Origin of the sequence: Synechococcus sp. C9, from assembly GCF_022984075.1 — a bacterium.
In the GTDB taxonomy this organism is placed as follows: domain Bacteria; phylum Cyanobacteriota; class Cyanobacteriia; order Gloeomargaritales; family Gloeomargaritaceae; genus Gloeomargarita.
In genome coordinates, this window is sequence record NZ_JALAAD010000001.1 from 2,606,992 (window position 1) to 2,664,662 (window position 57,671).

Consider the following 57,671-nt stretch of genomic DNA (forward strand, 5'->3'; position numbering starts at 1 on the left):
TGGGTGGGCGGAACGGATTGGATTCACCAGCCGGAGAATTTTTCGGGAGCCTATAATTGCACCTCCCAGCGGATTCGGGACTGGCGGGGCTTTGGGTTGATGATGGATTTGGCGATGCAGGGGGCGGGCACGGGGGCGGTGCTGGAGCCTCAGTATTTTAGCCAATTGCCCCCAATTACCACCCGTTTGGAGGTGACGGTGCTGGGGCAACCGGGGGACAAACCCGCTGAGGAACGGCAACCATTCACCCAAGTGGAACGCCAGGGGCAGGGGGTGGTGGTGCGGGTGGGGGACTCCCGCCAGGGCTGGGTGCAGGCGTATCAAAGTTTGCTGGAATTGGCGAGTGACCCCCAGGGCGGGGCGGTACTGGCGGTGACGGTGGATGTGAGCCAGGTGCGTCCCAAGGGGGAGGTGCTCAAGGGGTTTGGGGGAATTGCCAATCCAGCGTTGTTACCGCAGTTATTTCCCCGGGTGGCACGGATTCTCAACCGGGCAGTGGGGCGGCAGTTGACCTCGATTGAATGCTGTTTGTTGATTGATGAGGCGGCGGCAACGGTGGTGGCGGGGAATATCCGTCGTTGTCTGCCTGAGGATGCTCTGGTGCATACTGAGGCTGGATTAGTTCCGATTGCCAAGGTGCGAATTGGGGATCGGGTGCTGACGAGCAAGGGATTCTATCCCGTTACGAACTTCTTTGTGCAGGGGGAACAGCCACTCTGCCGTATTCGTACCCAAGATGGCGAGTTTGAGTGTACAGCGGATCACAAAGTTGCTGTACTGACTGATGTTTTTGGACAGTATCGGATGGTCAGGGCGAAAGACCTCCAACCTGGAGATCGTCTAGTGTTTGTGCCTCGAGCCATTCCTGGTACGCCAACTGAGTTACCCGAATTTCGCAGAGAAATCAAAGGTAAGACTAAGTCCATTCAGATTCCAGCACTAACCCCTAAAATCGCCTACTTCCTTGGCTATCTTCAGGGCGATGGTTCTGTAAGCTCTGACGGTTCGCGAGTGCGGTTCAGGGTACACCAAGACAGTCCAGCAGTCCTAGACCGGCTCATTGAAGTTGGGCAAGAATTTGGTCTGGATCGTTACACCCTGAGGACGCCCGAACAGTGTAAAACGCAAGCCTACGAGCTACAGTTTAATTCTTCCGACCTCAACCAGTATTTGCAACAGTTTAAGAAAGCCTCTCAGCCGTTAAGGGTGCCGGACTGCATTCTGTTAGGAACTACGGAAATTCGTAAAGCCTTCCTTGCGGGTCTGGCTGATGCTAATGGTTGCCATTCGCAAGGCGTTCTCGTAGCCACAGTTCACAAGCGATTTCTCCAACAAGTTCAGGCTCTCTATGCCTCTCTAGGGATTACGGTACGGATGTGCAGTAGCGTTAGGAAACGGAATAACCAGTGGGAAGGTGAACTCGTTACCGTTGGACAAGCGGCTTTTGAAGCGGTCACTTCAGCCTTTGAATCTCATTCTATCCAGTTTTCTGTAAATCGCAGGGAAGCACCAGAGTGGTTTCGGGATCATGGGTTTCCGAAGGAAATGGTCAGACCTCTAGTGAGTTCAGCACTTTACCATTGGAGTGCAGCTCACAAACAAATGAATCAGCAAACCCTTAAAAAGTACGTTCCCCAGGTTACTGACTTAGTTCCAGTGGCGGTCAAGGGTGTTGATCTGAATGTTCGCACTGCACCTACCTACGATATTGAAGTGGCAACCGTCCACGAGTTTGTATGTGAGGGCATTCTTGTCTCGAACAGTGCCGGAATGCGCCAATTTAGCTCGGAGGATCAGGAGGCGGCGGGGGCAAAGGCAAATCTTTGGCAACAGGATGAACAGGGCAATTGGCGGATTGACCCGGACAGGGATGTCCTGCGGATGGCGAATCATACCCGCGTATTTCACCACAAACCCAGTCGGGAAGAATGTATCGAATCCGTGCGGAGCCAGTTTTATTCCGGGGAAGGGGCGGTGCAGTGGGCGGGGGAGGCAATTGCCCGCAGTAATCGGGATTTGCTCAACACCCCAGAGAAAAAAGCCCGGTTTTTGGAATTGTACAACACTGACCCCCAGCAGGCACGGGGGTATTTGCGGGAACTGCTTTTAGCTCAGGGGTCTTAAAATTAAACTTAGATAAATTAGGTTCAATAAACGCTGTGCAGTAGGGGGTACGCCATGTTAACGCAACTGCTGGTCACGTGGGTGGTAAACGGGTTGAGCTTATGGCTGATTTCTAAACTGCCCTTGGGTGTGACCTTGGATGGTTTTGGCACGGCACTGTGGACGGCTTTGGCTTTGGGGTTACTCAATGCCCTGGTGCGACCCATTTTGTGGCTTTTGAGTTTGCCCTTGACGATTCTCACCTTGGGTTTATTTACCTTTGTGATTAATGCGATTATTTTTGGATTGGCGGCTAGTTTGGTGGAGGGATTCAAGCTCAAAAATTGGCTGAGTGCCCTGATTGCCCCGATTGTCCTCGGCTTGATCAATTCAGTCCTATTTCAGGTTTTGCAGACCCCGGCGGCAGGTTAAAAGGTTAAAATAGGACAACCTTCTGGGCGGCATTTATGGGTTCGAGTAATCGGGATGTGATTCGGATTCGGGGTGCCCGCCAGCACAATCTCAAAAATGTGGATTTGGAACTGCCCCGCAATCAGTTGATTGTGTTTACAGGGGTATCGGGTTCGGGGAAATCCTCCCTGGCGTTTGATACGATTTTTGCGGAGGGGCAACGCCGGTATGTGGAATCCCTGAGTGCCTACGCCCGCCAATTTTTGGGACAGTTGGATAAACCCGATGTGGATGCCATTGAAGGGTTAAGTCCCGCCATTTCCATTGACCAAAAATCCACCTCCCATAATCCCCGTTCAACAGTGGGAACCGTGACGGAAATTTATGATTATTTACGGCTATTATTTGGGCGGGCGGGGGTGCCCCATTGTCCGATTTGTGACCACAATATCAGCCCCCAAACGGTGGATCAAATTGCCGAGCAAATTTTGCATTTTCCCGCAGGCACCCGGTTTCAATTGCTTGCCCCAGTGGTGAAGGGGAAAAAAGGCACCCATCAAAAAGTCCTAGCCCAGATTGCCCAAAATGGTTTTGCCCGGGTGCGGGTGAATGGTACGGTTTATCCCTTAACGGATGTTCCTCAATTGGATAAAAACCATAATCATTGCCTGGAAATTGTAGTTGATCGATTGGTGATCAAACCGGATTTATACAGTCGTTTGGTGGATTCATTGACCACCTGTTTGAAGCATGGGGAAGGGGTGGTTATTGTCAGTGTGCAAGAGGGGGAACAGTGGCGGGATTTGGCTTTTTCGGAAAATTTTGCCTGCCCGGAACATGGGGCGGTGATGTCGGAATTATCTCCCCGATTATTCTCGTTTAATTCTCCCTATGGGGCGTGCCCAGAATGTCACGGGCTGGGTTTTTTGCGGCGATTCAGTGCCGAATTGGTGATCCCCGACCCCAAATTACCCTTATACCAAGCCATTGCCCCTTGGTCCGATAAACCCCACGATTATTATTTAGGTTTACTGCATAGCTTGGGATTGACCTATGGATTTGAATTGTCCACTCCCTGGGACAAATTAACCCCAGAACAACAGGAAATTATCTTAAACGGTACGGAAGAACCGATTTGGATGGAGGGGGATTTTCTGTATCGCTCGAACCGGGGATTTTGGAAAAAATACGAGGGAGTCTTAGGCATTTTAGAACGGCAATATCGGGAGGCAAGTTCCGAATTGATGCAACAAAAATTGGATCAATATCGGTTAGATTCCCCCTGTCCGGTGTGTCAGGGTGCCCGGTTAAAACCCGAAGCCTTGGCGGTGCGGGTGGGGGGCTATCGAATCACGGATTTGACGCAAGTTTCCGTGCAGGAATGTTCCCATTTACTTGACCGGTTGGAACTCACGCCCCGGCAGGCACAAATTGCCCATTTGGTACTAAAAGAAATTCGGGCACGCCTGCAATTTTTGTTGGATGTGGGTTTGGATTATTTAACTTTAGACCGGGCGGCGATGACCCTATCCGGGGGCGAGGCACAACGGATTCGTTTAGCCACCCAAATTGGCTCCGGTTTGACCGGGGTTTTGTATGTGTTGGATGAACCCAGTATTGGACTTCATCAACGGGATAATGGGCGGTTATTATCCACATTAAAACGCCTGCGGGATTTGGGGAATACCTTGATTGTGGTCGAACACGATGAAGAAACCATTACTAGTGCGGATCACTTAGTGGATATTGGACCCGGGGCGGGGGTGCATGGGGGGCAAATTGTCGCCCAAGGAAATTTACAGGCAATTTTAGACCATCCTGATTCCATAACCGGGGCTTATTTATCCCGCCGCAAAGCCATTCTCACCCCAGCCCAACGCCGTCTAGGCAATGGCAAACGTATCTGCTTAAAAGATGCCCATCGCCACAATCTAAAACATATTGATGTGGAAATTCCCCTGGGAATGTTTGTGTGTGTGACGGGGGTTTCTGGGTCAGGAAAATCCACTTTGATCAATGAATTATTGCATCCAGCCCTGGCGCATTATTTCGGTCATAAAATCCCATTTCCCAAGGAACTCAAAGCGATTCACGGGTTAGATGCCCTGGATAAAGTGATTGTGATTGACCAATCCCCGATTGGACGTACCCCCCGTTCCAATCCCGCCACCTATACGGGGGCATTTGATGCAATTCGTGCCCTATTTGCAGAAACTCCGGGAGCAAAAGCCAGGGGCTACAAAGCAGGACATTTTTCCTTCAATGTCAAGGGGGGACGCTGTGAAGCCTGTGGGGGGCAAGGGGTAAATGTAATTGAAATGAACTTCCTGCCCAATGTGTATGTGCAGTGCGATGTGTGCCAGGGCAAACGCTACAGTCGGGAAACCTTAGAAGTGAAATATAAAGGCAAATCCATTGCCGATGTATTGGATATGACGGTGGAGGAAGCCTGCGGTTTTTTTGATGCCATTCCTCAGGCGGTGAGTCGGTTACAAACCTTAGTAGATGTGGGCTTGGGTTATATTCGGTTGGGGCAGACAGCGCCCACGTTATCGGGGGGAGAAGCCCAGCGCATTAAACTGGCTACGGAATTATCCCGCCGTGCCACTGGTAAAACCCTATATTTGATTGATGAACCTACGACGGGGTTATCTTTTTATGATGTGCATCGGTTGTTAGATATTATTCAGCGATTGGTGGATAAAGGGAATACGGTTTTGGTGATTGAACATAATTTGGATGTGATTCGTTGTTGTGATTGGGTAATTGATTTAGGACCAGAGGGAGGACAGCGGGGGGGGCAAATTGTCGCTGTGGGCACCCCCGAACAGGTGGCGAACCACCCCCATTCCCACACGGGGCGTTACCTCAAAACCGTGTTGGCGCAACATCCGCCCCTGGAATTAACCGCAAATGCGCCCGCATAGGGGATAATAAAACCCTAGTGAACCCCAAGCCACTTCTATGGATTTGAAAACCCTGATCCGGGACATTCCCGATTTTCCCCAACCGGGCATTTTGTTCCGGGACATCACGACCCTGTTGGCGGACCCCCAGGGGTTGCGGTTCACGATTGATGAATTGGCACGCCGGTTCCAGGGTCAGGGGATTGATATGGTGGTGGGGCCGGAATCCCGAGGCTTTATCTTTGGGGTGCCCTTAGCCTACACCCTGGGCTGTGGGTTTGTGCCGGTGCGGAAACCGGGGAAACTGCCAGGGCCGGTGCATCAACGGGAATATGCCCTGGAGTACGGCACGGACCGCCTGGAAATTCACCAAGACGGCATCCAGCCCAACCAACGGGTACTGGTGGTGGATGACCTGCTGGCTACCGGCGGGACGGCACGGGCGGTGGCGGAATTGGTGCATCAGGCGCAGGGGGAACTGGTGGGATTTGGTTTTATCATCGAGTTAGCCGGATTGGGTGGACGCAAACAACTGCCCCCGGCTCCGGTGGAAACCCTGATTATTTATGAATAGATTTATAGTCATTTCAAGTAAGTTGGATATATTCCCTAAAACCAAGTACGGGGGCGGTATTCCTGGAACCCTTACCTTAAACTGAATTGGAATTTCGATATTTTAAGGACGTAACCAAAACTAAATATATGGGCACTTCTAAAAATAGGTTGCAGGGGCGTAACCCCCGTCAAAGAAGCACCTGCGGTGTATGGTTCTCGATAGCCTGCGCGGCCTAGCCATTAGTATGGAGATTTCGACGAGATAACCTTCAATGGGTGCAATGAAAGTTGAGAATTTCAATTTACAGCCAGATTTTAGCTTTTGATAAACTTATTATTCTCACAAATCATCCGAGATTGCTAGATAACCTGACGAAAATAAGGTATCCCCAGGGGAAATCCGTAGTCCCATCGCCCCCAAATTAGAGATCACTGGGGTTGCTAAGTCATAGTCATTACGAGTATGATTAAGACAGTCACGATAAGCGGAGGTGCGGGATGCGGATCATGGAATTGCCTTTAGCCCAGATTCGGCGACCATTGCCCCGGCGGACTGACCCGGAGAAGGTGGCGCAGTTGATGGCTTCCATCGCCGCCATTGGTCAACAGGAGCCGATTGAGGTGCTGGAGGTGGATGGTTTGTACTACGGGTTTTCCGGGTGTCATCGTTACGAAGCGATGCAACGGCTGGAACGTCCGACCATTCGCTGTCGGGTGCGGCGGGCGACCCCGGAGGTATTGCGGCTTCACCTAGCCTGATACCATCGAGAAGTAAGCTCGCCGGTGTGTCATTGCGTCCATTGCCCAGCGTCTATCGTGTGTTCGTTGTGTGTTGATTGTACGTTCATTGTGTTGCTTATTTAGGAGTACCCAAATCATGCCTACCCAAGTGAAACCGACGTTGTACCCGACCCGGTTGGATTTATCCCCGGAGGTGCGGGAGCAGGTGATTGCGATTTTGAACCAAGCCCTGGCGAATACCTTTGACCTATATAGCCAGACCAAACAAGCCCATTGGAATGTGAAAGGGTCGGATTTTTATGCCCTGCACGAATTGTTTGATGCCATGAGCGGGGAATTGCTCGCCTATGTGGATGATTTGGCGGAGCGGGTGACGGCGTTGGCTGGGGTTGCCCTGGGGACGCTACGGACGGCGGCGCAGGCATCGGATTTGCCCGAATATCCCCTGGAGGCGGTCACGGGTAAAGACCATCTGATTGCCCTGGCGGACCGCTATGCCCAGTACGCCAAGTTTGTCCGGCAGGCAATTGACCAGACCTCTGCCCTGGGGGATGCGGATACGGCGGATTTATTCACCGGCATTTCCCGCACGGCGGACAAGCGGCTCTGGTTTTTGGAAGCCCACTTGCACGGTTAAATTCTGCTAAATTCAGCCAGCGGGTTATCCGGGATGGGTAGCCCGTGGTTGGGTGGTGATGCCATTAAGCGTTATAAAAAAAATAACCTTTCTAGGCAAAAACCACCATGACACGAATCATCGCCTGGGTATTGGCGTTTCTCCTCACCTGGGGCGGGTGTAGCCAACCCGGTTGGGCGGGATTACAGGATGACCGCTTTGATGGCAATATCTTTGCCTTGTATGCGGGGAATGGTTCGCTGGTGCCCCCCCGGGTCAGTCTCAGGGAGGCATTAGCCGTGCCGGAACGTCCCGCCATGTTGGTCTATTACCTGGATGACAGCCGGGATTGTAAGGTATTTGCCAGTACCGTGTCCCAGGTGCAACGCTTTTATGGGCGGGCGATTGATATTATTCCCATCAGTGTGGATAGCCTGGTGCCGACGGACGACCCTGACCCCACCAACCCCATGCGTTACTATCGGGGGCGGGTGCCGCAGGTGGTACTCCTGGGGGGAAAAGACGGGGAAAACCATATCATTTTGGATGAAATCGGGCAAGTTTCCTTAAATCATTTGGATGAGGTGTTAGCCAATTGGTTTGGGATCACGCCCCGCCAACCTGTGCAGGTATCGCCTCAGCAATTTAATGAAGTGAATGTGGAGTTGGCACCGTCCCCAAGTCATCCTAATTGAGGTGTGAAAACTGGTCACAGGGGTACTGTACCCGTGCTTAGTTCAGCGGAATTTTCGTACATCCATCCAGTATGATTGCCATAGAATCAATCAATGAAGGGGTGGAGGAAGGCGGATGAATTTTATCCGTATTTGGGCGATCAGCAAGCACGTCTTTTTAGAACTTCTGCGGGAACGACTGCTCTATCTAGCCGGGTTGTATGCGATTGGCTTAGTGGCGGGAGGTGCCCTGATTACCGAAGTGGCGGCGGCAACGGAAAATAAAATCATCACCGATTTTGGTCTCGCCATGATGCTGATTTTTGGGTTGGTGATTGTGATTTTTACCACCCCGAATCTATTAGCACGAGAGGTGGAAAAACGCACGATTTTTATTGTGATTGCCAAACCGATTAGCCGTCTGGAATTGGTGGTGGGAAAACACCTGGGTTTATTGGGGGCATTAACCCTATTACTCGTGGTCATGGCGGGACTGTATTTGGGTTATTTATCAATTCTCAAAATTACCTATCCTTTGGTTCCTGTCCTTACCGCCATCGGGTTTATGTTGATTGAATTTGCTTTGTTAACAGCGGCGGCTTTACTTTTTAGTATTTTTACCAGTCCCTTGATTGCTATTTTTCTCACCCTTGCCACGTTTTTTATTGGTCACTTGAGTTCGGATGTGATTACCTTGGGGCGAGTGATTCGCAACCCCCAATTGTTAGCAGTATTAAAGGGCTTTTTTCTGGTCGTGCCTGACCTGTCCCGGTTGGATTTGAAAAATACAGCAGTTTATGGGCTATTACCCTCTGCGGGGGTTTTGGTTGCCAGTGTGGTGTATGGCATTTTATATACCGTATTTCTATTGGCGTTAACCGTATTTATTTTTGCCCGGCGGGAGTTTTAGTCTGCCCCTGAGAATTTGTTAACTTGAGGATAGTTCTATGGATTGGAACCAACTGAAAATGACCCCAACGAAATACTGATGTTACAAAAGACTGGGGACACAACTGATTTTTCGAGTTATCCTAGTTAATAAAACTAAAACCTGTTCCCCACCCACCATGCAAGATCAAAATCAGGCTAACCGACGCTTTTTGGTAAATATGAGCCTCAGAAGAGTTCAACCCGGTGCAGGTAGTAGCGTAGAACATTTCACAAAACGCAACTGGAGGTTACCCGTGAGCGATATTAATGATATTTTTAGAACCACACCCTTTGTGGTTTGCGGCGGGGTAGCGACTAGAGCCTACTCTGCGGAAAGGGAAACCGAAGATTTAGATGTACTAATTAGAAAATCCCAAGCAGATTTGGCATACCAGGAACTAGAGGCGGCGGGTTCTTCCTATGTGGGAGAATTATCAGTGCCAGGGAGCCATTGGATATTACCTGATCAAACGAACCTAGATGTATTAGAATCCAATAGTGAATGGGCAGACGAGGCAATTCGCAATCCGAACCGCAATAATCCTTTCAACTTACCAATTATGCCCTTACCCTATTTAGTACTCATGAAATTACAAGCATCCCGAACGATTGACCTGGCAGATATTAGCAGAATGATGGGGCAGGCAGACGAAGTAACCCGCAATGAAACCAGGCAACTCGTAAAAAAATATTTGCCTTCCGCTTCTGAGGATTTAGAGGGTTTGATTTACCTGGGACAACTAGAACTACAGCAACCATCAAAAAGAACTTCATCTTATCGGGAAGTAAACAGACAGGACGACATGAGTAAAGGCGAACATCAGACTGAGAACCGTAGCCATCCCATCTAAATTATGCGTAGAAATTCTGGGGAATTCAATCATGCCCCTGCGACGATAATCCCTATAATTTGTAACCTGTGGAACATCCTAATTTTTAACCATGTCTTTGTGGTAATCACTCACTGATGGGTGATAAGCTCAATCTGTTTTTTACGAGGGGGGAATATGAATATCAATTGGTCAGTGGTGGCAGTGGTTTTGGCACTGGGGGGTACGGCGGTAGCGGCTCCTAAAACCTTCAGCTATGGGTGCGGCACGGGCTGTGGGATAGAAGCTCGTTTGGTTGGGTCGGTGGAAATGGTCGCCGATGGCATTAAACGGGGGGCGTTTCAGCAACAAATGTTCACCAACGGCAAAAAATCCGGTGCGCCCCAACCGGTCTATGCCTGGGCACTATGTTTCGACAAAAAAGTGGCGTTTAGCCCCAGCCAAGACTTCACCAGTGGCAAGGGCTGGCAACCCCTCAACCAAAAAGACTGGTCGGCGAACTACACCACCGCCGCTGGGGGCATGGGCTATGACTACGATGTCCTATGCGGTCGGTAGAGTATCTCCGATAATATTGTTAGTACAGTATGCCGCCAGGATAATTTCCGTGGTGTGACCCCAGGCGATATTGCCCTGGGCATCCAAACCGATGGCTCCCAAATCCCGTCCCCGTTGGTCACATTCTGCCAAGGAGCGTTCAAATGCCTCGGCTAAGGTCATGCCATCGGTAACCCGTACCACAATCCGGGCGGCGAGACATTCATTGATAATATCTTCCCCAATCCCCGTACAACTAATGGCGGCACAATCATTGGCGTAGGTGCCCGCAGGCATGGCGGAATCGCTCACCCGCCCGATCCGTTCCCCCCCTTTGCCCCCGGTGGATGTACCCGCCGCCAGATGCCCCTGGATGTCCCGCACCACCACCCCAATTGTGCCCATCTCGCTGACCAAATTCATCAACGCCCCGTCTTTGCATTCGTTCACCCATTCCTGCAGGCGTTGGGGGGTAATGGGATTGTACAGCGGGATATGCAGTTCCCTTGCCAGTTCTACGGTGCCCACATCGGCGATCACCCGGTCGTTTTGGGTTTGCAAAAATTGCGCCAAGGTAATCGGATGCTGTACCCGTTGGGCATTGATCACGCCGCTAAAGGTTTGGGTATGCCCGTCCATCAAAGCGGCACTCAGGCGCACCTGCCCATCCGATTGCAAAACCGCCCCTGTCCCGGCGTTGAATTGGGGGTCATCTTCCAGCATTTGACAACCCCTGACCACCGCCTCTAGGGCAGGCATTCCCTGGGTTAAATGCTCATAAATTTTGTGAACAATGTGATGCAGGGATTCCCGCAGGGGTGAAACGGCTCCTTTACTTTTGAGGGTGGCACCTGCCCCCCCATGAATGATCACCTGCGGACCAGGGGCACTGGGTTGACTGCCAAGGCGGTAGGACACGGCATATCCCGGAAACGGCATAGTTCTTTTGTACCATGTTCCCCGCCGGACTCCACAAAGGCGAACCTATCGGCTACACTGACTGGTATTAAGTGAATACCCTGGGGATAATACTGGCAAAAATGGAACGTTTTGTGGATGCGGAAACCAACCCCATTCAACCCCTATGGATGACGGCTCTTTCCACCCAGGTCTCCCTAGAACGGGCGATTCAGGAAGTGACGGCACAGGTGCAGAGCGTGCGCCCGGTGGATTTAGCCTTTTTGTTTATTAGCGAAAGTTTCACCAGTGAGTATTCCCGGCTTTTGCCCCTCTTGCATGAATATCTGCCGGTGCGATGCTTGGTCGGCTGTGGGGGGAATGGCATTATCGGTTCCCTGCCCAATGGGGTGGCACGGGAGGTGGAGGGGAAGCCCGCCCTGTCCTTGACCGTTGCCCGTCTGCCGGGGGTGCAGGTACAACCTTTGGTTTTATCGCCCAAGGATTTACCGGATTTGGATAGCCCGCCCCAGGCTTGGGTGGATTTGATTGGCGTTGACCCCGCCCAGGAACCCCATTTTATCCTGTTGGCTGACCCGGCGACGAGCCAAATTACGGATGTGCTCCAGGGTTTGGACTACGCATACCCCCGCAGTGTCAAGGCGGGCGGTCTGGTGGGGGATGGGTTATTTTGCCAGCAGGAATGGGTGCGCCAGGGGGTGGTGGGGGTGGCGGTGGCTGGTCTGCGGGCGGAGGCGATTGTGGCGCAGGGGTGCCGTCCAATTGGGGAGCCGTACCGGGTGACCCGGGGGGAACGGAATATCATCCTGGGTTTAGAAGACCGTACGCCCCTACAGGTTTTGCAAAATCTGATCCAAAATCTGGATGATAAGGATCGGGAACTGGCGCAATCCGGTTTGCATATTGGGGTGGTGGGGGATGAATTTAAGCAGGAACTCACCCAGACAGATTTTTTGATTCGCAATTTATTGGGGATTGACCCCCGGCATGGGGCGATTGCCATTGGGGACCGGGTACGCCCCGGCCAGCGGGTGCAGTTTCATCTGCGGGATGCCCAGACCTCGACGGCGGATTTGCAACAACTCCTGGAAAATCATGTGCGGCACCATCCCGAACCACCCCTGGGGGCGTTGATGTTCGCCTGTTTGGGGCGGGGGGAACACCTCTACGGTCGCCCGGATGTGGATTCCCACCTATTCCAGAGCTATCTGCCGGGGACGGCGCTGGCGGGGTGCTTTTGTAATGGGGAGATTGGCCCGGTGGGGGATACCACCTACCTGCACGGCTATACTTCAGTCTTTGTGCTGTGGTATGCGGGGGAACCGTGATCAACCAGCTGTTGGACGGGCGGTATCGGATCATTGAAACCCTGGCGGCGGGGGGGTTTGGCAAAACCTTTGTGGCCCAGGATACCAAACGTCCGGGCCAACCCCAATGCGTGGTGAAGATGCTCCACGGTAGCCACAATCAACAGACGATGGAGGTTGCCCGCCGGTTATTTTATAAGGAAGCGGAAACCCTAGAGAAATTGCGCCATCCCCAAATTCCCCAGTTGTTGGCTTTTTTTGAGCAAAATCAAGAGTTTTATTTGGTGGAAGAATTCGTCCCCGGTCATACCCTGGCGCAGGAATTGGTGCCCGGGCGGGTGTTCAGCGAGGGGTGGGTGTTGACCTTTCTCACGGATGTCCTGCAAATTCTGCAATTTATCCACAATCACGGGGTGATCCACCGGGATTTGAAACCCAGCAATTTGATCCGCCGCCAGGGGGACGGCAACCTGGTGTTGATCGATTTTGGGGCGGTGAAGCATTTGCAAATCGAAGGGGAAACCCCGAAAGAAGCCAGCCATACGGTGGGAATCGGCACCCAAGGCTATATGCCCACGGAGCAATCCAGCGGCAAACCCCGCTTTAGCAGTGACCTCTACGCCCTGGGGATGATGGCCATTCAGGCGTTGACAGGGGTGCATCCCCGGGACTTGCCCGAAGACGTGGACACGGGGGAAATCCTCTGGCAAGACCGAGCCACCGTGAGTCCCGCATTGGCGCAGATTCTCTCCAAAATGGTGCGCTACCACTTCAGCCAACGCTACCAACGGGCGGAGGAAGTGTTTCAGGATTTGCAACCCCTCTTGGCGGGTTTACCCCAACTGGCGACTAGCTCCACCCCGGCAGGGGTAAATCTGGCACTGCGGGTAGCGGAACCCACCTACCGGGAAGCCCAACCCCACGCCCCCACCACCCCCTTTGAAATTGAGCCGACCACCCCTGCTTCCCAGGTCGCTCGCCCGGCGGATCAAGCGGATCAAACCGTACCAGCGGCAACCCCAACCCTTGGTGAGGGCACTGCCAAAATCGGGGATATAGACCGGACGGAACCCGCCCCCCTGGGGACTCCCACAGTCATGATGCCCACACCCCAGCCTGCCACCGCCAACCCATTACCTAGTTCGACCCCATCCCCGTCCAAGCCACTCCCCTGGGTAGCTGGAGGAATTGCGGCCCTAGTGGTATTGGGGGCAGGAGGTTGGTTCGGCTGGCAACAACTGGCACCCAAACCCACGCCTGCGGCCTTGACCACCGCCCGTACCCTGGTCACCCAAGCCAGCCAAAGCACTGCCCAAGCCAAAACCCTGGAGGAACTGCAAACCGCCAAAGCCCAATGGCAAAAAGTATTGGCCGAACTGGATACCATCAGCAATCCCGGTGCCGCCGCCAGCGAAATCGCACAACTCAAAGCCCAATGCCAGCAGGAAATCGCCCAACTGGAAACCCGCATCAAAGACTGTAGCACCGTACTTTGGGGGGAATGTCCCTAAAAAAAGAGCCGGATTCCCTCCAGAACCGGCCAAACGTCACCAAGATTTCTCAGAGTTGGACAATCCCAGTTCAGCCTCAGCCTTCGCTTCCAGCTAACTGAAATCTGCCTATCTCCATATTAAGTAACAATTGCTACCCCCGATTCATTTATAAAACTTTACATTTAATGGATGGGGAAATGATAAAAAAATCTTTTCAGTCAACCCATCCCCCAGCCGGTCGCCCGCCCATGCACCGAGGTAACGGGGGTGAATCCAGTCCCCTGCCGGTCGGAAGTTTTGCCCCAGATCAAGCCTTAGCTCTAAAAACCTGAAACATTGGTCACCAGGGCGTAGTTTATGGGCACTTCTCAAGAGCGGTCGCAGAGGTGTAGCCCCGGTTTTTGGTTCTGGGGAATTTCTGTATGCCTATGGCACGCAAGTGAACGTTAATCGCATCGGATTGTTGTCACTGGCAGAAGCTATTCGCTTTTTTGTCCACAGAAGATAGCATCAATATTAAGGGCACCTCTATAAATTCAAATTCAAAGTTAGCGGTCGCAGGGGGGCACCCCCGCCCTTGGTTCTGGACTAATATAGGCATTCCCACGCTGGGATTGATGATTGATTCAAATCAATAGAGGTTCCCTAAATTCAAAGTTAGCGGTCGCAGGGGGGCACCCCCGCCCTTGGTTCTGGACTAATATAGGCATTCCCACGCTGGGATTGATGATTGGTTCAAATCAATAGAGGTTCCCTTAATTTAGTAAAGAAACAGGCTGTAAACAGTTTATTGAAGCAGTTCTCTGGCTGGCACATCCCTCCTTAATCTCATCGTTATGTCCAATCCCCAAAAGCAGAAATTTACCAACGGCGGCATGGTATCCTGGGAATTAGCAAGAGGGGGTAATGATCATGGCTCGTGTTCCTTGGCTACTCGGCTTAAATACCTTGGGTTTGGTACTTGCCCTGCCGGTATTGGCGCAAACGGCGGCTGGGGGCGGTGGTGTCAGTGTGACGGGGGTATTGACCCTGGCTTTTTTAACCCTGTTTATCCTGGTGATGTTGCTGGTCGTCCTGAGCCAGATCATTTATATTTGTAATCCCAATGAAATTTTGATTTTTTCCGGGCGGGAACACCGGTTGAGTAGTGGTCAAAAAGTTGGGTACCGGGTGGTATTTGGGGGAGCCTCGATTCGGATTCCCATTATCGAAAGTGTGGACCGGATGGATTTGACCACGATGCCGGTGCAGGTGGAGGTCAAAAACGCCTATTCAGCAGGCGGAATCCCCCTCCAAATTCAAGCGATTGCCAACATCAAAGTTTCCAGTGCCCCAGCGGTGGTGGGGAATGCGATTGAGCGGTTTTTAGGTCGCAAGCGAGAAGAAATTATCCGGGTCGCCAAAGAAACTTTAGAAGGCAATTTACGGGGGGTGGTGGCAACCCTAACCCCAGAGCAGGTGAATGAGGATCGTCTGCAATTTGCCGACCGCATTTCCCAATATGTAGAACGGGATTTGTCTAAGTTGGGTTTGCAATTGGACACCCTGAAAATCCAGAGTGTTTCCGATGAAGTGGATTATCTCAATTCCATTGGACGGCGACAAATTGCCAACATGATTCGGGATGCCAAAATTGCCGAATCCAATGCGGAACGGGAAGCAGAATCCGCCGCCGCTGAGAGTCGTCGTGCCGCTGAAGTTGCCCAAAAGGAAGCGCAAGCCGCCATTCAACAAAAGCAAAACGAACTCCGCAAGATGCAGGCGGAACTAGAATTGCAGGCACGCTCGGAGGAGGAACGCACGGAAGCGGTCGCCCAGGAAACCCGAGCCAAGGCGGAACAGGAACTGCAAACGGTACGGGCGGAATTGGAGCGGTTGCGGTTGGAAGCGGATGTGGTACTCCCGGCGCAAGCCCGACGGCAGGCACAGGAATTGTTAGCCCGGGCGGAGGCGGCTCCCCTAGCGGCGAATGCCAGAGCCACGGCGGCTGTGACGGATATGCTCAATGACCTGTGGCAAACCTATGGTCAGGATGCCAGTGCCATCTTATTAATTCAACAACTGGAAATGCTGTTGGCTACGGCGGCGCAGGTGCCCCAAAAGCTAAGTCTCGGTCAGATCAATGTGATTGACACCGGGGATGGGCGGGCATTGTCAACCCTGATGCGGGCGTATCCCGAGATGATCCAACAGTTCCTCAACCAGGCGGATCAGGTTTTGGGATTGAATTTAGCGGGCACCCTACACACCCCCGGAGCGAGCCAACCCCAAGGCGACCACCAACAGCAAACAGCCCACGAAGGTTAATCCCAACAGCAATAGGGCGAACAATTCCCCCGGCGAAAGGGGGCGCTCCGTCGGGTCAAGGTAGGCGGAATACATCTGCTGAATTTGTTGCAAGGTCGGCGCTGGGGGCAGGGTACTTTGCCACAATTGCTGGTCATAATCCGCCCGTTGTTGGGGTGAAATCAAGACCGTGTATGCTGTATTGATCTGATGGAATTTTTCCTGGGCAACCGCTATGGGTAGGGTGGTGGTATCCGGGTGATAACGTTTGCTCAACTCCCGATAGGCACGGCGAATGGTCTCCCCACTGGCAAAACGGGATACCCCCAGAATTTCGTAGTAGTTTGGCTTCGAGGTACCGACCATCCCTATTCCCCAGCGTCACCAGGATCACATTTACTAATGTATTGTATTTAACCTATCGCTATGGCTATGGCAATCCCAGACCCTATTATGAGACTAACAAGAGGATGAGAACCAGGGCGGGGCGGTGCCCTGCGACCCTTGACTTTCTAGGTATTAAATTTTTGCTCACAATTCAAGCGTGATTTTTGTATGGCAATCCCAGACCCTATTATGGGATTAACAAGAGGATGAGAACCAGGGCGGGGCGGTGCCCTGCGACCTTTGACTTTTTAAGTATTAAATTTTTGCTCACAATTCAAGCGTGATTTTTGTATGGCAATCCCAGAACCTATTATGGGATGAACAAGAAGATGAGAACCAGGGCGGGGCGGTGCCCTGCGACCCTTGACTTTCTAGGTATTAAATTTTTGCTCACAATTCAAGCGTGATTTTTGTATGGCAATCCCAGAGCCTATTATGGGACTAACAAGAGGATGAGAACCAGGGCGGGGCGGTGCCCTGCGACCCCTATTCCATTCTTATTTAGGCTTCCCGTACCATACTCCTTGCCAGTTGTGAACATTAACGCTTCTCTATTTTCAGCCATGCAAAAACTTGTTCGGCTGTTAGTTCTAAATGAATTTCCTCGAGTACCTGAAGCTGGCAACCCCCCCTACAAACATTAGGTTCTTGTTTTGGTGCAAAAATTAGCACAGAATAATCATCTGGATCAAGCATCCACCCCAACCGACACCCATGTTTTAGGCAATGTAAAAGGTTATCAATCACACGATTTACCTTTTGCTCAGGGGAAAGAATTTCGATTGACCAATCAGGAGCGGCAATAAAATTATCCTCTGGCTCTCCCACCTCATTCGTTTGAATTCGGTTCCATGCAATTACTGCTATATCAGGAACAATTGATCGCCCAGCAAAAGTACAGCGCAGTTCGGGTAGGGCTGTGTATAGTTCACTATGACGATCAATCTCAATCAACAACCGCTTTTGTAAGATAGATTGTCGAGTTTTGGGCATTGGTTTTTGCATAGCCACCCCGTCCACATATTCCCAGGCGGAGGATTCCTCTATCTGTGGGAGTTTGAGAAATTCCTCAATCGTCAAAATTTGAGTTAGAGAGGCAGTCACAGTTTTAACTGAGGGACTGAACGTTTGCTTTTAGTATAGTAGATTGCCCTACTTGTCTCACGGTGACGCAAAAAGCACCGCATTCATGATGAACAATCTGGCGATTGCGCCTCTGCGGCATCACGGCTGAACTCATCCCCCACCAACAGTTTTGGTTAATATGTGGCAATCCCACTTGATTTACATTAGCTGGCGTGCCGTAGGCATACAAAAACTCCCCAGAACTAGAACGAGCCAGTGCCCGGCAACTTTGACTTTCTAAGGATTAAAGGTTCACTCACAATTCAAGTGTGAATACCAAAATCTATTGCATCTCCAGGGTGGCTGTGGGTCAATATAGAAGAAACAGTACCGGGAAATGCCATGACCACACCGGAGTACGAAGAATTGCTGGCCCAGGGGAGCCGGGTCACAGGGGCGATGGCACTGCTGAAATGCTACCGTTCGTACCTGGAATTTCTCCCCAGTATGCGCCGCCAGGAAGATAGCCTGATCCCCATCGTTTTGCCCCTGGTGCGACAGGACGGCCACCTGGTACAACTGCCCTGCGAATTAGCCCTCCTCCCCTGCGACCCCACCTGGCAGGTGAAAACCGACCAGGAAATTCTGGTATTTATGCACCGGGAAGCGGAGGACTTTTCCCAACTGCTGAACCGCTGGCGACAAACCCAAATCATCCTCGGACGACCCTACGCCTGGGTGATGCCCCCCCGCCATAGCCAGGGCTACAACGAAGGTGCCGAAAAAATTTACCCCCTCTTTGTCCTCTGGCCGGGTAGCCCCCAACGCATTCGCCAGGGCTTGCAGGGAGCCGGTTTACCCGTGGTCATCCACACCCAACCCCCCCTCCCCCTCGATTCCGACGACTACCCTGACCCGGTGCCCGATAATGACCCGGTGTGATTTGGGCAATTTTTTGTGTAACTGATTAATGAATTTTCTGCTACTATAAAAAATCGTGCATTTAATCTTACCCCACCTGGCCACTACGGGTGTTCTTTGGGAACCCAACCAGGTGGTTTGAACCCGTAGGAGTTTTCATGTTGTCTGTTTCCCTAGCCCAACTGTTGGAAGCGGGAGTCCATTTCGGCCACCAAGCCCGCCGCTGGAATCCCAAAATGGCCCCTTATATTTTTGCCGAACGCAACGGGGTGCATATCATTGACCTGGTGCAAACCGCCAGCTTGCTCAATGAAGCCTACGAATATATGCGCCGTGCCGCCGAAGCGAACAAAAAGTTTTTATTTATTGGCACCAAGCGGCAAGCCGCCGGGATTATCGCCCAGGAAGCCGCCCGGTGTGATGCCTATTACGTCAATCAGCGGTGGTTGGGGGGGATGCTCACCAACTGGACGACGATCAAATCCCGGGTTGACCGCCTCAAGGAATTGGAACGGCGGGAGGAAACCGGAGCCTTAGACCGTCTGCCCAAGAAAGAAGCGGCGACCCTGCGGCGGGAATTGGAACGACTGCGGAAGTATTTGGGGGGCATTAAAATGATGCGGCGACCCCCGGATGTGGTGGTGATCGTGGACCAAAAACGGGAATACAACGCCGTTCAAGAGTGCCTCAAGCTCAATATCCCGATTGTGTCGCTCCTGGATACCAACTGCGACCCGGACGTGGTGGATGTACCCATTCCCGCCAACGACGATGCCATTCGCTCTATTAAATTGATCCTCGGTTCCTTGGTGGATGCCATTTGTGAAGGCAAGCACGGCCAAGTCGGGGCGATGGAGATGGATGACGGGGCAGTGGACAGCGACGGCGAGAGCGAGGAAGACCTGCCCTTGGAGGAGGACGAAGGGGACATCCCGGATGAATCCGAAGCCTGAACGGGTTAAAATAAACCAAGTGCAACAGGAGTAGTTATGGCCGAAGTTTCCGCCCAAATGGTCAAAACCCTCCGGGAAAAAACCGGTGCAGGGATGATGGACTGCAAAAAAGCCCTCCAGCACAGCGAGGGGGACCTGGATAAGGCCATCGAGTTTTTGCGGCAAAAAGGGTTAGCTTCGGCGGAGAAAAAAGCCGGTCGCAGTACCACCGAGGGGCTGATTTACAGCTACATCCACACCGGCAGTAAGCTGGGGGTTTTGTTGGAAATCAATTGCGAAACGGACTTTGTGGCCAAGGGGGAGGACTTCCAGAGTTTGGCGCACAATATCGCCCTGCAAATTGCCGCTACGGAAAATGTGGAATACGTGGACATGAGCGAGATTCCAACGGCGGCCATCGAGCGGGAAAAAGCGATTGAGATGGGCAGGGAAGACCTGGCGAAGAAACCGGAAGCGGTGCGGGAAAAAATTGTCCAAGGTCGGTTGGATAAGCTTTTCAAAGAACGGTGCCTGCTGGATCAGCCCTACATTAAAGACCCGAATATCACCGTGGGGGACTTGATCAAACAGACCATCGCCCGGGTGGGGGAAAATATCCGGGTGCGCCGTTTTACCCGCTATCGCTTAGGAGAGGAATTGGCAACCCCAGGGCAACCGGCGGCAGAGCCAACCCCTTCGGAAGCCGCAACCCCAGCACCCCCAGCGGTAGAAACGGAACCGACCCCGGCACCCGTAGCGGAGACCGCCGAACCGGCACCCCAGAAAAAATCCAAATCCAGTTCCAAGAAAAAGTAAGGTGCTCACCCCGGAGCAATACCGCCAAAAAATGCAGCAACGCCAGCGGGTGCAGGCGGAGCGTTTAGCCCAATGTACAGCAAAGGGCTTGGTGATTGTGCATACGGGGGACGGGAAAGGGAAAACCACAGCGGCTTTGGGGATGGTACTGCGCTCCCTGGGGCATGGGTATCGGGTGGCGGTGGTGCAGTTCATCAAGGGAGCTTGGTGTCCGGCGGAGCGGCGGGTTTTGGAGCATTGGTCGGAGCAGATGGTCTGGCACGCCCTGGGGGAAGGCTTTACCTGGGATACCCAAGACCGGGAGCGGGACCGGCAGTGCGCCCAACAGGCTTGGGAGGTCGCCGCCAATTACCTGAAACATCCAGACTATTATTTAACTGTCCTGGATGAGGTGAATGTGGCACTCAAGCTGGGCTATTTAGACATCCATCAGGTCTTGGCGGATTTAGCGGCCAAGCCCCCCCATACCCATGTGGTGTTGACCGGGCGGGGGGCCCCCCCGGAATTGATTGACCATGCGGACTTGGTGACAGAAATGACCCTGCGGAAGCACCCATTTCGTTCCCAGGGGGTCAAGGCGCAGGCCGGGATTGAGTATTAGGGGCAGGGGATGAGGTTCCCGGCGGCGTGGATGACCGGCGATAGGGGGAGGGCAGTCAATGGCTAAGTTTGCTCCATCCCGTCTGCGGCAATGGCTGAAGTGGTTGAAGCCAGGATTGTTGGTCAAACGCTGGCTGGTGGTGAGTTTTATCGGGGCGGTGTTGGTGGTACTGGGGCTGTCCATTTCCCTGCGTCTCACCCCGGTGAATAGCTTTTTACAATTGATCGAACGGGTGCTGCGGGGGTTGGCGACGGTGGTTCCCAGCTATATTTCCGGGCCAGTGGCGATTTTCATGGGGATTGGGTTAATCATTTGGAGCCAGACCCGCTCCCTGGGGAGTCTCAGCGAGGTGCTCCGGCCCGAAGGGGAACAGGCTTTGGTGGATGTGTTGATTGCCCAACGCCAGCGCAACCGGGGGCCCAAAATTGTCGCCTTGGGGGGAGGCACGGGCTTATCCCGGCTGTTGCGGGGCTTGAAAGCCTACAGTAGTAACATTACTGCCATTGTCACCGTGGCGGATGATGGGGGTTCCTCGGGGCGACTGCGGCGGGAGGTGGGGGTCCTGCCCCCGGGGGACATTCGCAACTGTTTGGCGGCGTTGGCTCGGGAGGAGCAACTGTTAACGGCATTATTTCAATATCGGTTTGAGTCCGGGGAAGGGTTGAGCGGCCACAGCTTTGGGAATTTGTATCTGACCGCCCTCACTGCCATCACGGGCAATCTGGAACAGGCGATTGCCGCTAGCTCCCGGGTATTGGCGGTACGGGGGCAGGTGCTCCCAGCGACGATGGCGGATGTGCATCTGTGGGCGGAATTAGCGGACGGGCGGCGCATCGAGGGCGAATCCCAAATCCCCAAGGCCAGGGGGCACATTGTCCGCATTGGCTGTACCCCTGCCCATCCCCCGGCGTTACCCAGGGCGATTGAAGCCATTGAGGAAGCGGACTTGATTTTGGTCGGGCCGGGAAGCCTCTACACCAGTGTGATTCCCAACCTGCTGGTGCCGGCCATTACCCAGGCGATTGCCCAGGCGACGGTGCCCCGCATTTACATTTGCAATGCCATGACCGAACCGGGGGAAACCCAGGGCTACCGGGTGTCCGACCACCTGCGGGCCATCGAGCGGGTGACGGGGCAGCGGATTTTTGATGTAGTGCTGGTGCAAAAAAAAGCCCCTTCCGCCCAGGCGTTACAACGGTATGCCCAGGTGGGGGCGGAGTTTGTGGAATTGGACCGGGAGGCAGTGGTCAAAATGGGCTATCGCCTCATTCTGGCGGATGTGATCCAAGAGGACCCGGAAAAAGCCCAGGTACAACACCATTCCCAACGGCTGGCACACGTCCTCATGCGTTGGTATAGCCGGGTACAGGCATGGTGGTAGTACTGCCGAACCCAGTGGCCACCGTCAGTTTAGGGGAAGCTCTGGGTCGTATGTTACCCGCCGGGGCCATCCTGTTACTCCAGGGGGATTTGGGCAGTGGCAAAACCACCCTTGTCCAGGGACTCGCCCAGGGGTTAGGCATCACGGCACCCGTGACCAGCCCCACCTTTGCCCTGATCCAGGAATACCCGGAGGGACGCATCCCCCTGTATCACTTGGATTTGTACCGCCTTAATACTTCAGAAGTACAGCAATTATACCCGGAATATTACTGGCAAGAAGCGGCACCGGGGATTGTGGCGATTGAGTGGCCGGAGCGACTGCCCACCTGGCCGTCCAGTTACCTGCATTTGTCCTGGCAAAGTATGGCATCCGGGCGGCAGGTGAACCTAACGGCACAGGGAACGGCACCGCAAGGGTGGCTTCAGCACTTACAGTCGCAGATGGGAAAATTAGACTAGCATGAAAAAAACAGTTAATTGTTAAGCCCATGAATGCCTGGTTAACTTGGTGGGAACACCAATGGCGCACCCTTAAACTTTGGTGGCGGAGTTTGGTGCAGGTGGTGGCGGATTTACGCTTAGCAATTAGCCTGCTGTTGGTAATTGCCGTCGCCAGTATCGCCGGTACGGTGATCGAACAGGGGGAAACGGTCAAATTTTACCAAGAAAACTACCCGGAACACCCGGCTTTGTTTGGATTTTTGACCTGGAACATTATTCTAAATCTAGGGTTAGATCATGTCTATCAAACCTGGTGGTATTTGAGTTTATTGATCCTCTTTGGAGCCAGTTTATTGGCTTGTACTTCCCTGCGCCAGTGGCCTGCCCTAAAAGTTGCCCGGAAATGGTATTACTACCAGCGACCAGAACAGATTTTACGATTAAATTTCAGTCAAGCCTGCCCGGAAATTCCTATTGCTGAATTGGCAGTCATTTTGCGCCAAAAAGGTTATTGGGTGGCACTGGAAAACGAGAAACTTTATGCCCGGAAAGGGCTGGTGGGTAAAATTGGCCCGATTGTAGTTCATGCCAGTTTAGTGGTAATTTTGATCGGGGGTTTCGTTGGGGCATTGACCGGTTTTTTAGCCCAGGAGTTAGTGCCGAGTGGTCAGGATTTTCAAGTCACAAAAGTCATCGAAGCGGGGGCATGGGTACGGCGTTTACCCCCGATCCAGGGGCGGGTCCATCGGTTTTGGATTGACTATACGCCCAGTGGTGAAATTGACCAGTTCTACACGGATTTGGGATTGTTAAATGCCGCCGGGGAAGAAGTTATCCGCAAGACGATTCATGTGAATGAACCGCTGCGGTGGCGGGGGTTAACCTTCTATCAAACCAGTTGGGGTATTCACGGGATACGTTTGCAATTCAACAATAGCCCGATTTTAGAACTGCCGGTTACCCCATTTACGGCGGGGAATGGTCGCAAATTGTGGGGAACCTGGTTACCCTTAAAACCGGATTTAAGCGAGGGGGTTTCCTTAGTCGTTCCTGACCTACAGGGATTATTTTTACTCTACGACCAACAGGGGCAATTATTAACCACGGGTCGGGTGGGTACACCGGTACGCATCGGCGGGGTAAATTTACGGCTTACCGAATTAGTGGGCAGTACGGGTTTACAAATCAAATCGGACCCAGGTGTACCCATCGTTTATCTCGGTTTTGCCGGTTTGATGTTGGGGGTCATGATGAGTTATGTTTCCCATAGTCAACTGTGGGGATTGCAAGTAGATAAACAGCTATATCTTGGGGGCAAAACCAATCGGGCTCAGGTCACGTTTGAGCGGGAATTTCTGGAAATTTTGCAACAATTACAATCGAAAACTCCTTCCCAATCGGGGGTCAAAAATTCTATTTCCCCAATGGCACTACCCCCAGGATAAACAACAGGGGCGTTTTAGCTAAGAATGGGACAGGTGCTACGTTCTTCTACGTGGTAACCCTACCTTAATTTCTATCAACATCCACAGCAATCACACTTGTATTGTGAGTAAAAATTTCGTAAAAGTTTCATACCTAGAAAATCAAAAGTCGTAGGGCACCACTCCCACATTGGGTTCTACAAAATTTCAGTTTGTTAATCGGATGGAACGGCGACAGGAAGTGCACTGCCCTAATTTATTTACATTTCTTAAAACTACTGAAGAAATCCTTAAACATTTGCAACCAGAGCGACCGGGGCATCTATAAAGGTAGGGTGACGTTACCCGTGAGTGTCCATGATTGGTACCCAGTTCACTGCATCCGAGTCCTTGAGGGGGTGGGTGCCCCAGTTGGTGGTACGGCGATGGCTCTGGTTTTTGGCAACGATGACTTGGGGTTTGATGGCTCTGGGTAGTGCGACCCGGGTGATGGAGGCGGGGCTGGCTTGTCCCGATTGGCCCCTCTGTTTTGGTCAGGTACTGCCCGCCCAACAGATGGATTTGCAGGTGTTTCTGGAATGGTTTCACCGATTGGTGGCGGCTACGGTCGGGGTGGGGGTGTTGATCCTGGTGGGAATGGCTTGGGGGTGGCGCTCCCATTTACCCCGCTGGTTGCCCTGGGGCGCAACGGCGGCGTTGGGTTTGGTGCTGTGGCAGGGGATTTTGGGGGGCTTAACGGTGACCCAGTTGCTCCGGTTTGATATTGTGACGGCGCACCTGGGGACGGGTTTGGCATTTTTTAGCCTGTTGTTGACCCTGGCGGTGGCACTGCTGGAAGCACCGGAAGTGACGCAACCGTTACCAAAGTTTCTGCCGGGTTTAGCTTTGGTTGCAACCCTGACTTTGTATGGTCAAAGTCTGTTGGGTGGCTTGGTGGCTTCCCGCTGGGCGGCGCATCAGTGTTTCCTGGGGCGGGAACTGTGCCAAGTTCTGCATTGGCATTTGCTAGGGGTGATTCCGGCGACGCTCTTGACGCTGGGGGTGGGGGTCATGACCCTGCGGCAGAAACGGGTGGCACCTGGGTTGGGACGGTGGGGGCATGGGGTCTTGATGCTGTTGGCTTTACAGATTGGGGTGGGGGTGGCAACCTACCAATTGCGGCTTCAGGTCGAGCCGTTGACGGTGACCCATCAGGCGGTGGGTGCCCTGTTGTTAGGAAGTTTGGTGGTACTAACGGTGTCTCTACAACGCATGACTCGCCAAGCGACCCCAAGCCCGATTTCCCCAACCGCGATTTAAGGAGCAGTTATGCAGGTAGCTGGGCGGGAAACGGGAACCCTGTGGGGCAGGGTACGGGACTATATTCAACTGATGAAACCCCGGATTATTGTCCTACTGTTGGTGACAACGGCGGGGGCGATTTGGTTGGCTTCCCAGGGGGAGCCGGATACAAACATTTTACTAACAACCTTATTCACCGGCACCTTGGCGGCGGGGTCAGCCAATACGATCAACTGCCTGTATGACCGGGATATTGACCGGGTGATGGTGCGTACCCAAAGGCGACCGATCCCGGCGGGGCGGATTACGCCGTGGCAGGCGTTGGTGTTTGCGGTGGTTTTGGCGGTGGGGGCGTTGGTTCTGCAGGTCTGGCGGGTGAATGTCCTGAGTGCCCTGTTGGAATGGGCGGGAATTTTAGTTTATGTGCTGGTTTATACGCATTGGCTCAAGCGTTCGAGTCCTCAAAATATCGTCATTGGGGGGGCGGCGGGGGCGATTCCGCCTTTGGTGGGCTGGGCGGCGGTGACGGGGGAATTATCCGCCTGTGCCTGGATTTTGTTTGCGATTATTTTTATTTGGACACCGCCCCATTTTTGGGCATTGGCGTTGATGATTCGGGAGGATTATGCCCAGGTGGGGGTGCCGATGTTGCCGGTGGTGGCGGGTTCGGAGCAAACGACCCAGCAAATTTTACTCTATACGTTACTGCTGATTCCCACCAGTTTGCTGTTGGTTTATCCCTGTGGGGTGGTGGGGGGATTGTACGCCCTGATTGCCCTAGCCTTGGGGGGTATTTTTCTTTACAAAGTATTTCAATTATTTGCTCAACCCCAAGAAATTTCCTTGGCACGTTCGGTATTTAAGTATTCGATTTTATATCTGATGTTGCTGTCTTTGGGGATGGGGTTAGACCGCTGGCCGTTGATGCACACCTGGCAGAATGTGCTGGTGCAAAAGGCGGCGCATTGGTGGGGTTAAATTTGGGGTAAACTCATCAGCAGTCAGGCGAGTCAGCACCATGGCAGCACCGTCCCCAGTGACCCTAGAAACCATTGCCCAAACCTTGGCGGAGTTTCGTCAGGAAGTGAATAGTCGCTTGGATCAGTTGGAAACCCGATTAGACCAAGTGGAAAACCGCTTAGATGCCCTAGAGGGGGATTTCCGGCAATTTCAGGCGGTGAATGAAGCCTATCAGAAAGCCGCTGACCGGGTAGCCAATTTGGCCTTTACGGTGGTGACTGCCTCTGCCGCCGTGATTGTCTTGGCACCTGCGGTTAAAGTTTTAGCCGAGTATGTGACCCGTTTGCCCGCGTGAGGGAGCCTGACGAACCGCAACAGAGGGGGTCGCCCCTTACCTGCCCCATTTCTGAGAAATAGGTGATAGAGCCCGCCGATCCTGGGTTGGCTTAAGGTTTTTTAATGGGCAATTTGGGGCTAACTTCGGTAGGAATACTGTACTGTTACCCGCCAGGGATCAAAACCCCCTCGGCAGTTTTCTGATAAACTCTTAATGAAATGTAAAAAAATGATTGATACATCCTATGAATATTTTGGTGGTGGGGGCGACGGGCACCCTGGGCCGACAGGTGGTACGGCGGGCATTGCAATCAGGACATCGGGTGCGGTGCTTGGTGCGGACATTGCCCAAGGCGACTTTTTTGCGGGAATGGGGGGCGGAACTGGTGCCGGGAAATCTCTGTCGCCCGGAGACCTTGACCGATGCCCTGGAAGGAATGGAGGTGGTGGTGGATGCGGCGACGGCTCGCCCGACGGATGGGATTGGCATTCGGGAGGTGGATTGGCAGGGCAAGGTGAGTTTGGTGCAGGCGATGGTGCGGGCGGGGGTGAAGCGTTTGCTCTTTTTTTCCATCCTGGGCTGTGAACGCTATCCCCATGTGCCGTTGATGAGTGTCAAGGCGGCTACGGAGGCTTTTTTGGCGGAGTCGGGCTTGGACTACACGATTTTGGCACCGGCGGGGTTTTTCCAGGGGTTGATCGGTCAGTTTGCCATTCCCATTTTGGAGGAGCAGTCCGTGTGGCTGACGGGAACTTCGGCGGCGGTGGCTTACATGGATACCCAGGATGTGGCTCGGTTTGCCCTGCGCTGTCTGGAGGTGCCGGAAACGATTGGGCAGAAACTACCGGTGGTGGGTGCTAAAGCCTGGACTTCCGAGGAAATTATTGCCCTGTGTGAGCGGCTGAGCGGGAAAAATGCCCGGATTCTCCGCATTCCCCTAGGGGTTTTGACCGCAACCCGGCAGGTGTTACGGGGTTTCCAATGGACATGGAATATTGCGGATCGTTTGGCCTTTGCCGCCGTTTTGGCCGGGGGTGAAACCCTGACGGCAGAGATGGATGGGGTGTATGCCCAGTTGGGTTTGAACCCGGAGGAGACGGGCAGTTTGGAGGACTATTTAGCGGAATATTTTGGCCGGATTTTGCAAAAACTCAAGGAGCGCAACTATGAACTAGACCGGCAAAAGCGCAAGGAACAGGAAAAACGCAAACGCCGCCGCCCCTTCAAGACCTCCGCCAAAACCGGCAACTAAATCGTTCATTTTATAATCCCATATACAACCGGCTGGGGGGCGTGGTGGGCAAAATCGGCATTATTTACAACGATGACAAACCGGAAGCCGAGCGAGCCGCCGGGGAATTGCGGACACTCCTGGAGCAACGGGGGCGGCAAGTCTGTCTGGCGACTGGGGTGGGGGGCTTGCTGGGCTATGCCCAACCGGGGAGTCCCGTCTGTCACACGCCGATTGAATGGCTGACCCCGCCGGGGTTTGACCGGGATGTGGAATTTACCATTGTCCTGGGGGGGGATGGCACGGTGCTGTCCGCCAACCGCCAATGTACGCCTCTGGGCATTCCCCTCTTAACCGTCAATACAGGACATTTGGGTTTTTTGACGGAGACCTATTTGGAATCCTTGCCCACCGCCCTCGATGCCCTCTTGAGTGGGGATTATCAGGTGGAAGAGCGCATCACTTTAGCAGTACAGGTCTGGGAAGGTCAAACCCGGATTTGGGAAGCCCTAGCGTTGAATGAGGTGGTACTGCACCGGGAACCCCTGGCGAAACTCTGCCATTTTGAGGTGCAGGTGGGGCGCCATGCCCTGGTGGATATTCCCGCCGATGGGGTGATTTTGTCCACGCCCACGGGTTCGACCGCCTATGCCCTGTCCGCCGGGGGGCCGGTGTTGTCGCCGGGGGTGGCGGCGCTGTTGATGATCCCCATTTGTCCCCATTCCCTCGCCTCCCGGGCTTTGGTATTTGACGACCGGGAACAGGTGCAGATCGTGGCGGCTAACCGCTCCCGTTTGGTGTTGGTGGCGGATGGGAATGCGGGCTGTTATGTCCACCCGGAAAACCACGTCACCATCCAGCGTTCCCCCTACCCCGCCCGGTTTGTACGCCTGCGTCCGCCGGAATTTTTCCATCTCCTGCGGCAAAAGTTGGGCTGGGGATTGCCCCATCAAGCCAAGCCCAAAGCACCCTAGGTGGTGTTGATCTTATGGGCACTTCTAAGAATGGGTTCCAGGGGCGTAGCCATTGGTATGGGCATTCTAGCCAGATAACCTTCAATGGATGCAAATAAACAGAGGTTCCCTAACTAAATATATAAAAAGAATAAGCACATTGTTCATCCTCGGAAATGGCTCCGATGCTCCAGGGGGAACGGAAGCTTAACCTGCTCTTAGCCAATTGCTAGTCATTCCTTATTCATTTCTTAATCGATCTGCTTCCCGTTTTTGCCTATGTTGGAATAGCCTTGTCTATTTTTTTGTGGCAGAGGAGTTGGGATTATGGCATTTACCTTACAATTGCTCCACGCATCCGACCTCGAGGGAACCGTTAATGCGATTCCTAACGTCAGCAATTTTGCGGCGCTGGTGGAATTTTTTGAAAATCGCTCCACCCCGGTGGATGGTGGCACCCGTACCCTTGCCCAAAACACCATTCTTCTGTCTTCTGGGGACAATTTCCTTTCGGGCCCCTTTTTCAATGCGGCTGGGGATACCACGGTGGATGTGGACCCCAATACCCCTGGGGTGCAAACTGTCCAAACGGTTTTGCGGAATGTGTACAACCGGCTCTATGGTTTACCCGCTGATGTGAATGGGGATGGCAACCCTGATAGCTTTACCGATTTGCGGGCGGCACCGGGGCGGATTGACATTAGCATTATGAATGTGATTGGCTTTGATGCCTCTGCCCTGGGGAACCATGAATTTGACCTCGGCACCAGTGTCCTCAACGAAATCATTGCCGCCGATATTCGGGGCACGACGACAACGAATCTTTTGGGGGGTGTGCGCTGGTTAGGTGCCCTGTTTCCCTACCTAGCGAGTAACTTGAACTTTGCCAATGACCCCAACTTCAATGCAGATTTAGTCAATACGTTTGTCAATGGCGGCCCCCTGTTCTCCACCAGTCGGGATCGGTTCCATACCGAATACTTCACCCGGTTAGCGGATTTGAATAAGCCTACCGCCAGTGCATTGGTTGAACCGGATAAACTGGCTCCTGCGGTCATTATTGATACCGACGGAAATAGCGCTACCACCTTTGATCGCATTGGGGTTATCGGCATTACTACGCCCCTGCTGGCCAGTATCTCTTCGCCGGGTGCGACTACCGTCATCGGCACTACCACCAATAACGTGCAGTTGATTGCCCAGTTCCTGCAACCGATTATTGATGATGTGATTAATGGCCCAGACAACCTGCTGGGTACAGCCGACGACATCAACAAAATCATCCTGGTTACGCACCTGCAACAGTTTCAGATTGATCTGGCATTAGCGCCCCTGCTTAGGGGGGTGGATATTATCCTGGCGGGCGGCTCCGACACCATTCTCGCCGATGCGAACGACCCTCTCAGACCGGGGGATACGGCGGCATTCCCCTATCCTGTCCAAGCCACGGGTGCTGATGGCAGACCTGTCCTCCTGGTCAACACAGATGGCACCTATAACTACCTGGGTCGTTTGGTGGTGCAGTTTGATGACAATGGTGTCATCATTCCTGCCAGTCTAAACCCTGCAATCAATGGTGCTTACGCCACGACCGATGCGGTGACCTTCAGCACCATTGGTCTCACCGACCTGAATGGCGATGGGGTGGTTGACCAGAAAGACGTGCGGCTCTTTGACCCGAACAACGATGGGATTAGCAAAGCGGGTTTAACGGGGCAACTGACGGATGCGGTCACGGCGGTGGTCACAACCCAGGACGGGGTTATTGCCGGGGACACCAGCGTTTTTCTGGAAGGGCGGCGGGAAAAGGTGCGGACTGAAGAGACCAACCTCGGTAACCTCACCGCCGATGCCAACCTCGCCTATGCGAAGGCGGTAGATAGTCGGGTTATCCTCTCCTTGAAAAATGGCGGTGGGATTCGGGACATCATTGGAGCCATCCAGAACGACACCAGCCAAAACCCCCCGGTTACCAATTTTCTGCCCACCCAAGCCAACCCGGTGGCCAATAAGCAAGAAGGGGATATTTCCCAGTTGGACATTGCCGGTTCGCTACGGTTTAACAATGGCTTGACCCTCCTCACCATTACCCAGCAACAACTCTACTGGCTCTTTGAAGCCGCCGTTGCCCCCGTTGCCCCCGGTCAAACCCCTGGAAGCTTCCCCCAAGTTGGGGGTGTGCGCTTTAGTTACGATGCCACCCAACCGGGGCTGCAGGAACTGCGTACGGAATCGGCGGGTTCAACCCGCGTCTTTGATGCCAATGGGGTATTGACCTCCGAATTCCAAACTCGGCTCGCCAACGGTCAGGGACGGATTCGCAACCTGGCTTTGGTGAATGAAGCGGGTGTCGTGACGGACGTGGTTGTCAAAGATGGTCAGTTTGTCGGGAGTGCCAGCGACACCCTCCGCATTGTCACCTTGAACTTCTTAGCCGGGTCGCCGCCGAGCTTTACGGGTACGGTTCCCAATCTGGTGGATACGGTGTACCCCTTTACCCGCTGGAATAATGCCAATCCCACGTTTGTCAATCGGGTGGACATTCCCAACAGTGGGTCAATTTTGGGCAACAATCTGACCTTTGCCCCCCAAGGCTCCGAGCAGGATGCTTTGGCGGAATACCTGTTTACCAATTTCAATGTCGCCAATGGCAAGCCTTCCTTCAGTACCCCCGATGTGAGTGATCAGTTTGATCAGCGCATCCAAAATTTGGCGGCTACTCAGGATACGGTTTTGGCGACCGTGGGCAATCACGAATTGACCGCCCAAGTGAAATCTACCATCAACCTTACGGGCGGGGCAGAAATTGTCAGTTTTGATCCCGTCTCCAAACGATTGTTTGTGGTCAGTGGCGGCGATAAACTGACGATTCTGGATGCCACCAACCCCGGTAGCGTGACTGTGGCGAATACGATTGATTTAGCACCTTTTGCGACAACGGGTGGGGCAAATTACTCCAGCGGTATCGGTGCCAACAGTGTGGCGGTCAAAAATGGCATCGTGGCAGTGGCGGTTGCGCCTAATTTGGGGGATACGACCAATCCTGCCCAGCGCACTGAGGCGGGCGAGCAGGGCAAAGTGCTGTTCTTCAGAACCGATGGCACCTTTATCCGGGAAGTTTTGGTTGGCTTCTTGCCGGATAACTTGGTGTTTAGCCCCGATGGGAATAAGTTGGTCGTCGCCAACGAAGGGGAACCCCAGGGCTATCAAGCTGGGCAAGTTGACCCGGAAGGTTCCGTGAGCGTGATTACCTTCGCCGGGGGGGTGGGGGCGTTAACGGCAACCTCTGGCTTAACCAATGTCAATGCCACCTTTACGGCGTTCAACGGTCAAAAAGCCGCCTTGGAAGCGCAAGGGGCGAAATTCAACGGCCCCAATGCCACCCTTGCCCAAGATGCGGAGCCGGAATACATCACCATCTCGGCAGATTCCACCACTGCCTATGTCACCCTCCAGGAAAATAATGCGGTTGCCGTAGTCGATCTGGTCAATGGGGTGGTCACGCGAATTATTCCCTTGGGTTTCAAAGATCACAGCCTGCCCTACAACGCCATTGATGCCAGTGATCAGGACGACGGCGGTTTCAACCCCCGTAGCTACCCGAACCTGTTTGGCCTGTACCAGCCCGATACGATTGCCTCCTACACGGTCAGCGGTGTGACCTACTTGGTGACTGCCAACGAAGGCGATGGGCGGGACTACGCTGGTTTTGTGGAAGAGGTGCGGGGGGCTTCGGTTCCGGGTGGCTTAGACCCGACGGCATTCCCCAACCCCGCTGGCATTCTGGACAATGAGGCACTGGGTCGTCTGAATGTCGTTCGCACCAACTACGGTGATCCAGATGGCGATGCCCAACGGGAAAGGCTGTTCTCTTTTGGCGGTCGTTCCTTCTCCATTTGGAATGCCCAGACCGGCGAGTTGGTCTATGACAGCGGCAATGCCTTCGATACGATTGCGGAGTCTATTGGCATCCGGGATAACGGGCGAGATGACAACAAGGGGACAGAACCCGAGGCTCTAGCAATTGGGCAAATTGAGGACCAAATCTATGCCTTTATTGGTTTAGAGCGGACGACCCGAGCCGCAGCGATTTTGGTCTATAACATCACGAATCCCTTGGCTCCCCGATATGTCCGAGCGATTGCCATCCCTGGTGATGTCAGCCCCGAAGGTTTGATCTTTATCAAGGCTGAGGATAGCCCTAGTAGCAAACCGTTGCTGGTGGTCGCCAATGAGGTGAGTAACACCATTAGCGTGATCGAGTTGGGGGTTTCTGGTGCTACCTCTGTTTTCAGGGGTGATGCGGCCAACAACGTCATCTATGGCGGTGCGAGTAACGAAACCATCCTCGGCGAAGCTGGGAATGATGTCCTCTACGGCGGTGCAGGCAAAGACACCATCCTGGGCGGGGCTGGCAATGATGTCCTGGTTGGCGAAGAGGGGGATGATGCGCTCCTGGGTGAAGCCGGGAATGATTACATTGATGGCGGCGCTGGCAATGACTACATCGAGGGTGGCGCAGGGGATGACGGTCTCCTAGGCGGCTCAGGCATTGATGTCCTCCTGGGCGGGGATGGCAATGACTACATTGCGGGGGGTGCGGGCAATGATGTGTTGATTGGTGGCTTGGGCACCGACAGTTTGGTAGGCGGTATGGGCAGTGACCGGTTTGGGTTTGCGACCGGTTCTGGGTTCACTGCCCCTAGCATTGGGAATGACATCATTGCGGACTTCAATCCTGCGGACGACTTCATCGTATTGAGCAGAACCACCTTCACCGCATTTATGACATGGAGTGGGGATGTCTTTAATGGTGGCACGCCCATTGCGGCGGCGGACTTTGCGACGATTGCGACAGGGGGTGTAGCGGCGGCAGGCAATTCCTCGGCTCTGATTGTCTATGAAACCTCGACCGGTGCCTTGTACTACAACCCGGACAGGGCAACTGCTGGGCTAGGTACGGGTGGGCAATTTGCCACCGTGAGTGGTGCGCCAAGCATCCCTGCCAACCGCATCCTGATTGTCAGTTAGTAACCTCACGTTCCAACCCAAATAACGGCTCCCCACCCCTTGGGGGGTCGTTTTTTACTTTTATTTATTATTCATCATATTATAGTCAAACAGGGTAAGGTTGTCCTATTATAGAATAGATATTTTAGAGAAAAGCGATGGCAAGACCATACAGTTGCGATTTGCGTCAAAAAGCAGTCGAAGCAGTCTTAAATGGGGCAAAACTAGTTGAGGTTAGTGAGTTATTTGGTATTAGCAGAAGAACCGTACAAAGATGGTTAAAAATGTGGTCAGAAAGTGGTGATTATCGCCCGAAACAGAACTATCAAAAAGGTCATAGTGCTAAGATCACTGATTTGGAGAAATTTCGCCAATTTGTAGAAGCAAATCAAGGGTTGACACAAAAAGAAATGGGAGTCATTCTCGGGGTAAGTCATACAACCGTTGGTCAAGCCCTTAAAAAAATCAACTTTACCCGTAAAAAAAACATACTCTTATAAAGAACAAAACGAAGAAGAGCGACAACAATTTATCAAGATGATCAAAGAGGAAAAGAATGAAGATGTAGTCTATGTTGACCAGTCTGGGATGGATAATCGAGATATTTATGAATATGGTTGGGGGCTAAAAGGACAAAGAATATATGGTCAACGACCTGGCAAAAAGAGAGAGAATAAGCATGATGAGTGGTTATCATTTAGGGAAATTGGTTGCACCATTTACAGTCTATTTATTAATTAAAGGATACAAAAAGCCTCCATCATTCTCAAGGCTCAGAATAATTGACTCACGGCAAGTGGGGTTCAACTGTATCCCATAAGCACTTAAAAGACTGTACTTGGATTGGTAGTTGTAATTTGCAAGTATTGATTGCCTGGTTAACAGAGATGTTGTTGCCAACAATTGGAGCAGGGAAGAAAATTGTTTTAGATAATGCAAGTTTTCATCGTTGCCAACTGGTTAGGAAGGTTGTGGAAGCCGCTGGGTGCGAATTGATATATCTACCGAAATACTCTCCCGATTTAAATCCGATTGAGCATCAATGGCATAGAATCAAGCAAAGAGTTAGAAAAACCATGACATCTACAACCCAAAATCTTCATGATCTTATAGATTCAGTCATCTGCTCTATATGCCAACCTTTGCCTGTTTAGCTATAGCAACTTTGTTTTTGTTAATCACTCATCACATAAATATTCTGAGATTATTTTAAGATTAGCCTAGGTCGGTTTCGCATGGCATTGTAAGTACAGATTTTCTACTATAGAGACCCAATCCCTAGTCAGCCTAACTCCGGGTTGCCACTCCCAGGGAAGCAAACAAAATCGCCGGGGTCAACACCCCACCCCCTACCCATTCCCGCTCCTGGCTGAGGGCTTGGATCGCCGCTTCAAACACACTGCCCGCCACCATCGTATTTTTCACCCGCCCGACAATCTCCCCATTCACCACCCGGTAGCCCAGGTCGAGATTCACGGAAAATTCCCCCGCCAACTCGTTCGACTGCCCCGCCCCCAACACCTGATCCACGATAATCCCCTCGGACATCTGGGCGACCAAATCCGCATAGGGGGTCTGCCCCGCCCCAATACACACATTCACCAACTCCGCCCCCGGTCGGGACAACCCACCCCGGTAGCCATTGCCCGTGGAAGTCCGCCCTGCCCGTTGCGCCCAGGTTTTGTCCCAATAAAAACCCTGCACCACCCCCTGGTCAATCAAGGTTTGCGGTTGGGTGGGCGTGCATTCATCGTCAAACCGCCGGGCACTCACCCCCAGGGTCGGGTCTTCCATTAACGTCAATTGGGGGTCAAACACCCGCTGTCCCACCTTTTCCGCCAAAGGGGTCGCCTGTTGTACCACCGCCTGCCCCGACAACAAAGTTTCAAATAACCCCACCAAAACACTCGCCACCGCTCGGGGTGTAAACAACACCGGCATTGTGCCGCTTGTGACCGAAGTGGTCGCTTCCGCCCAGGTGTATTTCTGAATTACATCCCGGAGCAATTGGTCATAATCCGGGTCATGCCCATCCGTCACCTCGTAGCTATAAATTTGCAAAAAATCCTCTCCCCGCACCCAATTTCCCCCCACACTGGCACTGAGGGATTGACGCTGGTAATGGGCTTGTGCGCCCCTGTCGGTGAGGATTTGCACCTCCCCACAACTGGGATTGAACCCCACATCCACCAAAATCTCCGGGTTGTAGTCATGCAGACGTGCCACCAAATCCTTACCAATGTCCACCAAGGTTTCAGTGGTGGGTAAGGTCACGGGCGGGCGGGTATCCTGCACCTGTTGCGCCGGGGCAAATTCAATCTCCGCCGGGTCGCCAATGGTAGCGGTTTCCAAAGCGGCATTAACCAAATCCTCCAGGCGGGTCAAATCCGTACTGGCGGCAAACCCCAACCGACCCTCCCGAATCACCCGCAACGCCACCCCCTCCACCGATTTAGTGGTCAGGGACTTGAGGCGATTATTTTCAAACTGCACCGGCTGGCTCTGGCTCCGCAGGTAATAAATTTCCACCCCCTCCGCCCGGGGTTTCGCCAAATCCATGATCGTGGTCAGGGCGGGATGATTCATCGGGATTGCCTGCAATAATTAACTTCACAATCGCTCGTTTATCCTAGCGTAGAATCCTATGCCCTCAACCGACGGTAAAGTTTGCCAACCGGGAGTAGCGCATCACTGGCTCTAGGGACTGGAGGATTTGCGCCCCGTAACTGCGATGGCAGACCCGGCTATCCAAAAGCGCCACCCGTCCCCCCCGCACCGGTGCCACCGCCCGTTGCAATTGCGCCAGGGTATGGGGCAGGAGATACTCCCGAAACCAATCCCGTCCCTCGTGACGCAGTGCCTCGATCCGTGCCATCACCAGGGGTTGCTCCCGGGGCGGAATCGGCAGGAGGGGAATGACCAGCAGGCTGGGGCTGGGGAGCCGTTCCTGATGGGTGCGCCAAAACTCCCAACCACTCACCAGGATGCCGTTTTCCTCCAAAGCAGTGCGCTCCCGTTGCACCCGGGAACCAAATTCCGCCGCCAAGGCCACCGTGAGTTGGGTCTGCAAGGGCTGTTCCTGCACCAAAATCACCACCAAGCCCGTCGCCAAGGGTAAAAGCCGGTGCAATTCCTGGCGCACAGCCTGGTAAAACTGGGGATGATTCGGCGGGGGCAGGTGGGCAGGGGCGTACAGATGCAGAACCTCATCCCGGGGGTGGGGGGCAAACCGGAACCGGGTCACGCCCGGCAAGGCAATCGTGCCCAAAGCCATTCCCAAACCCACCCAAGGCTGTTGCGGCCAGTGGTTCGCCAGTTCCGCCAAAGCCCACAGGGGGGAGCAATGCAGGGTGAATTGGGCAAGGGAGCGTTCCAGGGTCGCCCAACGCACACGCCGGGGTTGGGACTGGGGCCACACCGCCTGCAACCAGTTTTGCTCCGTTTCACTCAGTAACCACTGCTCGTAGGGGTTGGGGGGATGGCTGAGCAGGGAGTGGGTCAAAGCCAGTTGGGTTTCCCGAATCAATTCCGCCTGATGGGGTTGCGCCCACACCCATTCATCCCACGCCTGGGGACAACGGCTCTGGGTTAAAGCCGCCTCTGCCCATTGCTCCAGGTCGTCCAGACCATCCACCACCGTGGGCAATTGGGTGAGGGAAGAAGACGGGTTGGCTAATTCCTGCAACCAGCGCTGGGGAGTGAGCAACAGCAAGCCATCGGCAACGCCCGGCGGCCAATGCTCCCGATACAGCGGTTTTTCCACCGCCAGCCAGGTCCGTAGCCGGGGCAATTCCACCTTCAGCCAACGCCTTTGAATTTCCGCAGGAGCCACCAGCACCACCGCCCCCGGCCAGAGCAAAGCCGCCGCCAGGTACCCCAACCGGTACTGCCCCTGTACCCCCGCCAAACCCCCGACTTCCATGAGGGCACTCGGCCCCAACCGCAGGGCACGGGTCACCAAGCGCGCCAGGGTCAGATGGTGCGGCCAGGGCGGGATGGCCTCCGTTTGCAGTAAAGACCGCAGACGTTGATGGACTTCGACTTCCAGCATTTGGGTACAGGGAACTATGTTTATGCTACTCCCCCATCGGGCAAACCCACTGCTTGACCCAGCGGTGAGACCATAACAGCCAGGCAGATGGGTTAAATTCTGTGAAAATCTATAGGTTTTTGGTTGCCCAGGTGGACTCTTTTTTCCCCTGAAACCCAGGCCGGTCATGGATGGTAAAATCAACAGCTTTTAAGGCTCTTTTGAGACTGCCGGTACTGGCGTAGGTCACAAATAAACAACGTTCCGCACTGTAATATTCCAAAAGTTGAATTAAATAATCTTCCTGCCATAATTCCTGAGACGTTTTAGAACTGTAGGCATCAAACAAAATACCCTCAATTTGGTTCTGCCATTGGGGTAGGTAGGTTAGTTCGTTTTCTAAAATTAAATGTTCCCTCAGCCAATCTCGTACCTGGGGCATTTCCCCCGGATAGTCTTGGGTAAATTTATCATCCCGCAGTTGCTGAATAGGCTCGATTTCCGACGGTTTCCCGGCTAACCAGTCTTGAAATTGCGCTCGCCAATAGTGTTCTGCTTCAAAACTGATCACCCAACAATGCCCTGATGACTGGGATTTTAACCATTCACAAGCGATCAGAATTTCAATATAACCCAACCCTAAACCCACGACCAAAAAATGGGGATTGGGACAGGTTTTGATCACCAATCGAATCGCTTCCCCATAAATATATTGCGTTTCTTGATAGGCACCACCGCTATGGTGCATACATTCCTGATTGGCGGTGCCCAAATCCCGGATGGTGGGGCTACCATCGCCAGTGATCACCGTCGCAAAACGTGCTTGATAAATTAAACCCGCCGGTTGCCAGTTCATGGGGTAGGCTAAAATAAGAGGATAATTTGGCGTTTGGTAATCCTATCCTATGGCGGAAGCGTATCTCCTGGAAAAGTTGAAAGCGATTGAAAGCACCTATCAGGATTTGAATCGGCAGTTGGCTGATCCGGCGGTGGCGACTGACCCCCAGGAATTGCAACGCATTACCAAAGCCCGGGCGGCAATGGAAGCAATTGTCAGTACATTTGATGCGTGGCGAACCGCACAGAGAGAATTGCTCGATACCCAACAACTTTTGAAAGAAGCGGGTGAGGATCAGGAATTTCAAAAAATGGCACAGCAGGAAGTGGAAACCCTCAAGGAGAAATTAAACCGTCTCGAACAGGAGCTAAAAATTCTCATCCTGCCCCAGGACCCCAACGATGATAAAAACATCATGCTGGAAATCCGAGCGGGAACGGGCGGCGACGAGGCGGGCATCTGGGCCGGGGATTTAATGCGCATGTACAGCCGTTATGCTGAACGCCAAAACTGGCGGGTCAAACTGGTCAGCGAGTCCCCGGCGGAGTCCGGTGGGTTCAAGGAAGTGGTGTTGGAAATCGAAGGCGACCGGGTGTACAGCAAACTCAAGTTTGAAGCGGGAACCCATCGGGTGCAACGGGTGCCGGTCACGGAAGCGTCCGGGCGGGTGCATACCTCGACGGCAACGGTGGCGGTCATGCCGGAGGTGGACGAGGTGGCGGTGGAAATTAACCCCAATGATATTGAAATCACCACTGCCCGTTCGGGGGGAGCCGGGGGGCAAAACGTGAATAAGGTGGAAACGGCGGTGCATTTAGTCCACAAACCCAGTGGGATTCATATTCATTGCCAAGAGGAGCGCACGCAACTTAAAAACAAGGAACGAGCGATGCAATTACTGCGGGCAAAACTCTATGATTTACAACTGCAAGAACAGCAGGAATCCGTGAGTTCTCTGCGTCGTTCGCAAGTGGGAACCGGGGCACGTTCCGAAAAAATTCGCACCTACAACTATAAGGACAATCGGGTGACGGATCACCGTCTGAATCAAAACTTTTCCTTAAACGAAATCCTCGAAGGCGACCTGGATGCCCTGTTGCAGGCTTGTATTATTAAAGACCAGCAGGAGCGGTTGGCAGAATTGGCGCGCCAGACTTCTCCCAATTAGGTTGAGTTGGGATTGCATTTTTGGCGCTGGGGAATCACCGCAAGCGTTGATTTTGCGAGTTGTTGATTGCGCCCTTCCCACGCACCAATTCCAAGTCTTGAAAGCGAGTATGATATGAATTAACACTCATCGGATGTACGTGTCCCTGGGCAGGGGTGTCTTCGTTTGGTGAACCCTATTTTGTGAACCGTTGTGAACCCTATGCGTCGTTGGCTTTCCCACCCCAGTCACTGGTCTATTACCACCCGGCTCACAGTGGTTTTGCTGTTGACGGGATTGGTACCGATGGGGGTGTCAGCGGTGCTGAATTTGCGGGCGAGTATCCACCAATTGGAAATCCGGGAGCATCGCAGTCTGGAATTGTTAGCCATGAGTACGGCGGCTCGGTTGGATCAATTGTTGATTGACCATCGGGAATCGGTGGTTGCCATGAGTTTACTGCCGGGGGTACAAAAATTTCTCCAAAAGCAAGATGCCAGCCCCACGGAACTACAAAATCTGAAAAAGGCTCTCCAGTCCGAACTGCGTACTTTTGAGCGGATTCATACCAATTTTGACCTGGTATTTCTCCTGAATCGGGATGGGGTTTGTGTGGCTTCGACGGTACCGGCAATGGTGGGGGTGGATTACCGCTTTCGGGGTTATTACCAAGAGTCTATTCGAGGCAAAACCGCCATTTCTGGGGTGATTTTTGGGCGGGTGACGGGGCAACCGGGGGTGTTTGTGAGTGCGCCGGTGCGGGATGATCAGGGAGAAATATTGGGCGTGGCGGCGTTGAAAATTAATATTTCTGTTATTCAAAAAATTGTATCAGCGGCGCAGGTGGGCAAGCAGGGGGAGGCGTTTTTGATTGACAGCTATGGGGTGATTATGGCGCATACCAATCCTGAATTGGTGTTCCAGAGTTTGGCACCCCTGCCCGCCGATATTCAAGAACAAATTATCAATACCAGTTTGATTCCCTACATCACCAGCATCCGGGATTTGGATTTGAGTGTCCTGGCTGACAATTTGATTCAGGCGAAAGCACCGGGGTATGTGCGGGTGTTCCAGAATACTAACGGGCAGATGACCACCCTGGGCTATGCCCCCCTGCAGGTGGAACCCTGGGTGGTGGCGGTGGCGGAACCCCAGGCGCAGTTTCTCAGCCCGATTTGGCAGTTGGCGTGGCAGAATGGGGCGCAGTTTGTCCTGGTGGCGGGGTTGTTGGTTGCGGTGGTGGTCTGGGTCGTCCGCAGTATCAGCGGCCCGTTGCATTTGCTATTACTGACGGCGCAGGATTTGGAGCAGGGTATCTACGACCAGATGGGGCGGCTGGACAACATCAGTGCCCAACCGGATGATGTGGGGCGTTTGGCGCGGGGGTTACGCAAGGCGGCGCTCCAAGTGCAAGCCCGGGAGGAACAATTGAAACAACAGGTGACCAATTTGGTGATTACCATTGACCACCAAAAAAAGGAAAACCACGTCCAAGAAATTACCGGGTCAGACTATTTCCAAACCCTGCAAAATCGGGCGAGAGCCTTGCGAGAACGGCGCTAGGAAGCCCGCTGGGAGAGGGTGCGTTCCCGGTTCTGCTGGGCATACATTTCCCGCAGGACAATGGCCGGGTCAATCCACCGCCCCGCATGGCGCAAGCCCCAGTGCAGATGCGGCCCCGTGGTGCGTCCGGTCATCCCCACCCGACCAATCCGCAGACCGGCGGTGACCCACTGCCCCTGGCGAATGTTCAAACCGCTATTGGGGTCATGCAGGTAAACCCCCTGGCTATCCTTGGCGGCCCGCCCCCGCAGATGACAATAGATATGCTCCCATTGCCCCGACTGCACCACAATCCCCGTCCCACAGCCCGCATCGTTGAAAATTTCCACCACCCGGCCATCCCACCAACTGCGGATGTAGCTCCCTTCCGGGGCGGCCAAGTCCAAGCCGTAGTGGAAACGCCCCCAGCGGGGACCAAAGGGAGAGGAATAGGTCTGGAAATTTTCCACCGGGAAGGAACCCAACGCCCAGGATTGGGGTTGCATTTCCGGGCGCAAAATCGCCACCGGCTCCGGGTTGGCGGCAATCCCCCAATGGTCGGGAGCGGTCACCGGACTGGGTTGGGGGCTAGGCTGGGCGGCAACCACGGGCGGGGCATCCCCACCCCGTACCAACATCACCCCCCCCAAACGACCAATTTGTTGCACCTGCACCTGCCACTGGGTTTGCCCCGGCGGTACCTGCAGAATCACCCGGGTTACGGGCGGTTGATTGCTCACTTGCACCACCCGGATATTCTGTACCCCCAACTGAGCCAACTGGGGCAAGGGCTGGGGTTGGTAACTGGGAGACAGGGCGGTATTGCCCAAATCAATCCACACCTGCCGACCATCCCCACTGCGATGTACCCGAGTCGCCCCGGTTGTGCCCTGGGTTTGGAGAAAAATACCCTGTTCCGTCACCCGCAGACCCCGCAGAATCGCCCCCGTCCCAGGCTTGTCCTGACTTTGTAATAATTCCGACTGCACGGGAGCCGCCGCCACCATCCCACCGGGGAGTTGAATCCGCCAACGACCCTCCCCCACCCCTTGCACCTGCACCTGTTCGGCGGTCACGGTCTGACCGGGGTGAAACTCGACCACGATCCGGGTGGTGGTTTCATTAAATTGGGCGACCCGCACCTGGCGCACTTGCCCCCGTTGAAAATTCTGGATGTCCCGTCCCGCTGGCCACTGGGTATTGGGCAGGTCAATCACCACCCGAGTCGGCTGGGCCAACACCTGCACCTGGGGCGAGGTCGGGCTTGCCGTCCTCAGTTCGAGTAAATGGGTATCCGGGTTAAATTGCCAATGGTCGAGCTGGGCGGCTTGGGCGGGAACGGCCAACAACAAACATCCCCCCGCACCCGGCAGTATCCAGGTGGTTTTCATTAGACTATCTCCCTAATTGCTGAGAAGCTGTGTGGATCGGGGTGAGAAGCTTTTTTTCATGAGCAAGTATGTTGATTATTTTAACCCGGTCTGTCAAGTCGGCCAATCCAATGGCTTTGCCTGTAGAACCCATTTGAGAGGTGCAGTAGGGGATAAGCGTCAGCCGATCATGCAATAAATGCAACTGAGGTGAAGTTTTGTCCCAAGCATTGGAGCAATCCATTACCTACCTGGCTATCACAGCCGTAAAATCTATTTTTGGCGATGAGGAATTAATAGGGGTTTTCCTGATTTCACGTAAGCAGAGACCCGAACCATGAATCTAAATCAGCCTGGGTGGTAAAATCCAGGAGAGCTTCCCCCAAAGACTCCAATTGTTCCAGGGATAGGGATTGAATTTTTTGGATTTGTGCTGGGGATAAACTACCGAGTTTGCGTTGAAGCTGACGCACAATTAAAGCATACCGTCCCTGTAGTTCCCCTTCTTGTCGTCCCTGTAGTTCTCCCTCTTGATAAACTTCTTGGTAAAAACGAGTTTGTTTCAACTCCACCAGCCCCAACATCTCCATAATGACTCGCCCTCCTTGTCCTGGAAATTTACGCACCAATGCTTCTACTACCCATTCTAACCATTGCTCCCCCGCCTGTTCCAAAATCCCTTGCCCAATTGCCACCGCATCCGCCGCTGGTGCTACAATCAAACGTAACAGTTCCATCTCAACCGATGTCTGGGCAGGTAACTCATTTAAGTAAATTCTCTCGACTCGCCAATAGTTCAAATACGATTCCAAATTGGGAATAACTCACTCCGTATTGCGCTCGGCATAGAGCACTAAAATTCTCCCAGGATTAACCGGTTGATATTGGGATAAATATGTTGCCAATTCATTCTGCAAACGATAGTAAAATCTGGCATCCGGTTGCATCTGCGTCTCAATTAAAATGAAAGGCAGATTGGCATCAGGTTGGATGGGTAATAGTAAACCATCCAAGCGAAACCCAAATTTCTTGAGTTCTACGGATTGGAATTGATAGGGAATTGGGGGCAGGGGTAAACCGAGCAGTTGAAAGGCAAAATTGGGAACACGTTGGAATAGTTTATAAGATCAATTATCCGTTCGCACAGTACCCCGCTGAATGGGGTAAATTAAAGCATGATTAATGTAATAAGCATATCCTGATTAACAACAAAGATTGCCATGATACCCAATCTCAAACGGTCTATGTGGATCATAAGGCTACCCAGGACCAGGACGGGGCAGTACCCTGCCACCCTTGATTTTTTAGGTATAAAATTTTTACTCACAATTTCAGGGTGATTGCCATATCTGATTCATATTTAATAATATTTAATAAGGGTACTTCTAAAAATAGGTCGCAGGGGCGTTGCCCCCGGCTTTGGTTCTCGATAACATGGGCATTCTAACGAGATAACCTTCGAGGGGTGCCAATAAATAGAGGTTCCCATAATTTATACAAGTTTAACAAGTTTATACCAGATGGCTTGGCGGTGACACCAAATAACCCATACCCACCCCAAGGGGTTCACCAATTTTTCACAAAATCAACACTAATCCGATAAATTTACTGTAGAATAGAACGCACATAATTACTGGCGTATTGGCGAGGAAACGAACTTGCTGGGGCAGTTATTGACCGTGGGGCTGGTTGCCGGTTTGGCGGGGGGAATGTTTGGCATTGGGGGTGGGGCGATCATGGTGCCTGCCCTGGTGCTGTGGTTGGGCTTAGATCAAAAGGTGGCGACGGGCACCTCTTTGGCGGCTCAGGTTTTGCCCATTGGTCTGTTGGGGGCTTGGGTCTATCACCGCAGCGGCAATTTGCAGGTGAATTACGCTGTGATTATGGTGGTAGGCTTACTGCTGGGGAATGGGCTGGGGGCGGTGTTTGCCAACCAACCCTATGTCAGTAGTGAATTGATGAAAAAACTCTACGGTGGCTTTTTACTGGTGTTGGGTCTGCGGTATTTGGTGTGGCGTTGAGGTTGATAATGAAGCTGATACAGCACAAGGAAATGCCCAGAATGGAAGGAACCAATTGCGTGACGGTGCGGGTGCGGGTGCCGGGGGGCGGACAGGAGGAGCCGGTCTTGTCCCAGTTGATTACCCAGTATGGGGTGACGATCAATATCCAGGCGGCTTTGTTTGACCCCCAAAATCAGGCGGAAGCCTGGCTTGACCTGGAACTGTACGGTACCCCGGCGGCCTTGGAGGATTGCTTGGCGGTGATGCGCTCTCGGCAGTGGGAATTAGTTTCCCTGTCAGCCATAAGGGAGGTAACGGGTGTGGTTACCCCAGTGCCAGTGAAAACCGTACCGGATGGAAAGGTGCAACGCAGTCATATTCATGTGCGGATTCCCAAGGCGGCCTGTGATGTGCCCATTTTGTCCGGGCTGGTGTCGGGGCACGGGTTGGTGGTGAATTTGCGGGGTGGTTTGCTCAGCCCCAACCATGAGGGGGACGGTTGGTTTGACCTGGAGGTGCAGGGGACACCAGCGCAAATTGAGAGTGGGTTGGACTACCTGCGCCAACGGGGGTTACAGGTGTGGCAACAGGCGCAACCGGCGGATTGGTCGGTGTAGGAGGCTGAGGATGGGGATTGTGGTGGAGCGGGTTTCCAAACGCTTCGGCAATTTTCAGGCGGTGGATGATGTCAGTTTAGAAATTGCCAGCGGCTCCCTGGTGGCCTTGTTGGGGCCATCGGGTTCGGGGAAATCCACCCTTTTGCGCTTGATTGCTGGTCTGGAAACCCCCGATACGGGCAAAATTTGGTTAACCGGGGAAGATGCCACCCATCGCCAGGTGCAAGAGCGGAATATCGGTTTTGTATTTCAGCATTACGCCCTATTCAAACACATGACCGTGCGGCAGAATGTGGCGTTTGGGCTAGAAGTTCGCAAGGTACCCCGCCAGAAGATTCAGCAACGGGTGGACACCCTGCTGGAATTGGTGCAACTCCAGGGTTTGGGGAATCGTTATCCGGCGCAACTCTCCGGGGGACAACGGCAACGGGTGGCCCTGGCGCGGGCTTTGGCGGTGGAACCCCAGGTACTGCTTTTGGATGAACCCTTTGGGGCGTTGGATGCCCGGGTGCGCCAGGAATTACGCAGTTGGTTGCGGCGACTACACGATGAGGTTCATGTCACCACCGTGTTTGTCACCCATGACCAGGAAGAGGCGATGGAACTTTCCGACCAGATTGTGGTGATCCACAAGGGGCGCGTGGAGCAGGTGGGTACCCCGGCGGAAATCTACGACCATCCGGCCACCCCGTTTGTCATGAGTTTCGTGGGGCCTGTGAATGTCCTGCCAGGGGATGCGGGGTTTCTCCAACGCCAGGGGATGGGGGTGCTGAATGGGCAGGCTTTTTTGCGCCCCCACGATATTCTCATCCGTACCGAACCCCACGAAACCTATACCCCCGCCCGCATTCAGCGAATGTTGCACTTAGGTCGGGAAATCCGAGTGGAACTGACATTAGATGATGGTCAATCCCTTACGGCGCAAGTGGATCGGGAACGTTTTTTGCAGTTAGAACTTCAGCCCCACCAACGGGTATATGTACGACCCCGGGAAGCTCGTTCGTTTCCTTTGCACTATTCGATTTGATTTGAATGAATGAGAAATTTTTAGCCTATGGCCATTGAGCCATAAAACCCATAAAACTCGAGTGGAAAACCGGTATATACTAAAAATGATGGTTCTGCCCTAAGAGTGACCTGTGGAATTGTCCTGCAAAATCGAGTACGCTCTCCTGGCCCTAATGGCTCTGGCTGATGGTTTTGGTCAGGATGAACCCGTCCAAATCAGCCAAATTGCCCAAGAGCAAGCCATCCCTGACCGTTACTTGGAGCAACTGCTGGCCGTTCTCCGCCGGGCTAATCTGGTGCGGAGTCAGCGGGGAGCCAAGGGCGGTTATTTTCTGGCTCGTTCCCCTTGGCAGATCAACCTGTTTCAGGTGTGGCAGTGTTTGGAGGGAGAAGCTCCCGTCGCCAACCCAGCCGATACTCCTGAACGGATGGTGATTCGCCAGGTGTGGCAGGAGACCCAGCAGGCAACCCAGGTGATTTGGCAGGGATATACCCTAAAGGACCTGTGCCAGCAACGGGACAACCTGCGGCGGCGAGATTTGATGTATTACATTTGACCAACCCAGCCCTATGCGTATTGCCAACAGCATCACTGAATTAATTGGGCGTACCCCCTTGGTGCGTCTGAACCGGATTCCCGCTGCCCACGGCTGTGTGGCGGAGATTGTGGTTAAGTTAGAGAGCATGAACCCGGCGGCCTCGGTCAAAGACCGGATTGGTCTGCACATGGTCGTAGCGGCGGAACGGGCAGGCTTAATCCGGCCCGGGGAAACGGTACTGGTGGAACCCACCTCTGGCAATACGGGCATTGCCCTGGCGATGGTGGCGGCGGCTCGGGGCTATGACCTGATTTTGACCATGCCGGAGACCATGAGCCTGGAGCGGCGGGCGATGTTGCGGGCCTACGGAGCCAAATTGGTGCTGACCCCCGGTATGGAGGGAATGGGGGGTGCGATTCGGACGGCTCGGCAACTGGTGGAAACCACCCCCAATGCCTATATGTTGCAACAGTTTCAAAACCCGGCCAACCCGGAAATTCACGCCCTGACGACTGCCGAGGAGTTGTGGCAGGACACGGACGGTCGCATTGATATTTTGGTGGCAGGGGTGGGCACCGGCGGCACAATTACGGGGGTTGCCCGGACATTGAAACCCCGCAAACCCAGTTTTCAGGCGATTGCCGTCGAACCCGCCAACAGTCCCGTCCTGTCCGGGGGGGCACCGGGGCCCCACAAAATCCAAGGCATTGGGGCGGGGTTTGTGCCGGAGGTCTTGCAGATGGACTTGATTGATGAAGTCATCCCGGTCAGCGATGGGGAGGCGATCACCTGGGGGCGCAAACTGGCCCGGGAAGAGGCCCTCCTATCGGGAATTTCCAGTGGAGCGGCGCTGGCGGCGGCAGTACGGGTGGCCCAACGCCCGGAAAATGCCGGGAAAATGGTCGTGATGGTGCAACCCAGTTTTGGGGAACGGTATCTCAGCACCCCCCTCTTCCAAGACCCGGAACTACTGGGGGACTAAAACGTAGCAATCTCAGATAATTTATGTGAATCATAAAGATTACTGAGAACCAGGGCGGGACAATGCCCTGTAATTTTTGATTTTGCAAATATAAAGTTTTTATTCACAACTCAAATGTGATTTTTATATCAAGGGTAAGTGGATAGCACTGGTAAGCGGGGTAGTCCCTACTTTTTCAGAACCTGGCATTCCAGGGATCAGATTCTCGGTTGGTTTGGATGAAAAGCAGTATTTTTCAGTAATTATCCTGAGCATCGCCTATTTCATTCAACGTAAATATAGCAGTCCTAAATGAGAATAGAACAGGGGTTGCAGGGGCGCTACCGCTGTCCTTAGTTTTGGGTAATATGGGCATTCCTACGATGGAATTTGTGATTGGTTCAAATAAATAAAGGTTCCCCTTAGTCCACTTCAACATGAGCTTTTTGTGATTCAGTTTTTCCCACCACTTTTGCCCATTCCAAAATCCTTTTTGACCCATTTTTCTCTCCATATCGTTAATGTTAATTAACTCACGGATGCATCTAGGAATCAATTAATAGAGGTGCCCATTAGTAAGGTGAAGCTCTTGAACATAAAGCTAGGTTTGAGTAGAAAGTTGACGAGGACGATGGGGACATCCTGCCATAATCCGATGAATCGCCAGAACTGTTTGCCGTTCACATTTTTGTTGAATGGATTGCGGAATAAAGTTGAGAATTTTCTCCCGGTTATATCCAGCAATAAAAGCCGCATATTGCACAAGTAAATTGGGGTAAGATAACACCAAGCCATATTGTAAATCTTCGGGAATTTCTGAAACGTGATGATGCCAACGAAAGTCATCAACCGTCAGCCATGCGGTAACAGCAACAGGCAAGATCACCCGTAAAATGTCCTGCTCCATCAATACATACACCAACGGACGGCCATCCGTGGCATAGGTTACGGTACTATTAACTTTCTTTGTTTCTAAATCAATCCAATTCGCCCCTAAAGTCAACAGTCGAAAATAAGCAGTCATAAAATCAGTTTGCGCTGGATACTGACACCACCAGTTTTGGCGACTGATAGGGAAAAAATTGGTCGAAGTACCTAAAAACCAACCTGCCTGATTAGCAAAAATCTTCTGCCGAAAGGTATCCCGCAGTCCAATGGGGGCAAAATTCTCGATAGCAGTACGTTTGCTCATTCAGCCTCAGACAACCCAACAACTATCATGGTAAAGCCAAGTCATCGAATTGGGATTAATTGTGATGCGAACGACGAAATCAGGCATAAATACTGCCCATTGCCCGACTAATCTCAGTAAATTTTGCCACCAGTTGGGGCGGTTGCACGACTTTAACATCCTGACCATACCCCAAAATCCACCGTTGTAGGTCAATATCATCCACACTCCAGCACGGGAGTTGCACCCGGAAACGATTAGGAAAGCAGGGGTCTCCCGTTTTCGGTAGGTTAAACATCGGTTCTTTTTTATTAGGAGTTATTCCATTCAGTTTAGGAGACATCTGCATTTTATTTTTGGGAAAACGATTGGTGCCCTCGCTAACAAATTGAAAAATGTAATCACTAAACCAAAGCTCTAGGGTGATTTCGAGATGGCGACGTTGACCACTTTTAGCACTTAAATATTGCCTTTGTAACTGTGCATCCCGTCCTAAATAAATACTACTACTTGCTTGATAAAGTTTCTGTAATTTTGCTAAGGATATTTGTTGGGTTTTCATATCCCGTGCTTGCGTTTGTTTTTGTCCTAAAAACAGCCGGTCTAATCGCTCAAAACATAACAGTCCCTGGGATGCACCTTCAGCTAATTCATAACCCAGATACCAAGCGATATTATGAAAAACTAACTGTAGCGGCCATGCCTTAAAAAAACCCAGTTCTGCCTGATTTGGATAACGGGCGGCTCCCTGAAGATGGCGAAATTCTAGGAGTTGACCAGCAAGGATAGCTTCTTCAATCAATTGGGGCGTATGGGCGATTGAGCTACCGGGTAATAGGTCGTGATCTACAATGGTGCGATTAGCAATAGCTCGCACAGGATAAATATCTGACGTGGCAATTTTGCTATATTCCAATCGCTGTTTGAAGGTTTCATACACGGATAAGGATGCGGAATCGGTTAGGCTGGTCGCCTGGGCTTGAAGTAGTTGAAAAACCTGGAGTAATTCTGACCGGGAAAGGATAGCAGTGCCTAAGTAATAACCTTTTTTCATGGGATGAGAGGGCATCAAGCCATAGGGTTTCAGGACTTTTTCGATGTCTTTACGAATGCTGGCAGAGCAATCATAGTGAAACTCACCTGCTTGGATCATGGCATCTACTAGGGTTTTGAGGCTACCTTTTTCAGGATCAAAGAGACAGGGATGGTGGGTGATGAAAATGATGAGAGTGCATAGTCTGTTAAATGTATCAACATCCGAGTAAGTATGTAACTCGTCTAAGGGGACTACTTCTACCGGTTCATTGGAAAAGATAGTTTCAATTTCCCATCTGGAGCAATCAGACCCATTGAGCAAAGCACAAGTTCTTTCCAAAAAAAGTAAAAACTCAATCTTACTCGAAAATTTATGGAAATCGGATTTAGAATTAATCTTTCTATTTTTCTGATTTATCTTGCTTCTAAATTCAGTTAACATCATTTTTTACCTGCCTTATGAGCCAAGTTAAAGTGGTAATAACCTTATCATACAAAAATATATATTCCCTGCCCTCCTTGTTTACCAGTATATTTTGGTATTTTTTCCCATTAAAAATATCTTCTAAAGATAGGGGTTTTGAATCCTTGGATTGAGCATGATGTTCCGGATCACGGTTTCTAAGCGTGTTAACAGCCTTAACGATCCAGAAGTAGGATTTTCCTCTATGGTTATAATCATTTGATACTGTAAAGTCATCAACGCTTTTAGGTGTCTTATCAACCTCTTCACCTAACAACGAATAATATGCGATATAAAAGCAATCCAAAAACTTTAATACTTTCCTGTCTCTGGAGTCTATTATTTTGCTTAAATCAATTTCATTGGTATTTTTAGAAAAAACAACTTTAATCTCATGTTCCCAAGGTTCTTTGTATTCTCTAGTACGTTTATTCTCTCTATTAATGTAATTAACATATAATTCCAGCCCTTTGAATAATTTTTCACGTTTATCTGATTTATTGAAGTTCAAGATTATCTTAAGAAAATAATGCTCGAAGCAATTTTTTGCTAGCGAACAAAATTTCAAAAAATTATTCTTTTTTTTATAGATTTCCATATCTCTTAAATAGTTACTTAATTTTTTAAAGTCTTCTTCTAAAAATTCTTCTTTGGGAATAATGTACTTAGTTGGTGGATGTTGAAGTTCATTATCATTATTATGGTCAGAATTTAGGTTCGATAAACTTTCATTGTAACTATTAATAATGGGAGTTTTATGCAAGGAGTCAATTTTAGTCGAAAGAGTTTCTAATTGTCTAGAAAGAGTTATAATTAGAGACCGAAAACCTTTATAATAACCACCTCTTCGTGACTTAAATCTAGCAGTTTTCCAGGAATGCTTTCCATCCATAATGCTTACCTAAAACTTACCTAAAACACTTCTTCAAACATTTTTAGTTGATTCAAAAATTTAATGTAAATAGGGTCTTCTTTACCTCGAACTAAACCAACATACTCAATCCTGCCCCGGAGAACTTGCTTAAAGTTATCAAAACTTTCATAGCTGATGGGGTGATTGGATTTGCTGGTAACAGATAATATATTTTGATTGCCATACTTGCGCCACGCATGAAGCATCGCTCGAATTTGCCGCACATAACGACGGTCAACATTCGGAAATTCATTTGTGGTTAGCCCCGTCACTTCCTGATGGTGTCCCCGCTTTTGTAGTCTCACCTTCTTATCATTGATCAAAAAACCACTACTTTCAATAATTTGCCGCAGGGGTTCACCAATTTTAATCCTAGTTCCTTCATCCGTAGTGACCTCAATCGCTAAATCTGCTGGAAATTCCGGCATATTTGTAGAAAAGGTAATATCATCAGCATAGCGAGTATAGGTGCATTTAAGCTTTTGAGCTAACCGCTGTAACCGGCTATCCATCTGGGCACACAACATATTAGTAATTACTGGTGAAGTCGGCGCACCCTGGGGCAATTGATTATTATGACAGCAAATTTGTGCCAGCACCGTTGCTACTGGTTCGGGTAAATGATAGGGAATCCCCATAAACATTCCCCGCACTCGTCCAAAATTAATGGAAGGGAAAAAGTCTTTGAGGTCTAGATTCAAGACATAACGCCGCTTGACGTGAGGTTTGGCATTGCTGACGATATTTCTCCCAGGCGTAAACCCATGAACAGATGGTTTCGGTTCATACACCGCTTGTAAAACTTGATTGAGTTTGCGCTGAATTAATTTTAAGGCGGTCACGGGTGCTGAAATCGTGCGAGTTCCCCCTGATTTTTTAGGAATTTCAAAAGTTGTATAGCGATTTTCCAAAGGCACTTTATAAATGTGATACACCAAACGGTCATATCTCACATTCAATAAACGTGCAATGTCCCTAGGAGTTTTAAGTGCTAGGAATGCCGCCCTAAGTTCTTCAGGAGTTTGGGTGAGATTCAAGCATCCTTTTTTTCGCTGAAAACTGCGCTTGGACGACTCTGGATTGACCGCTTGATGTTCAGGTAGGTTACTTTCCATTCACTGTAGATAATAAGAAAGAAGAAAAAGGTGCTGTAGGATTTATTCTCGCCTGCCGCTTTTCTGGGGAGTGCATTGCTCCTCTCCCCGCTTTTCTCATCTCATCCCGTAGGCTAACCAGCCCCCACCCTTTCTCCCAATTCGCCCAGTCACTTAGCAGTAAAGTTTTGCATGGGCTAGCGATGGCTCCAGCCCCTATCCTATCCTCTGCTGACCGTGGTTCCGAGAAAAAGGGTGCTGTGGGACTTATTCTCGCCTACCGCCCGAGATGAGCAACTGAGCAACATTGAAGCAACATTGAAACAACATTGCATCAGTGTAGAGTCGGTATAAGGCATATCAGTTGACATTGACATGAACCGTCGCAGGATCGACAACGGAAATCAATAACGCCTAACAGCACCCAATCACCAGAATAACACCCCGCCTAATGACCTGTCACCCATCTGATGCGAACGACGATAATAGCGCATGAGCTACCCTTGCAACCCTACTGTTTCTGGCACAATACGAGGGCAAACCAGCCCCGCTCATCCTGCCAGATTTTTTGTACCGGTAAACCACAATGGTCTAACTGTTTGGTTAATGCCGTAAGTTCAAATTTGCGAGAAATTTCAGTGCGGATAGTTTCCCGTGCCATTAAAGTTATTTCTAAGTCTAAATCAAACAATTTAACAACCTGATTTTCCAAACTGATTAAGTGCATTTCAATTTGATGTAATTCCCGATTGTAAAATGCCCAATGCTCAAAATTTTCTGGATTAAAGTTCCCATTAAACCTATAATTCAAATGATGTAAAATGTTCAGATTAAATTCTGCGGTGATGCGCTGACTGTCATTATAGGCTGAGGTTAAGGTGGCAATATCTTTTTGTAAATCTACCCCCAAAAGAAAATAATCCCCCGGGCTTAAACTCTGTTCAATTTGTTGTAAAAAAATAACTTCTTCCTGGGGGGATAAATTGCCGATGGTACTGCCTAAAAAAATCAACAACCGCTGTTGTAATGCTGGGGGTAAATGGTGCAGAGCAATTTCGTAAACCCCCGCTAAAGCATGGATAGATAACTGCGGATAATCGGCGAGTAAATCCAATGCCGTCGCCTGCAACATCGTAGTACTAACATCAATGGGAATATAGGTAAATTGCCCCTGCAATCGGGTGTAAGCATCGAGTAAAATTCTGGTTTTGCGGGAACTACCACTGCCCAATTCCACCAGGTCACAATTCCCCGTTAAATTCGCAATTTCCTGGGCATAGGCGGCTAAAATTCCCTGCTCCGTCCGGGTGGGATAATACTCCGGTAAACCGCAAATTTGCTCAAATAATTCCGAACCCCGTTGGTCATAAAAATAATAACTGGGTAAGGTTTTCGGATGATGGCTCAACCCCCGCACCACATCCAGACCAGAATTAGAGGTATTTGTTTGTACATTGTCACAGCAGTAACGGCTGTTTTTTGGGTCGCACAAGTCATATTTCATAGTAATTCCCCCCGATTTTACCGTTAGCATAGCACGCCCGTCATTGCGTCACGGACAACCGGCGTTCCACCCGAGGCCGCCCCACCCCATACCCCAGGTGGTAACTGCGGGCCAATAAACCTAACCATAGCCCCGGCGCATGACGTTCTAACCAGGGTTGCCACTGGCGCAATAACCCCGGCCACCAGGGGAGCAACACCGCACTCACCAACGCCTCCCAAGTAAATACAATGTAACTCCACAGCCACCGTCCCACTTCCCCCCATCCCGTCAACGGCACAATCCAGAGCAAAATGGCTGGGTTTGTCCAGGCGGCTTTCAGTGCCATGCGGGTAAATTCCCCCCAGCCGCTCCGGTCCTTGATAAACCGCTCCGCCACCTCTGGATCGGTGCTTGCCAACAGACCAAAAAACGTATTGAGAATGGCATTAATTTGTGCTGGGGGCAACTGCTTACCGGTGGGCACCATCATTCCCTTGGAAAACAGCCACGTCACCGCACTATTCCCCTGGTAGGCACGGATGGCATTCAGATGCTCCGCACCCAGTAAATCATGGCGCAAAGCCGTGTCCAATAAATCCGTCAACCGGGGTAAATTCCGCACCAAAGAACCAAATCCCGTAAAGACCAACGGGGATTGTAAAGCGGCGGCATCCCCAATACTGATCACCCGGTCCCAAGCCACTTTTCGTTCCGTAAAGGTACTGCTAAAATGCCCCGGAATATAGCCAAATGTGGCTTTTATCCATTGCAATTGTTCCAGGTCACAGCGGCGATACTCTGGCAAAATGTGAAAAAAATCTTCATAAAGCTCTAATAAGGAACCGGGATTCTCCGGGCAGGGTTGGTGATAATGAAATAAGTACACTGTCAGTTCCCCATTCCCCGCCGGAAATAGCTCCCAGATCAACTGCCGCCCTCGGGAAATGTCCCCGTGACTGTGCAGGACATCCCCATAGCGGTGATCCCACACCTGCGGGTCCAAGCCCTTGAAGACCGCCCCCACCGTCGGGCAAACGCTATCAAACGCCCGCCCCCCATTCAACTGCCAGGCAATGGGGGAAGCCGTGCCCATCGCATCCACCAGCAACCGCCCCGCCACCGATTCTTGCTCCCCGGTGCGGAAGGACTTGAACTGGATACCGACCCCATGCTCCCCCACCTCAGCCCGTAAAAACTCGCATTCGTCCCATATTTCTCCCCCCGCCTGTCGGAGCTTTTGTCCGGCTAATGTCAGTAATTTATTAGTATCTATGGCGATATTCAGAACCCTGGGGGTATGCAACACCGCCGCCCGCAGTTTTTGGGGCACCTCCGGCCAGTAAAATTGATGGAACCCGTCCTCATATTCACAGGCGATCAGCCGTTCCACCTCGGCACTGGTGAATAAATTCAGGTCAATCAGGGTTTGCAATTCTGAGCGGGAGATATTCCATTCCCGGTTCATCCGCCCGAAGGGCAAGCGCTCTAGCAACAGCACCCGATAGCCCAACCGTGCCATCACGGCGGCGTGGATCACCCCCAAAGCCCCCCCGATATAAATGAGGTCATAGGTTGGGGAAGTTTTAGCTTCGGACGGAAACAAGACCGGGTTGCGCCGGGGCTGACTGACCCCCTGCCGCCAGCGTTGCTCCCACCAATAGACCCGTTTCAGGTCATATTCCCCATTGGGAATGTTTTGGAAATGGCGGGCTGTCGCCGGGTAGTAGGGTGCCAGGGCGGTAAAAATCGTCTGCTGGCTCAGATCAAGGCTGGGAAATGGGGGGTACTGGGGCGGGAACTCCCGGGCTAAGTCCGCCGTCAACTGCCGCAACCAAGTTTGCTCCCCCGCTCCCGGTCGCCAACGAAAGACTTTCAGGTAAGTCGTCCGTTGCAATTCCCAGGTCACCACCGTCCACTCCCCCGTGCCCTGCTGGAGAAGTAGCCCCGTTGGTAAAGGAGTCACGCTCAAGCCAGGGGCGGTCCATTGGTGCAACCACCCCCGCACCCGTGCCACCGCCGGTGTGGGAATTTCCCGATAGCAAAGCTCCTGTATCACGTCCAACCACCCTCAAATTTTGTTACATTCTGAGAAGCATCCTTAAAAAAGTTTACAAGCTTCTCATAATTTTCTGGAACCTGTTTACGCTGTTACTTACTGATTGTGACCCGTTATGGTGCCATCCATTCCCCAAACCCCGGAAGAATTTCAAGCCCTGCGGCTCCAGCCCCCCAGTCCGGACCGGATTGCGCTGGCGATTGCTGGGGTCGTGGGTTTGGGTCGCAAGGCGGGGCAATCCCTGGCGGAACTCCAGGCGCAGATTTTGGCGGAGGACGGACTGTTGGAACCCGCCACCCGTTCCTGGTTGAGCCAACTGATCGCCCAGGCGTGGGAGCTTACTCCCCCAGAAGCACCCGGGTCGTGCAGTGGGTGAGGGCGTGGCTGACGGCGGCGTGAATCCACCCATTGGTCGCCAGCAACTTCCCAGAAAACACATCCATCCGCTCCCCATCGTAGGCGGTGACCAATCCCCCCGCTTCCCGCACCAGGACTACCCCAGCAGCAATATCCCAGGGGGACAAACCCCGTTCCCAATAGCCATCCAACCGTCCCCACGCCACGTAAGCCAAATCTATCGAGGCGGACCCGCCCCGGCGCACCCCCTGACAGCGGTGGGTGAGGTGGCAAAATTCCGCATAGTTGTTGTCTGGGGTTTCCCGACGGTCGTAGGCAAATCCGGTCACCAACAGACTGCGCTCTAGGGTTTCCGTGCGGGAGACCTGCATGGGTTGGCGGTTGCAGGTGGCACCCAAGCCCCAAGCCGCCCGAAACAAATCCTGCCGCAGGGGGTCAAACACCACCCCCACCACCGGCTCCCCTTGGAACAGTAACCCGATGGAGACGCTGTAAAAAGGGTACTGGTGGGCAAAATTCGTCGTGCCATCCAGGGGGTCCACCGCCCAGACAAATTCCGGCTGGGGGGATTCCCGCTGCCAGCCAGACTCCTCGGCGAGGATGCTGTGGTGGGGAAAATGCCGTTGCAGGACGCTTAAAATGGCATCTTCGGCGGCCCGGTCAGCGGCGGTGACCAAATCCCCACTGCGCCCCTTTTCTTCAATTTCCGCTAACTTCCCCCAGTAACTTTGCAGGACGGCTCCCCCGGCTCCGGCGGCTTCCGTGGCAATATCCAGGTAGATGGCGAGGTCATTGCTGGGAATGGTTTCCATAATGCCTGTTTTTCTCTACTATAAGACACTTTTATCCCAATACCCCAGAGGCGGTGTGACCGTTGATCCCCGCTGGGAGGAACCCGCCCTGTCCCCGTGCCTAATTTTTAAGTATCTTTAAGAATCTCTTCCAAAAAGTAGGGAAAATGATCGAGTAGAATATGGATTGTAAATCAAACC

Annotated in this window: 51 protein-coding genes and 1 pseudogene (1 of these 52 running past the window's edge); 36 read left to right on the forward strand and 16 right to left on the reverse strand. The window is 52.3% G+C overall.

Features of this window, described 5'->3' with window-relative positions; translation table 11 throughout:
• The 10 genes from MLD66_RS12730 to MLD66_RS12775 form a co-directional block, all read left to right on the forward strand.
• A protein-coding gene (locus MLD66_RS12730) for an LAGLIDADG family homing endonuclease (RefSeq protein ID WP_247218440.1) crosses the window boundary here: on the forward strand, positions 1-2,124 show its 3' portion. Its footprint begins 255 nt before the window's first position; only the last 2,124 of its 2,379 coding nucleotides appear in the window; its start codon lies beyond the left edge, outside the window; it ends in the stop codon at positions 2,122-2,124.
• 54 nt (positions 2,125-2,178) lie between these two features.
• The gene (locus MLD66_RS12735; RefSeq protein WP_247218442.1) at positions 2,179-2,535 is read left to right on the forward strand and encodes a phage holin family protein; all 357 of its coding nucleotides are present in this window, start codon (positions 2,179-2,181) and stop codon (positions 2,533-2,535) included.
• A 35-nt stretch (positions 2,536-2,570) separates the two neighbouring features.
• Positions 2,571-5,441, forward strand: coding sequence for an excinuclease ABC subunit UvrA (gene uvrA / locus MLD66_RS12740; protein WP_247218443.1), 2,871 nt, complete (start codon positions 2,571-2,573; stop codon positions 5,439-5,441).
• Between the two features lie 37 nt (positions 5,442-5,478).
• Positions 5,479-5,994, forward strand: coding sequence for an adenine phosphoribosyltransferase (locus tag MLD66_RS12745; RefSeq protein ID WP_247218445.1), 516 nt, complete (start codon positions 5,479-5,481; stop codon positions 5,992-5,994).
• A 479-nt stretch (positions 5,995-6,473) separates the two neighbouring features.
• Positions 6,474-6,734, forward strand: coding sequence for a sulfiredoxin (locus MLD66_RS12750; protein WP_247218447.1), 261 nt, complete (start codon positions 6,474-6,476; stop codon positions 6,732-6,734).
• Between the two features lie 118 nt (positions 6,735-6,852).
• Positions 6,853-7,353: a DNA starvation/stationary phase protection protein Dps gene (gene dps, locus MLD66_RS12755; RefSeq protein WP_247218449.1), complete on the forward strand. Its 501-nt coding sequence runs from the start codon at positions 6,853-6,855 to the stop codon at positions 7,351-7,353.
• A 107-nt stretch (positions 7,354-7,460) separates the two neighbouring features.
• Entirely contained in the window at positions 7,461-8,027 is a 567-nt protein-coding gene (locus MLD66_RS12760; protein ID WP_247218451.1) for a thylakoid membrane photosystem I accumulation factor, read from the forward strand.
• Positions 8,028-8,142: 115 nt separating this feature from the next.
• Positions 8,143-8,916: an ABC transporter permease subunit gene (locus MLD66_RS12765; protein WP_247218453.1), complete on the forward strand. Its 774-nt coding sequence runs from the start codon at positions 8,143-8,145 to the stop codon at positions 8,914-8,916.
• Between the two features lie 157 nt (positions 8,917-9,073).
• Positions 9,074-9,787: a hypothetical protein gene (locus tag MLD66_RS12770; RefSeq protein WP_247218455.1), complete on the forward strand. Its 714-nt coding sequence runs from the start codon at positions 9,074-9,076 to the stop codon at positions 9,785-9,787.
• A 156-nt stretch (positions 9,788-9,943) separates the two neighbouring features.
• Complete coding sequence (locus MLD66_RS12775) at positions 9,944-10,324, forward strand: hypothetical protein (protein ID WP_247218457.1); 381 nt, start codon at positions 9,944-9,946, stop codon at positions 10,322-10,324.
• On the opposite strand, the gene MLD66_RS12780 is transcribed toward MLD66_RS12775, so the two are convergent.
• Positions 10,310-11,221: an isoaspartyl peptidase/L-asparaginase gene (locus tag MLD66_RS12780; protein ID WP_247218459.1), complete on the reverse strand. Its 912-nt coding sequence runs from the start codon at positions 11,219-11,221 to the stop codon at positions 10,310-10,312. The two genes, MLD66_RS12775 and MLD66_RS12780, sit on opposite strands and share 15 nt — an antisense overlap.
• 122 nt (positions 11,222-11,343) lie before the next feature.
• On the opposite strand from MLD66_RS12780, the gene MLD66_RS12785 reads away from it, so the two are divergent.
• From MLD66_RS12785 to MLD66_RS12795, 3 genes are all read left to right on the forward strand, one after another.
• Positions 11,344-12,549 carry an FIST N-terminal domain-containing protein gene (locus MLD66_RS12785; RefSeq protein ID WP_247218461.1) on the forward strand — a complete coding sequence of 402 codons (1,206 nt, stop codon included), beginning with the start codon at positions 11,344-11,346 and terminating at the stop codon, positions 12,547-12,549.
• Positions 12,546-14,039, forward strand: coding sequence for a serine/threonine-protein kinase (locus tag MLD66_RS12790; RefSeq protein ID WP_247218463.1), 1,494 nt, complete (start codon positions 12,546-12,548; stop codon positions 14,037-14,039). The genes MLD66_RS12785 and MLD66_RS12790 overlap by 4 nt, the downstream gene beginning before the upstream one ends.
• Positions 14,040-14,933: 894 nt before the next feature.
• Positions 14,934-16,328 carry an SPFH domain-containing protein gene (locus tag MLD66_RS12795; protein WP_247218465.1) on the forward strand — a complete coding sequence of 465 codons (1,395 nt, stop codon included), beginning with the start codon at positions 14,934-14,936 and terminating at the stop codon, positions 16,326-16,328.
• Here the strand turns inward: MLD66_RS12795 and MLD66_RS12800 are convergent.
• Positions 16,263-16,673, reverse strand: coding sequence for a J domain-containing protein (locus tag MLD66_RS12800; RefSeq protein ID WP_247218467.1), 411 nt, complete (start codon positions 16,671-16,673; stop codon positions 16,263-16,265). The two genes, MLD66_RS12795 and MLD66_RS12800, sit on opposite strands and share 66 nt — an antisense overlap.
• A gap of 561 nt (positions 16,674-17,234) precedes the next feature.
• Positions 17,235-17,798, reverse strand: coding sequence for a Uma2 family endonuclease (locus tag MLD66_RS12805; protein ID WP_247218469.1), 564 nt, complete (start codon positions 17,796-17,798; stop codon positions 17,235-17,237).
• Between the two features lie 363 nt (positions 17,799-18,161).
• Here MLD66_RS12805 and MLD66_RS12810 point away from each other — a divergent pair, with 363 nt between their 5' ends.
• The 15 genes from MLD66_RS12810 to MLD66_RS12880 all read left to right on the forward strand — a co-directional run bounded on the left by MLD66_RS12810 (position 18,162) and on the right by MLD66_RS12880 (position 34,790).
• Positions 18,162-18,701, forward strand: a complete 540-nt coding sequence (locus MLD66_RS12810; protein WP_247218470.1) for a hypothetical protein — start codon at positions 18,162-18,164, stop codon at positions 18,699-18,701.
• Positions 18,702-18,838: 137 nt separating this feature from the next.
• Positions 18,839-19,633 (forward strand): 30S ribosomal protein S2, encoded by a 795-nt coding sequence (gene rpsB, locus MLD66_RS12815; protein ID WP_247218472.1) that lies wholly within the window; start codon positions 18,839-18,841, stop codon positions 19,631-19,633.
• A 36-nt stretch (positions 19,634-19,669) separates the two neighbouring features.
• Positions 19,670-20,428, forward strand: coding sequence for a translation elongation factor Ts (gene tsf / locus MLD66_RS12820; RefSeq protein ID WP_247218474.1), 759 nt, complete (start codon positions 19,670-19,672; stop codon positions 20,426-20,428).
• A gap of 1 nt (position 20,429) precedes the next feature.
• On the forward strand, positions 20,430-21,029 hold the full coding sequence (gene cobO, locus MLD66_RS12825; RefSeq protein ID WP_339397002.1) for a cob(I)yrinic acid a,c-diamide adenosyltransferase: 600 nt from the start codon (positions 20,430-20,432) through the stop codon (positions 21,027-21,029).
• Between the two features lie 58 nt (positions 21,030-21,087).
• The gene (locus MLD66_RS12830) at positions 21,088-22,410 is read left to right on the forward strand and encodes a gluconeogenesis factor YvcK family protein (RefSeq protein WP_247218476.1); all 1,323 of its coding nucleotides are present in this window, start codon (positions 21,088-21,090) and stop codon (positions 22,408-22,410) included.
• Positions 22,401-22,871 carry a tRNA (adenosine(37)-N6)-threonylcarbamoyltransferase complex ATPase subunit type 1 TsaE gene (gene tsaE, locus MLD66_RS12835; RefSeq protein WP_247218485.1) on the forward strand — a complete coding sequence of 157 codons (471 nt, stop codon included), beginning with the start codon at positions 22,401-22,403 and terminating at the stop codon, positions 22,869-22,871. Before MLD66_RS12830 ends, tsaE begins: the two co-directional genes overlap by 10 nt.
• A 29-nt stretch (positions 22,872-22,900) precedes the next feature.
• Positions 22,901-24,298: a cytochrome c biogenesis protein gene (locus MLD66_RS12840; RefSeq protein ID WP_247218487.1), complete on the forward strand. Its 1,398-nt coding sequence runs from the start codon at positions 22,901-22,903 to the stop codon at positions 24,296-24,298.
• Between the two features lie 336 nt (positions 24,299-24,634).
• A complete protein-coding gene (locus MLD66_RS12845) occupies positions 24,635-25,576 on the forward strand; it encodes a COX15/CtaA family protein (protein WP_247218489.1) in 942 nt (313 codons plus the stop codon).
• Positions 25,577-25,585: 9 nt separating this feature from the next.
• Positions 25,586-26,536, forward strand: a complete 951-nt coding sequence (locus tag MLD66_RS12850; protein ID WP_247218491.1) for a heme o synthase — start codon at positions 25,586-25,588, stop codon at positions 26,534-26,536.
• A 40-nt stretch (positions 26,537-26,576) separates the two neighbouring features.
• Positions 26,577-26,873, forward strand: coding sequence for a hypothetical protein (locus tag MLD66_RS12855; protein WP_247218493.1), 297 nt, complete (start codon positions 26,577-26,579; stop codon positions 26,871-26,873).
• Positions 26,874-27,099: 226 nt separating this feature from the next.
• Positions 27,100-28,107 carry an NmrA family NAD(P)-binding protein gene (locus MLD66_RS12860; protein ID WP_247218495.1) on the forward strand — a complete coding sequence of 336 codons (1,008 nt, stop codon included), beginning with the start codon at positions 27,100-27,102 and terminating at the stop codon, positions 28,105-28,107.
• A gap of 44 nt (positions 28,108-28,151) precedes the next feature.
• Positions 28,152-29,060, forward strand: coding sequence for an NAD(+) kinase (locus MLD66_RS12865; protein WP_247219126.1), 909 nt, complete (start codon positions 28,152-28,154; stop codon positions 29,058-29,060).
• 306 nt (positions 29,061-29,366) lie between these two features.
• On the forward strand, positions 29,367-34,070 hold the full coding sequence (locus MLD66_RS12870; RefSeq protein ID WP_247218497.1) for a choice-of-anchor I family protein: 4,704 nt from the start codon (positions 29,367-29,369) through the stop codon (positions 34,068-34,070).
• Positions 34,071-34,207: 137 nt separating this feature from the next.
• Positions 34,208-34,549, forward strand: a complete 342-nt coding sequence (locus MLD66_RS12875) for a helix-turn-helix domain-containing protein (protein ID WP_247218499.1) — start codon at positions 34,208-34,210, stop codon at positions 34,547-34,549.
• A 37-nt stretch (positions 34,550-34,586) separates the two neighbouring features.
• A complete protein-coding gene (locus tag MLD66_RS12880; RefSeq protein ID WP_247218501.1) occupies positions 34,587-34,790 on the forward strand; it encodes a transposase in 204 nt (67 codons plus the stop codon).
• A 546-nt stretch (positions 34,791-35,336) separates the two neighbouring features.
• Here the strand turns inward: MLD66_RS12880 and MLD66_RS12885 are convergent.
• The 3 genes from MLD66_RS12885 to MLD66_RS12895 form a co-directional block, all read right to left on the reverse strand.
• Entirely contained in the window at positions 35,337-36,635 is a 1,299-nt protein-coding gene (locus tag MLD66_RS12885) for a TldD/PmbA family protein (RefSeq protein WP_247218502.1), read from the reverse strand.
• A 64-nt stretch (positions 36,636-36,699) separates the two neighbouring features.
• Complete coding sequence (locus MLD66_RS12890) at positions 36,700-38,100, reverse strand: ATP-dependent DNA helicase (protein WP_247218504.1); 1,401 nt, start codon at positions 38,098-38,100, stop codon at positions 36,700-36,702.
• 109 nt (positions 38,101-38,209) lie between these two features.
• Positions 38,210-38,935 (reverse strand): MnmC family methyltransferase, encoded by a 726-nt coding sequence (locus MLD66_RS12895; protein ID WP_247218506.1) that lies wholly within the window; start codon positions 38,933-38,935, stop codon positions 38,210-38,212.
• A gap of 49 nt (positions 38,936-38,984) precedes the next feature.
• Between MLD66_RS12895 and prfA the strand changes: the two genes are divergently transcribed.
• Both prfA and MLD66_RS12905 read left to right on the forward strand, forming a co-directional pair.
• A complete protein-coding gene (prfA, locus tag MLD66_RS12900) occupies positions 38,985-40,085 on the forward strand; it encodes a peptide chain release factor 1 (protein ID WP_247218508.1) in 1,101 nt (366 codons plus the stop codon).
• Positions 40,086-40,286: 201 nt separating this feature from the next.
• Positions 40,287-41,627 (forward strand): cache domain-containing protein, encoded by a 1,341-nt coding sequence (locus MLD66_RS12905; RefSeq protein ID WP_247218510.1) that lies wholly within the window; start codon positions 40,287-40,289, stop codon positions 41,625-41,627.
• Here the strand turns inward: MLD66_RS12905 and MLD66_RS12910 are convergent.
• The 3 genes and pseudogenes from MLD66_RS12910 to MLD66_RS12920 form a co-directional block, all read right to left on the reverse strand.
• On the reverse strand, positions 41,624-42,997 hold the full coding sequence (locus MLD66_RS12910; protein WP_247218512.1) for a peptidoglycan DD-metalloendopeptidase family protein: 1,374 nt from the start codon (positions 42,995-42,997) through the stop codon (positions 41,624-41,626). The genes MLD66_RS12905 and MLD66_RS12910 overlap by 4 nt on opposite strands.
• Before the next feature lie 293 nt (positions 42,998-43,290).
• Entirely contained in the window at positions 43,291-43,566 is a 276-nt protein-coding gene (locus MLD66_RS12915; protein WP_339397047.1) for a DUF4351 domain-containing protein, read from the reverse strand.
• Positions 43,567-44,088 (reverse strand): annotated as a pseudogene (locus MLD66_RS12920) (DUF2887 domain-containing protein); the annotation flags it as partial.
• A gap of 546 nt (positions 44,089-44,634) precedes the next feature.
• Here MLD66_RS12920 and MLD66_RS12925 point away from each other — a divergent pair.
• From MLD66_RS12925 to cysK, 5 genes are all read left to right on the forward strand, one after another.
• Complete coding sequence (locus MLD66_RS12925; RefSeq protein ID WP_247218514.1) at positions 44,635-44,997, forward strand: TSUP family transporter; 363 nt, start codon at positions 44,635-44,637, stop codon at positions 44,995-44,997.
• 41 nt (positions 44,998-45,038) lie between these two features.
• A complete protein-coding gene (locus MLD66_RS12930) occupies positions 45,039-45,596 on the forward strand; it encodes an NIL domain-containing protein (RefSeq protein ID WP_247218515.1) in 558 nt (185 codons plus the stop codon).
• 10 nt (positions 45,597-45,606) lie between these two features.
• Positions 45,607-46,623, forward strand: a complete 1,017-nt coding sequence (locus tag MLD66_RS12935) for a sulfate ABC transporter ATP-binding protein (RefSeq protein WP_247218517.1) — start codon at positions 45,607-45,609, stop codon at positions 46,621-46,623.
• 112 nt (positions 46,624-46,735) lie between these two features.
• Positions 46,736-47,161 carry an Rrf2 family transcriptional regulator gene (locus MLD66_RS12940; RefSeq protein WP_247218519.1) on the forward strand — a complete coding sequence of 142 codons (426 nt, stop codon included), beginning with the start codon at positions 46,736-46,738 and terminating at the stop codon, positions 47,159-47,161.
• Positions 47,162-47,174: 13 nt separating this feature from the next.
• The gene (gene cysK, locus MLD66_RS12945; RefSeq protein ID WP_247218521.1) at positions 47,175-48,125 is read left to right on the forward strand and encodes a cysteine synthase A; all 951 of its coding nucleotides are present in this window, start codon (positions 47,175-47,177) and stop codon (positions 48,123-48,125) included.
• Between the two features lie 580 nt (positions 48,126-48,705).
• On the opposite strand, the gene MLD66_RS12950 is transcribed toward cysK, so the two are convergent.
• The 6 genes from MLD66_RS12950 to MLD66_RS12975 all read right to left on the reverse strand — a co-directional run bounded on the left by MLD66_RS12950 (position 48,706) and on the right by MLD66_RS12975 (position 56,319).
• A complete protein-coding gene (locus MLD66_RS12950; RefSeq protein WP_247218523.1) occupies positions 48,706-49,296 on the reverse strand; it encodes a hypothetical protein in 591 nt (196 codons plus the stop codon).
• Positions 49,297-49,375: 79 nt separating this feature from the next.
• On the reverse strand, positions 49,376-50,755 hold the full coding sequence (locus tag MLD66_RS12955) for a WYL domain-containing protein (protein WP_247218525.1): 1,380 nt from the start codon (positions 50,753-50,755) through the stop codon (positions 49,376-49,378).
• Positions 50,742-51,665 carry a hypothetical protein gene (locus tag MLD66_RS12960; RefSeq protein ID WP_247218526.1) on the reverse strand — a complete coding sequence of 308 codons (924 nt, stop codon included), beginning with the start codon at positions 51,663-51,665 and terminating at the stop codon, positions 50,742-50,744. Before MLD66_RS12960 ends, MLD66_RS12955 begins: the two co-directional genes overlap by 14 nt.
• A gap of 20 nt (positions 51,666-51,685) precedes the next feature.
• Positions 51,686-52,801 carry a reverse transcriptase domain-containing protein gene (locus MLD66_RS12965; protein ID WP_247218528.1) on the reverse strand — a complete coding sequence of 372 codons (1,116 nt, stop codon included), beginning with the start codon at positions 52,799-52,801 and terminating at the stop codon, positions 51,686-51,688.
• Positions 52,802-53,291: 490 nt separating this feature from the next.
• Entirely contained in the window at positions 53,292-54,284 is a 993-nt protein-coding gene (gene egtD, locus MLD66_RS12970; protein WP_247218530.1) for an L-histidine N(alpha)-methyltransferase, read from the reverse strand.
• 40 nt (positions 54,285-54,324) lie between these two features.
• Positions 54,325-56,319 (reverse strand): FAD-dependent oxidoreductase, encoded by a 1,995-nt coding sequence (locus MLD66_RS12975; RefSeq protein ID WP_247219130.1) that lies wholly within the window; start codon positions 56,317-56,319, stop codon positions 54,325-54,327.
• A 118-nt stretch (positions 56,320-56,437) separates the two neighbouring features.
• Between MLD66_RS12975 and MLD66_RS12980 the strand changes: the two genes are divergently transcribed.
• Positions 56,438-56,698, forward strand: coding sequence for a hypothetical protein (locus MLD66_RS12980; RefSeq protein ID WP_247218532.1), 261 nt, complete (start codon positions 56,438-56,440; stop codon positions 56,696-56,698).
• Here the strand turns inward: MLD66_RS12980 and MLD66_RS12985 are convergent.
• Positions 56,661-57,491, reverse strand: a complete 831-nt coding sequence (locus tag MLD66_RS12985) for an inositol monophosphatase family protein (RefSeq protein WP_247218534.1) — start codon at positions 57,489-57,491, stop codon at positions 56,661-56,663. The genes MLD66_RS12980 and MLD66_RS12985 overlap by 38 nt on opposite strands.
• Between the last annotated feature and the right edge of the window lie 180 nt (positions 57,492-57,671).

Bases quoted from the DNA above. Each gene is read 5' to 3' on its own strand.
- uvrA (WP_247218443.1), top strand. From the start codon at position 2,571: ATGGGTTCGAGTAATCGGGATGTGATTCGGATTCGGGGTGCCCGCCAG.
- MLD66_RS12965 (WP_247218528.1), bottom strand. From the start codon at position 52,801: ATGGAAAGTAACCTACCTGAACATCAAGCGGTCAATCCAGAGTCGTCC.
- MLD66_RS12840 (WP_247218487.1), top strand. From the start codon at position 22,901: ATGAATGCCTGGTTAACTTGGTGGGAACACCAATGGCGCACCCTTAAA.
- MLD66_RS12870 (WP_247218497.1), top strand. From the start codon at position 29,367: ATGGCATTTACCTTACAATTGCTCCACGCATCCGACCTCGAGGGAACC.
- MLD66_RS12860 (WP_247218495.1), top strand. From the start codon at position 27,100: ATGAATATTTTGGTGGTGGGGGCGACGGGCACCCTGGGCCGACAGGTG.
- MLD66_RS12980 (WP_247218532.1), top strand. From the start codon at position 56,438: ATGGTGCCATCCATTCCCCAAACCCCGGAAGAATTTCAAGCCCTGCGG.
- MLD66_RS12745 (WP_247218445.1), top strand. From the start codon at position 5,479: ATGGATTTGAAAACCCTGATCCGGGACATTCCCGATTTTCCCCAACCG.
- cysK (WP_247218521.1), top strand. From the start codon at position 47,175: ATGCGTATTGCCAACAGCATCACTGAATTAATTGGGCGTACCCCCTTG.
- MLD66_RS12760 (WP_247218451.1), top strand. From the start codon at position 7,461: ATGACACGAATCATCGCCTGGGTATTGGCGTTTCTCCTCACCTGGGGC.
- MLD66_RS12850 (WP_247218491.1), top strand. From the start codon at position 25,586: ATGCAGGTAGCTGGGCGGGAAACGGGAACCCTGTGGGGCAGGGTACGG.
- MLD66_RS12855 (WP_247218493.1), top strand. From the start codon at position 26,577: ATGGCAGCACCGTCCCCAGTGACCCTAGAAACCATTGCCCAAACCTTG.
- MLD66_RS12785 (WP_247218461.1), top strand. From the start codon at position 11,344: ATGGAACGTTTTGTGGATGCGGAAACCAACCCCATTCAACCCCTATGG.
- MLD66_RS12915 (WP_339397047.1), bottom strand. From the start codon at position 43,566: ATGGAGATGTTGGGGCTGGTGGAGTTGAAACAAACTCGTTTTTACCAA.
- MLD66_RS12775 (WP_247218457.1), top strand. From the start codon at position 9,944: ATGAATATCAATTGGTCAGTGGTGGCAGTGGTTTTGGCACTGGGGGGT.
- MLD66_RS12735 (WP_247218442.1), top strand. From the start codon at position 2,179: ATGTTAACGCAACTGCTGGTCACGTGGGTGGTAAACGGGTTGAGCTTA.
- MLD66_RS12950 (WP_247218523.1), bottom strand. From the start codon at position 49,296: ATGAGCAAACGTACTGCTATCGAGAATTTTGCCCCCATTGGACTGCGG.
- MLD66_RS12875 (WP_247218499.1), top strand. From the start codon at position 34,208: ATGGCAAGACCATACAGTTGCGATTTGCGTCAAAAAGCAGTCGAAGCA.
- MLD66_RS12955 (WP_247218525.1), bottom strand. From the start codon at position 50,755: ATGATGTTAACTGAATTTAGAAGCAAGATAAATCAGAAAAATAGAAAG.
- MLD66_RS12795 (WP_247218465.1), top strand. From the start codon at position 14,934: ATGGCTCGTGTTCCTTGGCTACTCGGCTTAAATACCTTGGGTTTGGTA.
- MLD66_RS12930 (WP_247218515.1), top strand. From the start codon at position 45,039: ATGGAAGGAACCAATTGCGTGACGGTGCGGGTGCGGGTGCCGGGGGGC.
- MLD66_RS12885 (WP_247218502.1), bottom strand. From the start codon at position 36,635: ATGAATCATCCCGCCCTGACCACGATCATGGATTTGGCGAAACCCCGG.
- MLD66_RS12935 (WP_247218517.1), top strand. From the start codon at position 45,607: ATGGGGATTGTGGTGGAGCGGGTTTCCAAACGCTTCGGCAATTTTCAG.
- tsaE (WP_247218485.1), top strand. From the start codon at position 22,401: ATGGTGGTAGTACTGCCGAACCCAGTGGCCACCGTCAGTTTAGGGGAA.
- MLD66_RS12895 (WP_247218506.1), bottom strand. From the start codon at position 38,935: ATGAACTGGCAACCGGCGGGTTTAATTTATCAAGCACGTTTTGCGACG.
- MLD66_RS12800 (WP_247218467.1), bottom strand. From the start codon at position 16,673: ATGGTCGGTACCTCGAAGCCAAACTACTACGAAATTCTGGGGGTATCC.
- MLD66_RS12890 (WP_247218504.1), bottom strand. From the start codon at position 38,100: ATGCTGGAAGTCGAAGTCCATCAACGTCTGCGGTCTTTACTGCAAACG.
- MLD66_RS12750 (WP_247218447.1), top strand. From the start codon at position 6,474: ATGCGGATCATGGAATTGCCTTTAGCCCAGATTCGGCGACCATTGCCC.
- MLD66_RS12985 (WP_247218534.1), bottom strand. From the start codon at position 57,491: ATGGAAACCATTCCCAGCAATGACCTCGCCATCTACCTGGATATTGCC.
- dps (WP_247218449.1), top strand. From the start codon at position 6,853: ATGCCTACCCAAGTGAAACCGACGTTGTACCCGACCCGGTTGGATTTA.
- MLD66_RS12765 (WP_247218453.1), top strand. From the start codon at position 8,143: ATGAATTTTATCCGTATTTGGGCGATCAGCAAGCACGTCTTTTTAGAA.
- MLD66_RS12910 (WP_247218512.1), bottom strand. From the start codon at position 42,997: ATGAAAACCACCTGGATACTGCCGGGTGCGGGGGGATGTTTGTTGTTG.
- MLD66_RS12830 (WP_247218476.1), top strand. From the start codon at position 21,088: ATGGCTAAGTTTGCTCCATCCCGTCTGCGGCAATGGCTGAAGTGGTTG.
- rpsB (WP_247218472.1), top strand. From the start codon at position 18,839: ATGTTGTCTGTTTCCCTAGCCCAACTGTTGGAAGCGGGAGTCCATTTC.
- MLD66_RS12880 (WP_247218501.1), top strand. From the start codon at position 34,587: ATGATCAAAGAGGAAAAGAATGAAGATGTAGTCTATGTTGACCAGTCT.
- MLD66_RS12960 (WP_247218526.1), bottom strand. From the start codon at position 51,665: ATGGATGGAAAGCATTCCTGGAAAACTGCTAGATTTAAGTCACGAAGA.
- egtD (WP_247218530.1), bottom strand. From the start codon at position 54,284: ATGAAATATGACTTGTGCGACCCAAAAAACAGCCGTTACTGCTGTGAC.
- MLD66_RS12770 (WP_247218455.1), top strand. From the start codon at position 9,074: ATGCAAGATCAAAATCAGGCTAACCGACGCTTTTTGGTAAATATGAGC.
- MLD66_RS12845 (WP_247218489.1), top strand. From the start codon at position 24,635: ATGATTGGTACCCAGTTCACTGCATCCGAGTCCTTGAGGGGGTGGGTG.
- MLD66_RS12905 (WP_247218510.1), top strand. From the start codon at position 40,287: ATGCGTCGTTGGCTTTCCCACCCCAGTCACTGGTCTATTACCACCCGG.
- tsf (WP_247218474.1), top strand. From the start codon at position 19,670: ATGGCCGAAGTTTCCGCCCAAATGGTCAAAACCCTCCGGGAAAAAACC.
- MLD66_RS12810 (WP_247218470.1), top strand. From the start codon at position 18,162: ATGACCACACCGGAGTACGAAGAATTGCTGGCCCAGGGGAGCCGGGTC.
- prfA (WP_247218508.1), top strand. From the start codon at position 38,985: ATGGCGGAAGCGTATCTCCTGGAAAAGTTGAAAGCGATTGAAAGCACC.